Annotated in this window: 52 protein-coding genes (1 of these 52 cut by a window edge); 22 read left to right on the top strand and 30 right to left on the bottom strand. The window is 61.4% G+C overall.

Features of this window, described 5'->3' with window-relative positions; genetic code table 11:
* The 5 genes from colR to ACYASU_RS16625 all read left to right on the top strand — a co-directional run.
* On the top strand, window positions 1-252 hold the end of the coding sequence (colR, locus tag ACYASU_RS16605) for a two-component system response regulator ColR (RefSeq protein ID WP_037014624.1). It extends 432 nt beyond the left edge of the window; the window shows 252 of its 684 coding nt (coding positions 433-684); its start codon lies beyond the left edge, outside the window; the stop codon is at window positions 250-252.
* Window positions 242-1,564 (top strand): sensor histidine kinase, encoded by a 1,323-nt coding sequence (locus tag ACYASU_RS16610; RefSeq protein WP_423572345.1) that lies wholly within the window; start codon window positions 242-244, stop codon window positions 1,562-1,564. The genes colR and ACYASU_RS16610 overlap by 11 nt, the downstream gene beginning before the upstream one ends.
* Before the next feature lie 162 nt (window positions 1,565-1,726).
* Window positions 1,727-2,395, top strand: coding sequence for a class I SAM-dependent methyltransferase (locus ACYASU_RS16615; protein WP_282373406.1), 669 nt, complete (start codon window positions 1,727-1,729; stop codon window positions 2,393-2,395).
* A gap of 4 nt (window positions 2,396-2,399) precedes the next feature.
* Window positions 2,400-3,119: a lipopolysaccharide kinase InaA family protein gene (locus ACYASU_RS16620; protein ID WP_265388496.1), complete on the top strand. Its 720-nt coding sequence runs from the start codon at window positions 2,400-2,402 to the stop codon at window positions 3,117-3,119.
* Window positions 3,116-3,343, top strand: a complete 228-nt coding sequence (locus ACYASU_RS16625; protein ID WP_108120736.1) for a hypothetical protein — start codon at window positions 3,116-3,118, stop codon at window positions 3,341-3,343. Before ACYASU_RS16620 ends, ACYASU_RS16625 begins: the two co-directional genes overlap by 4 nt.
* A 75-nt stretch (window positions 3,344-3,418) precedes the next feature.
* Here the strand turns inward: ACYASU_RS16625 and ACYASU_RS16630 are convergent, their stop codons facing one another.
* The 11 genes from ACYASU_RS16630 to ACYASU_RS16680 form a co-directional block, all read right to left on the bottom strand.
* Window positions 3,419-6,493: a multidrug efflux RND transporter permease subunit gene (locus ACYASU_RS16630; protein ID WP_463583406.1), complete on the bottom strand. Its 3,075-nt coding sequence runs from the start codon at window positions 6,491-6,493 to the stop codon at window positions 3,419-3,421.
* Window positions 6,494-6,507: 14 nt separating this feature from the next.
* Window positions 6,508-7,674, bottom strand: a complete 1,167-nt coding sequence (locus ACYASU_RS16635) for an efflux RND transporter periplasmic adaptor subunit (RefSeq protein WP_463583407.1) — start codon at window positions 7,672-7,674, stop codon at window positions 6,508-6,510.
* A 291-nt stretch (window positions 7,675-7,965) separates the two neighbouring features.
* A complete protein-coding gene (locus ACYASU_RS16640) occupies window positions 7,966-9,063 on the bottom strand; it encodes a DUF1513 domain-containing protein (protein WP_463583408.1) in 1,098 nt (365 codons plus the stop codon).
* A 1-nt stretch (window position 9,064) separates the two neighbouring features.
* On the bottom strand, window positions 9,065-10,129 hold the full coding sequence (locus tag ACYASU_RS16645; RefSeq protein ID WP_463583409.1) for an imelysin family protein: 1,065 nt from the start codon (window positions 10,127-10,129) through the stop codon (window positions 9,065-9,067).
* 27 nt (window positions 10,130-10,156) lie between these two features.
* Complete coding sequence (locus ACYASU_RS16650; RefSeq protein WP_463583410.1) at window positions 10,157-11,584, bottom strand: di-heme oxidoreductase family protein; 1,428 nt, start codon at window positions 11,582-11,584, stop codon at window positions 10,157-10,159.
* Between the two features lie 138 nt (window positions 11,585-11,722).
* Window positions 11,723-12,262: an AP2/ERF family transcription factor gene (locus ACYASU_RS16655; RefSeq protein ID WP_065992198.1), complete on the bottom strand. Its 540-nt coding sequence runs from the start codon at window positions 12,260-12,262 to the stop codon at window positions 11,723-11,725.
* A gap of 266 nt (window positions 12,263-12,528) precedes the next feature.
* Window positions 12,529-13,884 (bottom strand): imelysin family protein, encoded by a 1,356-nt coding sequence (locus ACYASU_RS16660; RefSeq protein ID WP_463583411.1) that lies wholly within the window; start codon window positions 13,882-13,884, stop codon window positions 12,529-12,531.
* Window positions 13,885-14,093: 209 nt separating this feature from the next.
* The gene (locus ACYASU_RS16665; RefSeq protein WP_346627068.1) at window positions 14,094-16,145 is read right to left on the bottom strand and encodes a putative bifunctional diguanylate cyclase/phosphodiesterase; all 2,052 of its coding nucleotides are present in this window, start codon (window positions 16,143-16,145) and stop codon (window positions 14,094-14,096) included.
* Between the two features lie 311 nt (window positions 16,146-16,456).
* Complete coding sequence (locus tag ACYASU_RS16670) at window positions 16,457-17,053, bottom strand: superoxide dismutase (RefSeq protein WP_065992213.1); 597 nt, start codon at window positions 17,051-17,053, stop codon at window positions 16,457-16,459.
* A 202-nt stretch (window positions 17,054-17,255) separates the two neighbouring features.
* Window positions 17,256-17,858, bottom strand: a complete 603-nt coding sequence (locus tag ACYASU_RS16675) for a LysE/ArgO family amino acid transporter (RefSeq protein WP_192171731.1) — start codon at window positions 17,856-17,858, stop codon at window positions 17,256-17,258.
* A gap of 35 nt (window positions 17,859-17,893) precedes the next feature.
* A complete protein-coding gene (locus ACYASU_RS16680) occupies window positions 17,894-18,292 on the bottom strand; it encodes an ACT domain-containing protein (protein ID WP_463583412.1) in 399 nt (132 codons plus the stop codon).
* A 109-nt stretch (window positions 18,293-18,401) separates the two neighbouring features.
* Between ACYASU_RS16680 and ACYASU_RS16685 the strand changes: the two genes are divergently transcribed.
* The 3 genes from ACYASU_RS16685 to ACYASU_RS16695 all read left to right on the top strand — a co-directional run bounded on the left by ACYASU_RS16685 (window position 18,402) and on the right by ACYASU_RS16695 (window position 21,312).
* Window positions 18,402-19,301, top strand: coding sequence for a LysR family transcriptional regulator ArgP (locus ACYASU_RS16685; RefSeq protein ID WP_463583413.1), 900 nt, complete (start codon window positions 18,402-18,404; stop codon window positions 19,299-19,301).
* An 88-nt stretch (window positions 19,302-19,389) separates the two neighbouring features.
* The gene (locus tag ACYASU_RS16690; protein WP_463583414.1) at window positions 19,390-20,388 is read left to right on the top strand and encodes an NAD-dependent epimerase/dehydratase family protein; all 999 of its coding nucleotides are present in this window, start codon (window positions 19,390-19,392) and stop codon (window positions 20,386-20,388) included.
* Window positions 20,389-20,454: 66 nt separating this feature from the next.
* Complete coding sequence (locus ACYASU_RS16695) at window positions 20,455-21,312, top strand: ATPase (protein ID WP_463583415.1); 858 nt, start codon at window positions 20,455-20,457, stop codon at window positions 21,310-21,312.
* 367 nt (window positions 21,313-21,679) lie between these two features.
* Here ACYASU_RS16695 and ACYASU_RS16700 read toward each other — a convergent pair whose 3' ends face one another.
* From ACYASU_RS16700 to ACYASU_RS16710, 3 genes are all read right to left on the bottom strand, one after another.
* Window positions 21,680-22,729, bottom strand: coding sequence for an alkene reductase (locus ACYASU_RS16700; RefSeq protein ID WP_192171726.1), 1,050 nt, complete (start codon window positions 22,727-22,729; stop codon window positions 21,680-21,682).
* 61 nt (window positions 22,730-22,790) lie between these two features.
* Window positions 22,791-23,957 carry an MFS transporter gene (locus ACYASU_RS16705; RefSeq protein ID WP_463583416.1) on the bottom strand — a complete coding sequence of 389 codons (1,167 nt, stop codon included), beginning with the start codon at window positions 23,955-23,957 and terminating at the stop codon, window positions 22,791-22,793.
* A gap of 37 nt (window positions 23,958-23,994) precedes the next feature.
* Window positions 23,995-24,303 (bottom strand): ArsR/SmtB family transcription factor, encoded by a 309-nt coding sequence (locus ACYASU_RS16710; protein ID WP_296310764.1) that lies wholly within the window; start codon window positions 24,301-24,303, stop codon window positions 23,995-23,997.
* 280 nt (window positions 24,304-24,583) lie between these two features.
* On the opposite strand from ACYASU_RS16710, the gene ACYASU_RS16715 reads away from it, so the two are divergent.
* The gene (locus tag ACYASU_RS16715; protein WP_463583417.1) at window positions 24,584-25,180 is read left to right on the top strand and encodes an acyl carrier protein phosphodiesterase; all 597 of its coding nucleotides are present in this window, start codon (window positions 24,584-24,586) and stop codon (window positions 25,178-25,180) included.
* Here ACYASU_RS16715 and ACYASU_RS16720 read toward each other — a convergent pair.
* Both ACYASU_RS16720 and olsB read right to left on the bottom strand, forming a co-directional pair.
* Complete coding sequence (locus ACYASU_RS16720) at window positions 25,141-25,929, bottom strand: lysophospholipid acyltransferase family protein (protein WP_463583418.1); 789 nt, start codon at window positions 25,927-25,929, stop codon at window positions 25,141-25,143. The genes ACYASU_RS16715 and ACYASU_RS16720 overlap by 40 nt on opposite strands.
* The gene (olsB, locus tag ACYASU_RS16725) at window positions 25,929-26,684 is read right to left on the bottom strand and encodes an L-ornithine N(alpha)-acyltransferase (RefSeq protein ID WP_282365973.1); all 756 of its coding nucleotides are present in this window, start codon (window positions 26,682-26,684) and stop codon (window positions 25,929-25,931) included. Before olsB ends, ACYASU_RS16720 begins: the two co-directional genes overlap by 1 nt.
* A 195-nt stretch (window positions 26,685-26,879) precedes the next feature.
* On the opposite strand from olsB, the gene ACYASU_RS16730 reads away from it, so the two are divergent.
* From ACYASU_RS16730 to ACYASU_RS16740, 3 genes are all read left to right on the top strand, one after another.
* Entirely contained in the window at window positions 26,880-27,974 is a 1,095-nt protein-coding gene (locus tag ACYASU_RS16730; RefSeq protein ID WP_463583419.1) for a serine hydrolase domain-containing protein, read from the top strand.
* A complete protein-coding gene (locus ACYASU_RS16735; protein ID WP_346627074.1) occupies window positions 27,971-28,309 on the top strand; it encodes an amidase in 339 nt (112 codons plus the stop codon). Before ACYASU_RS16730 ends, ACYASU_RS16735 begins: the two co-directional genes overlap by 4 nt.
* Window positions 28,310-28,458: 149 nt before the next feature.
* The gene (locus ACYASU_RS16740) at window positions 28,459-29,616 is read left to right on the top strand and encodes a phospholipase D-like domain-containing protein (protein WP_463583420.1); all 1,158 of its coding nucleotides are present in this window, start codon (window positions 28,459-28,461) and stop codon (window positions 29,614-29,616) included.
* Window positions 29,617-29,690: 74 nt separating this feature from the next.
* Here the strand turns inward: ACYASU_RS16740 and ACYASU_RS16745 are convergent, their stop codons facing one another.
* Window positions 29,691-31,214 (bottom strand): fumarate hydratase, encoded by a 1,524-nt coding sequence (locus tag ACYASU_RS16745; protein ID WP_081567934.1) that lies wholly within the window; start codon window positions 31,212-31,214, stop codon window positions 29,691-29,693.
* 417 nt (window positions 31,215-31,631) lie between these two features.
* On the opposite strand from ACYASU_RS16745, the gene ACYASU_RS16750 reads away from it, so the two are divergent.
* Window positions 31,632-32,738 (top strand): GGDEF domain-containing protein, encoded by a 1,107-nt coding sequence (locus ACYASU_RS16750; RefSeq protein ID WP_463583421.1) that lies wholly within the window; start codon window positions 31,632-31,634, stop codon window positions 32,736-32,738.
* Window positions 32,731-33,669: an iron-sulfur-binding ferredoxin reductase gene (locus ACYASU_RS16755; RefSeq protein WP_463583422.1), complete on the top strand. Its 939-nt coding sequence runs from the start codon at window positions 32,731-32,733 to the stop codon at window positions 33,667-33,669. The genes ACYASU_RS16750 and ACYASU_RS16755 overlap by 8 nt, the downstream gene beginning before the upstream one ends.
* A gap of 74 nt (window positions 33,670-33,743) precedes the next feature.
* Here ACYASU_RS16755 and pyk read toward each other — a convergent pair whose 3' ends face one another.
* Window positions 33,744-35,195, bottom strand: a complete 1,452-nt coding sequence (gene pyk, locus ACYASU_RS16760) for a pyruvate kinase (protein ID WP_133772322.1) — start codon at window positions 35,193-35,195, stop codon at window positions 33,744-33,746.
* A 179-nt stretch (window positions 35,196-35,374) separates the two neighbouring features.
* Here pyk and ACYASU_RS16765 point away from each other — a divergent pair, with 179 nt between their 5' ends.
* A complete protein-coding gene (locus ACYASU_RS16765) occupies window positions 35,375-35,749 on the top strand; it encodes a tetratricopeptide repeat protein (RefSeq protein WP_463583423.1) in 375 nt (124 codons plus the stop codon).
* Between the two features lie 313 nt (window positions 35,750-36,062).
* The gene (locus ACYASU_RS16770) at window positions 36,063-36,422 is read left to right on the top strand and encodes a PilZ domain-containing protein (protein ID WP_463583424.1); all 360 of its coding nucleotides are present in this window, start codon (window positions 36,063-36,065) and stop codon (window positions 36,420-36,422) included.
* An 11-nt stretch (window positions 36,423-36,433) separates the two neighbouring features.
* Here ACYASU_RS16770 and ACYASU_RS16775 read toward each other — a convergent pair whose 3' ends face one another.
* Together ACYASU_RS16775 and ACYASU_RS16780 are read right to left on the bottom strand one after the other, a co-directional pair.
* Window positions 36,434-37,789, bottom strand: coding sequence for a DUF58 domain-containing protein (locus ACYASU_RS16775; protein ID WP_463583425.1), 1,356 nt, complete (start codon window positions 37,787-37,789; stop codon window positions 36,434-36,436).
* A complete protein-coding gene (locus ACYASU_RS16780) occupies window positions 37,786-38,796 on the bottom strand; it encodes an AAA family ATPase (RefSeq protein ID WP_463583426.1) in 1,011 nt (336 codons plus the stop codon). Before ACYASU_RS16780 ends, ACYASU_RS16775 begins: the two co-directional genes overlap by 4 nt.
* A gap of 368 nt (window positions 38,797-39,164) precedes the next feature.
* Here ACYASU_RS16780 and ACYASU_RS16785 point away from each other — a divergent pair, with 368 nt between their 5' ends.
* Window positions 39,165-40,820: a diguanylate cyclase domain-containing protein gene (locus ACYASU_RS16785; protein WP_463583427.1), complete on the top strand. Its 1,656-nt coding sequence runs from the start codon at window positions 39,165-39,167 to the stop codon at window positions 40,818-40,820.
* A 73-nt stretch (window positions 40,821-40,893) separates the two neighbouring features.
* Here the strand turns inward: ACYASU_RS16785 and ACYASU_RS16790 are convergent, their stop codons facing one another.
* Genes ACYASU_RS16790 through ACYASU_RS16805 form a run of 4 tightly spaced genes read right to left on the bottom strand, consistent with a single transcriptional unit; the run spans window position 40,894 to window position 45,458 of the window.
* A complete protein-coding gene (locus ACYASU_RS16790; protein WP_463583428.1) occupies window positions 40,894-42,114 on the bottom strand; it encodes a DUF4350 domain-containing protein in 1,221 nt (406 codons plus the stop codon).
* Window positions 42,111-43,757, bottom strand: a complete 1,647-nt coding sequence (locus ACYASU_RS16795; protein ID WP_463583429.1) for a DUF4129 domain-containing protein — start codon at window positions 43,755-43,757, stop codon at window positions 42,111-42,113. Before ACYASU_RS16795 ends, ACYASU_RS16790 begins: the two co-directional genes overlap by 4 nt.
* Window positions 43,744-44,724, bottom strand: coding sequence for a stage II sporulation protein M (locus ACYASU_RS16800; RefSeq protein ID WP_282366014.1), 981 nt, complete (start codon window positions 44,722-44,724; stop codon window positions 43,744-43,746). The genes ACYASU_RS16795 and ACYASU_RS16800 overlap by 14 nt, the downstream gene beginning before the upstream one ends.
* Entirely contained in the window at window positions 44,721-45,458 is a 738-nt protein-coding gene (locus tag ACYASU_RS16805; protein ID WP_463583430.1) for an RDD family protein, read from the bottom strand. The genes ACYASU_RS16800 and ACYASU_RS16805 overlap by 4 nt, the downstream gene beginning before the upstream one ends.
* Window positions 45,459-45,692: 234 nt before the next feature.
* Between ACYASU_RS16805 and sbcB the strand changes: the two genes are divergently transcribed.
* Window positions 45,693-47,123: an exodeoxyribonuclease I gene (gene sbcB, locus ACYASU_RS16810; RefSeq protein WP_463583431.1), complete on the top strand. Its 1,431-nt coding sequence runs from the start codon at window positions 45,693-45,695 to the stop codon at window positions 47,121-47,123.
* Between the two features lie 99 nt (window positions 47,124-47,222).
* Here sbcB and mvaT read toward each other — a convergent pair whose 3' ends face one another.
* The gene (gene mvaT / locus ACYASU_RS16815; protein ID WP_122535995.1) at window positions 47,223-47,600 is read right to left on the bottom strand and encodes a histone-like nucleoid-structuring protein MvaT; all 378 of its coding nucleotides are present in this window, start codon (window positions 47,598-47,600) and stop codon (window positions 47,223-47,225) included.
* A 347-nt stretch (window positions 47,601-47,947) separates the two neighbouring features.
* On the opposite strand from mvaT, the gene purU reads away from it, so the two are divergent.
* Both purU and ACYASU_RS16825 read left to right on the top strand, forming a co-directional pair.
* Window positions 47,948-48,799, top strand: a complete 852-nt coding sequence (gene purU, locus ACYASU_RS16820) for a formyltetrahydrofolate deformylase (RefSeq protein ID WP_346627085.1) — start codon at window positions 47,948-47,950, stop codon at window positions 48,797-48,799.
* A 126-nt stretch (window positions 48,800-48,925) separates the two neighbouring features.
* Window positions 48,926-49,114: a hypothetical protein gene (locus ACYASU_RS16825; RefSeq protein WP_282366023.1), complete on the top strand. Its 189-nt coding sequence runs from the start codon at window positions 48,926-48,928 to the stop codon at window positions 49,112-49,114.
* On the opposite strand, the gene ACYASU_RS16830 is transcribed toward ACYASU_RS16825, so the two are convergent.
* Genes ACYASU_RS16830 through ACYASU_RS16840 form a run of 3 tightly spaced genes read right to left on the bottom strand, consistent with a single transcriptional unit; the run spans window position 49,091 to window position 51,967 of the window.
* On the bottom strand, window positions 49,091-50,086 hold the full coding sequence (locus ACYASU_RS16830; RefSeq protein ID WP_282366025.1) for a lysylphosphatidylglycerol synthase transmembrane domain-containing protein: 996 nt from the start codon (window positions 50,084-50,086) through the stop codon (window positions 49,091-49,093). The two genes, ACYASU_RS16825 and ACYASU_RS16830, sit on opposite strands and share 24 nt — an antisense overlap.
* Window positions 50,083-50,862: a DUF2334 domain-containing protein gene (locus ACYASU_RS16835; protein WP_463583432.1), complete on the bottom strand. Its 780-nt coding sequence runs from the start codon at window positions 50,860-50,862 to the stop codon at window positions 50,083-50,085. The genes ACYASU_RS16830 and ACYASU_RS16835 overlap by 4 nt, the downstream gene beginning before the upstream one ends.
* Window positions 50,855-51,967 carry a glycosyltransferase family 4 protein gene (locus ACYASU_RS16840; RefSeq protein WP_346627087.1) on the bottom strand — a complete coding sequence of 371 codons (1,113 nt, stop codon included), beginning with the start codon at window positions 51,965-51,967 and terminating at the stop codon, window positions 50,855-50,857. The genes ACYASU_RS16835 and ACYASU_RS16840 overlap by 8 nt, the downstream gene beginning before the upstream one ends.
* Before the next feature lie 229 nt (window positions 51,968-52,196).
* Between ACYASU_RS16840 and ACYASU_RS16845 the strand changes: the two genes are divergently transcribed.
* Window positions 52,197-53,687, top strand: coding sequence for a helicase HerA-like domain-containing protein (locus tag ACYASU_RS16845; protein WP_463583433.1), 1,491 nt, complete (start codon window positions 52,197-52,199; stop codon window positions 53,685-53,687).
* Between the two features lie 60 nt (window positions 53,688-53,747).
* Here the strand turns inward: ACYASU_RS16845 and ACYASU_RS16850 are convergent, their stop codons facing one another.
* Complete coding sequence (locus ACYASU_RS16850) at window positions 53,748-55,220, bottom strand: inorganic phosphate transporter (protein ID WP_192171698.1); 1,473 nt, start codon at window positions 55,218-55,220, stop codon at window positions 53,748-53,750.
* A 244-nt stretch (window positions 55,221-55,464) separates the two neighbouring features.
* The gene (locus ACYASU_RS16855; RefSeq protein ID WP_037014498.1) at window positions 55,465-55,662 is read right to left on the bottom strand and encodes a hypothetical protein; all 198 of its coding nucleotides are present in this window, start codon (window positions 55,660-55,662) and stop codon (window positions 55,465-55,467) included.
* 204 nt (window positions 55,663-55,866) lie between these two features.
* Between ACYASU_RS16855 and ACYASU_RS16860 the strand changes: the two genes are divergently transcribed.
* Window positions 55,867-56,064, top strand: coding sequence for a hypothetical protein (locus tag ACYASU_RS16860; RefSeq protein ID WP_192171697.1), 198 nt, complete (start codon window positions 55,867-55,869; stop codon window positions 56,062-56,064).
* The last annotated feature ends 338 nt before the right edge of the window (window positions 56,065-56,402 follow it).

Consider the following 56,402-nt stretch of genomic DNA (forward strand, 5'->3'; position numbering starts at 1 on the left):
GAAGGGCGTCTGCTCAAACTCAACCCGGTGGGCCTGAAATTGCTGGCGGTGTTGATGCAGAAGAGCCCTCACGTCCTGCGTCGTGAAGTCCTGGAAGAAGCCCTGTGGGGCGATGACTGCCCGGACAGCGACAGCCTGCGCAGCCATGTTCACCAATTGCGCCAGGTCATCGACAAGCCGTTCGCCAAGCCGCTGTTGCAGACCGTCCACGGTGTCGGGTACCGCCTCGCCGAGGGGCGTGATGGAGTTTAAGCAGAGCCTCGCCCAACGGATCATCATCGCGTTCGCCTTGATGAGCGCGCTGGTTGCCGGGTGCTTCGCGATGGGCATCGTCGCGACGGTGCACCTGGTCGAAGAGAAGCTGATTTCGGCTGGACTGGGCGGCGACCTGACGCGTCTGCTGCTGATGGACAGCGTCAACGACTGGAGCCATCGCCCCGAGCCGGATCAGCTGTTTTACTTCAGCGGCGGCCCGGGGGATTTCGAGCTGCCGAAGGATTTGCGTCATCTGGAACCGGGCTTTCATGAGGTGTTTCGCGGGCCGTTGTCCTACCACGCCATGGTTGAGGTCGTAGACGGCCGTCACTATGTGCTGCTTCAGGACCAAAGCGATTTCGAAGAGCGTGAGCGCGTGCTGTTCGCCGTCGTGCTGGTGGGCTTTGTGCTGGCGCTGGCGCTGGCGATCTTCCTCGGCTGGATATTGGCGCGCCGGGTGATGGCGCCGGTTGTGCGGCTGGCGCGGCAGGTGCGTCATCGCGATCAGTTGCTCGGCCTCGCCCCGCCTCTCGCCCCCGATTACGCCGCCGACGAAGTGGGTGAGCTGGCGGTGGCCTTCGACGCCACGCTGGGCCGCCTGCGCGATGCCCTGACCCGTGAGCGGATGTTCACCAGCGACGTCAGCCACGAACTGCGCACGCCGTTGATGGTGCTGGCCAGTTCCTGTGAGCTGCTGCTGGAGAACCCGGCGCTGGATCAGCGCGCCCGTGCCCAGGTTGAGCGCGTGGCGCGGGCGTGCGAAGAAATGCGCGATCTGGTGCAGACCTTCCTGATGCTGGCCCGCACCCAGCGCGATGACCTCGCCCTGTACCCGCAACTGACCCTGCAAGGCGCCGCCCAGCAACTGATCAGCCTGTGGCGCGAACCGATCGAACGCAAAGGCCTGACCCTGGAATACCTGCCCGGCGAGCCCTCCGATACTGCTTACAACGCCACCTTCCTCTATGCCGTGATGGGTAACTTGTTGCGCAACGCGTTGCACTACACCGACACCGGCTTCATCCGCCTGACCCTGCGAGAAGGCGGGTTCATGGTGGAGGATTCCGGCGTGGGGATACCGGAAGAAAAACGTGAGGCGATGTTTCAGCCATTTGTGCGCGGTACCGAGCAACGCGGCGAAGGTTTGGGTCTGGGACTGTCATTGGTGCAGCGTATCTGCGAGAACCAGGGGTGGTCCGTCAGCCTGGACACCATGGAGCCAAATGGCTGCCGGTTCAGCGTGGACATGGGTTTGCGCCCTGGCAAAGACTCCGCTCGGTTGCCGTCGACAAATGTACAGCCTGTGTAAAGGTGCTAAAACAGACCGGGATATGGCCGTATGCTGGCCCTAAGTCGCTGAATAATCTCGTAACATTTGTTCACTTTTTCGGACGCTTTTTTCACATTCATCTGACCTGAGCGTGACGCTTCGCTGCTTAGTTTGGCCCTCTCATTTAAGGGAGAAACGGCCATGAGCAAGCGGATCGAGCTGGATTTTTCACGTAAATACGACGACGAACACGCTAAAAGGTATTTGCGCAAACACAACGATGGACTGGCCAGGCGCCTGTCTGATCGCCGTGACAAACAACTCGCACGCCGCGCATTGGCGCTGGCGGGCGAACCGGGGCTGGTGCTGGATTTACCCTGCGGCGCAGGACGTTTCTGGCCGGTGCTGGCCGAGAAAGCCAACCGGGTGATCATCGGGGCGGACAACTCGGCTTCCATGGTCAAGATTGCCTGCGAGTCGCAACCCGCGGAAATCGTCAAGCGCGTGCAGCCGCTGCAGACATCGGCGTTTGCCATCGAGATGCCGGACAACGCCGTCGACAGCATCTTCTGCATGCGCTTGATGCATCACATCGGCAAGGCTGAAGACCGCGCCGTGCTGCTGAAAGAGTTTCACCGGGTGAGCCGGGACAGCGTGATCGTGTCGCTGTGGGTGGATGGCAATTTCAAGGCCTGGAAGCGGCGCCGCGCTGAAGGGTCGCGACCGAAACATGATTATCAGAATCGCTTCGTGCTGCCGGTGGCCACCGTAGAGGCCGAATTTGAACAGGCAGGGTTTCGGATTCAGGAGCGCCTGGATTTCCTGCCGATGTACGCCATGTGGCGTGTGTATCTATTACGTAAGAGGTAACAGGATGGCCGTGGATTTCGCAACAGAGTTAGCCGTTCCCGCCAAGGACCGCTTCGCCTATTTCTGGAACACACGGGGTGAGTGGGTTGAAGAGCCCAACGTGCGCCGTGGCGGTGAAAGTGGCGTGCAGCGTGTCGTCTCGGAAAACGGTCGGCTGCTGTATGTGAAGCGCCAGACCGGCCATATCTATCGCAGCTGGCTGCACCCGTTTGGCCGTCCGACCGTGCTGCGCGAGCGCGATGCCCTCGAAGGTCTTCGCCAGCTCGACGTCAACGTGCCGCGCATGGTGTTCTGTGGTGCCGAGCGCGATGAGAACAACGAGTGGCGTGCATTGCTGGTCACGGCCTCGCTGGACGGCTTCGACGAATTCGAAAACTGGCTGCGTGCCGGCGGCCGCGAGCAGCACGGCGAAGTGGTGTACGAGCAGATGCTTCAGGAAATCGCCAGCAACCTGGCCCGTATGCACAAGGGTCGCTGGCAGCACAGCTGCATTTACATCAAGCACGTTTTCGTTCGCGTCGTGGGCGAGGGCGCCAATGCCAAGGCAGAGGTCGCGCTGCTGGATCTGGAGAAATGCCGTCAGCGGCTGACGTCTTATGCCGCCGCCCAGCACGACATGAAACAACTGCGTCGCCATTCGTCGTTTCAGCCAGCGGACTGGACCAAGCTGGTCTACTTTTACGAGACCGCGTTTGGCAGGCCCATCAAAGGTTTACAACGATGAAGTTAGAAATGGCGCGAGGTTTGTTTTTGGTCGGGGCGTTGGGGGTGACTTCCATCGCTTTGGCCGCCTGGGATCAGCCCGGGCCGAAGATTTTGAGCGCAGTGCATGGCGAAGGCCATTGCCCGCTGCCTCGGGTGGCCAAGATGTCCGACACGGCCCGGCCTGATCACGATCTGCTTCTGTTGATGTTCGGCCTGGCCCAGGGAAGCGGACCGCAAGGCTGATTCCTTTCTGCCGCACTGACCTAAAGGCCCCGAAGATCGGGGCCTTTTTTGTGGGCGTGGGGCCAGGTTCGTGTATCAGTTACGAGCATCCATGGTGGCACTCGAATGGCCATTGCCTTCGGGCTGCGGCTCGTCCCGTCGCGCCAGCAGCGTATACACGCACGGCAGCACAAAGAGCGTGAACAACGTCCCCACCGACATGCCGGTGGCAATCACCAGACCAATGTCAAAGCGGCTGACCGCGCCCGCGCCGGTGGCGAGGATCAGCGGCACCATGCCGAACACCATCGCTGCCGTGGTCATCAGTACGGGCCGCAAGCGAATCGCCGCCGCTTCCTCGACCGCTTCCCGCGCGGTCAGGCCCTTGTCGCGGCGGAGCTGGTTGGCGAATTCGACGATCAGAATGCCGTGCTTGCTGATCAGCCCGATCAACGTGACCAGCCCCACCTGCGTGTAGATGTTCAGCGACGAGACCCCGAGGAACAGCGGAATCAGCGCGCCGCAGATCGACAGCGGCACCGTCACCAGAATCACCAGCGGATCGCGGAAGCTCTCGAACTGTGCGGCCAGCACCAGAAAAATGATCGCCAGGGCCAGGCCGAACGTCACCCACAGCGCATTGCCTTCCTGTACGTACTGGCGGGATGCGCCAGCGTAATCGTAGGCGAAACCCGGCGGCGACTCTTCGATGGCGATCTGTCTCACCAACTCAATCGCCTCCGCCTGACTCACCAGCGGGAAGCCGGAGATGATCGCCGAGTTGAGCTGCTGGAACTGATTGAGCTGCCGGGGTCTGGCCCGGTCGCTGACGGTGATCAGCGTCGACAACGGCAGCATCTTGCCTTCGGTGTTCTTGACGTAGTAATTCGCCAGCCAGGCCGGGTTGTCGCGGTAGGCCCGCTCAACCTGCGCGATGACCTTGTAACTGCGCCCGTCGATGGTGAAGCGGTTGATCTCCGCCTCGCCGAGGAGCGTCGCCAGACTGCCACCCAGGTCCTGCATCGACACGCCCATCTGCGCGGCTTTGGCGCGGTCGATATCGACCACCACTTCCGGCTTGTCGAAGGCCAGATCAACGTCCAGAAACGCGAATTTGCCCGATTCGGCGGCGCGTTTCTTGATGCGATCCGTCACCTCCAGCAGCGCGGCATAGTCGCCCGGTGTGTTAATCACGAACTGAAACGGCAGGCCCTCACCGGTGCCGGGCAACGACGGCAGGTTGAAGCCGAAAATCTGCAGCCCGGTGATGCCGTTGAGCTTGGCCTGCACCTCCGGCAGCAGCTCCATCTGCGTGCGGCTGCGCTCATCCCATGGCTTGAGCAGGAACCCGCCGACGCCGGTCTGCACGCCATTGAAACCGTTGATCTGGAACGAGGAGTAGTACTCCGGGAACGCTTTGAAAATGCTGATGAACTGGTCGGTGTATTTATTCATGTAATCGAGGTTGGTCGGCTGCGGCGCCGTCGCCATCATGAAGATGATGCCTTGATCCTCGTCCGGCGCCAGTTGCGATTGGCTCAGTTTGAGAAACACCGGAATCAGGCACAGCACCAGCACCGCGAACACGATGACCACCGGCCGGGTATTCAGCGTGCCGTGAAGGACGCGCTGATAGCGGACCTTCAAGCTTTCGAAGGCGTGATCGAGTTTGTGCGCCAGGCCGCTGGGGTTCTCGTCCCGGCGCAGCAGCACGGCGCACATCATCGGCGACAGGGTCAACGCGACGATTCCGGAGATGACCACCGCGCCTGCCAGCGTCAGGGCGAATTCCTTGAACAGCGCACCGGTCAGTCCCTCCAGAAAACCGATGGGTGCATAGACCGCTGCCAGGGTGATGGTCATCGACACCACCGGCATGGCGATCTCGCGAGCGCCCTCGATGGCCGCATCGAAGGGCGTCTTGCCTTCCTCGATGTGCCGGTGAATGTTCTCCACCACCACGATGGCGTCGTCCACCACCAGACCGATCGCCAGGACCATCGCCAGCAGCGTCAGCAAATTGATCGAATAGCCCATCAGTTGCATGAAGAACAGCACGCCGATCATCGACAGCGGGATGGTGATCACCGGGATCAGCACCGAGCGCAAGGCACCCAGGAACAGGAACACCACGACGATGACGATGAGCACCGCTTCGATCAGGGTTTTCACCACTTCATGGATCGAGGCCTGAATGAACAGCGTCGCATCGTAGGCGATGGATGCTTTCAGGCTTGGCGGCAGTTGGGCTTCCAATTCGGGCAGGATGCGCCGCACTTCCTTGATCACGTCCAGTGGATTCGAGCTGGGCGTGCCCTTGATGCCGATGTACACCGACGGGGTGCCGTCGAACGAGCTGACCGTGTCGTAGTTCTCGGCGCCCATCTCCACCCGCGCCACATCGCCCAGCAGCACGCGACTGTCGCCCACGGTCTTGAGCGGGATGGCCGCGAAGGTCTCGGGGGATTTCAGGTCGGTGCTGGCGTTGACGCTGGTGACCACGTACTCGCCTTTCACCTCGCCCGCCGCGGACAGGAAGTTGTACTTGCGCACGGCTTCGGTGACGTCGCTGGCGGTCAGGCCGAAACCGGCGAGCTTGACCGGATCGAGCCACAGGCGCATGGCGAACACCTGATTGCCCAGGATCTCCGCTTCGGCCATGCCCGGCAGCGTCGCCAGCTTCGGCTGAATGACCCGGGACAGGTAATCGGTGATCTGCGGGTTGCTCAGCTCGGCGCTGTAAAAGCTGATGTACATCAGCGCCGAGGCGTCGGCGGCTTCCTTGCTCAGCACCGGGTCTTCGGCGTCTTGGGGCAGCTTGTTCTTGACCTCTTTGGCCTTGGCCAGCAGTTCGGTGTAGAGGCGGTCGCTGTTAGAGCCGATGCGCGCATAAATGGAAATGACCGAGAAGTTCTGCCGACTGACCGAGGTCATGTAGTTGATGCCTTCGGCGCTCGCCAGACTTTGCTGCAGCGGCTGAGTGATGTAGCCCTGAATGGTTTCGGCGTTGGCGCCGGGGTAAGCCGTGGTCACGGTGATCAGCGCGTTTTCCATCTGCGGGTACTGGCGGATGGTCAGCTTGCTGAACGCCTGAAAACCCAGCAGCACGATCAGCAGGCTGATCACGCTGGCGAGCACCGGGCGACGGATGAACGGGTCTGTAAAGGCCATGATCGATTCCTTGATCAGTCAGCTTTGGGCTGGCTGTTCTGCGCCGCCGGGGTGGCGTCAGACGGTGTTGCCGGGTCGGCCACGATGGCGACGGCAGCGCCGTTATCGAGTTTCAACTGGCCGCCGGTGACCACCTGCTCGCCGGGTTTCAATCCTTTGCTGATGATGACCAGCCCGCCGCGACGCTCGCCGGTCTCGACGAAGCGCCGCTCGACCATGAGCTGAGGCTCGCCCTTGCTGTTGTGTTCCGGCTGGCCGTCGGCGGTCTTTTTCGGCACGACGACGTACACCGAGTTTCCGTACAGCGTGTAAGTGATCGTGCTTTCCGGCAACACCAGTTGCGGCGTGTCCTGCCCGAGCAGCACTTGCAGGCTGGTGAACATGCCGGGCAGCAGTTGGCTGTCGGGGTTGGGCAGGGTGGCGCGAATCAGCACATTGCGGGTGGTGTCTTCGACCTTGGGGTTGATGGCGCTGATGCGCGCGGTGAATACGCGGTCCTGGTAGGCCGCGACGCTCACCTGCACCTGTTGGCCGAGGGCCAGTTTCGGCAGCACCTGCTCCGGCACGAAAAAGTCGGCGTACAGGCTGGTCAGGTCCTGGAGCGTGGCGATCACCGTGCCGCTGGCAAGGTAATCGCCGACGTCCACCTGACGAATGCCGATGGTGCCGCTAAAAGGGGCAAGAATGCGCTTCTTCGCCAGGGAGGCGTTCAGTTGTGCGACGGTGGCAGCGGCTTTCTTCTGCGTGGCGGCGAGCTTGTCGAAGTCGCCCCGGGAAATGGCGGATTCGCCCACCAGTTTACTGCCGCGTCCGTACTCGACCTGCGCCAGACCGAGGTCCGCTTCGGCAGTGCCGAGCAGGGCCTTTTCCACATCGCTGTCGAGCTGTAACAGCGGCTGGCCGACCTTGACCTTCTGGCCGGACTCGAACTGCACGGCCTTGACCGTGCCCGCGATTTCCAGCGACAGGTCCACGCCCTGGAATGCCTTGAGTGTGCCGATGGCCGGCAGACGATTCTGCCACGGGCGCTCCGCAACAACCGCCACCGCCACATTGATCGGCGGCTTCGGCGCCGTGAATTGCTGGATCTGCTGATAGACCGAAAACGCCTTGTACCCGCCCAGGGCCAACACCACGATCAGGACAATGCCCAACATGATCAACATGCGGCGACGCAACATATTCCACTTCCTTGGAAAACCGATGAATCAGGCGAGCACGTTAGTCGTGTCGGGGTTTAGTTGCCAGTGGCGGTGATGGATTTTGAGATCAGCAAGCACGGTCCCTGTAGGAGTGAGCTTGCTCGCGAAGACGGTATTTCAGGCTCTGAAGATTTAGCGGATGTTCCATCGTCTTCGCGAGCAAGCTCGCTCCCACAGTTCACCTGTCGGCAGATACATCTGCGGCGTTGTCATGTTTCGATGAGCGGGCTTGCCAGGGAAGAGGCCCGCGCGGCAGCCGTAGATCCACCATCAAACCAGATGCAGATGGTTGTCCCACAACCCCGCCGGCAGCTCCAGGGGCTTGGCGACCAGCACCGTCTCGCGGCAATCATAAAAACGGCAGCGTCCTTGGCCGGAGGTCACGACGAAGCCGTCCGCCACCGCGCCCACCCCGGCGCAGTCGGGCAGCGGCGCATCCAGCTTCAGCGAGCCGCTGTCCAGGTCCCAGATGAAGAAGCGGTTGCCCCTCGGCGCGGTCAGTGCCACCAGCCGCAGGTCGTTGTGAATGGCGACGCTGGCGGTGTAATGCGCCATCGCCTGCAGTTGTTGCTCGGCCACCGGGAACGCTTGAAACGGCTGGCCCGGCCGCTTGATGGCGAGCAGCTCGGCGGATTCGTGGGAAGGCCCCATGAACTGCTGCCCCGCGACAATGGTGCCGTCGCTGGCGATCGCCATATGCCGCACGCTGTTCATCTGTTGCGACAGCGTCTCTTTGCTCAGCAGCGTGCCGTCGCGCTGCATCAGCACCAGACTGGGTTCCATGGCGTCGAGGTTCATTTCGACGCGGCTCTCGGCCTCGGTGCGAATGCCGCCGTTGGCGACTGCAAGGGTTTCGCCGTCCGGCATCCATGAAACCTGATGGGGCCCGACGCCGTGGGTGGCAATTTCACCGGTGCGTTGCAGCCGCTCATCCACAAATCGATACACGCCCAACAGTCCGCGGCCCGGCTCCGTCGTGTCGTTCTCGGTGGCGTACAGCCATTCGCCGTCCTTGTGAATGACCGCGTGGCCGTAGAAGTGTCGGTGGGGTTGCGAGGTGATGGTCTGTAGCAAGCGACCGTCCCGCAGGTCGATCAGGTAGCTTTCGGTCCCCGGCCGGCGCGCGACGAACAGCGCGATCGGCAGGTTCGGGTGATTGATGATGTCGTGACAGCGCTGGGCGACGGCGGTGGCAAACACCTGCGTGCCGTCGACGCGATAACCCACCGCGAAGTGCTGGCCGTTGCCGTCGTCTCGGGCGGACAGCAGCAGCGGGCTTTCGCCTTTTTTCGCGAAGAGTGTCCAGCCGCCAAACGTGACGGCGCTGAGCAGCAGGCTGCCCAGACCCAGAGCCTGACGTCGCAACATATCAGTCACCATCATTGGCGTTGAAGCCCAGTTGAATGCCCAGCGCCTTGGCCAGTTCGCCTTCGTGCAGGCGATGGACCACGTTGAGGCTGTCGTAGAAAGCGTTGAGCTGCTGGCGGCCTTCTTCGGTGGCCAGCAGATCCCCGAGGGGAGGTTTCAGCGCGGCCAGTTGGCGATTGCTCTCAGCGTAGGCGGCGTCGATCTTGTCGGCCAAAGGCTTCTGCTCTTTCGGCAACAGCCCGCGTAAACCTTTGTTATTAACACCGGCCCAGACCGTCTGGGCACTGGCCAGACTCGCCTGCAAGCTGCTGAGCGAAGCCTTGCTGCGCCAGGCTTCCGCCTGAAACGGCTGCGGCACCCCCTTGGTGCCACGGCCCAGCGGCGTGCCGAGCTTTTTCTTCAATGAGTCCAGTGCGGTCACTTGCACGCGCAGCAACTCGGCAATGGCCTCGTGGGAATCGGCGTAGCGCTGGTTGGGAAACTTGCTCAGCTGAGCGAGCATGCCGTCGTTGCTGTTCCAGCTGTTGAGGATGTCTTCTGCCAACGCCTTCTGACGCTCACCAATGGCGACCAGCAGCGGGCAGTAGCGGGCTTTCTGCTCGGCGTTGGCCATGTCGATGTCGGCGTCGAACAGGATGTATTCATAGGCCGACAGGCCCTGAACCACGACGCTGGGTTTCGCCAGGGCGTCAGCACTGATCTGCGGCTGTGCGGTGACCAGTTGCTCCACCTGACGGCCGACGAGGTTTTTCTTGTCCGGCCAGAACTGAATCTGCCAGGCGCGATTGCCTTCGGCGAGCGGCCCGATGAGCAGCGGTTGCAGCTCGGCCCAGGCTTTTTGCGCGTGCAGGAAGTCGGCGCGGGCGGTGTCCAGGTCGGATTTACCCTGGCAGTAGGACAGCGCACTGATCGCCAGTTGCCGGTCGGCATCGACCCAACGGCTGTAGGTCGGCAGGATGACCTGACTGGCGATGGCGGCAGACGTCACGGCTTGCGGGTCCGACGGCGCGCACGCGCCCAGTGCCAAAGCGGCGAGGCTGGTGAGCAACAACTTGGGGCGGAACATGCCCGACTCCTTATCTTCAGAAATACGTTAGAGAGAATTCAAGAACGCCAGCAGCGCCGCGCGTTGCTCCGCGTCAAAGGCGAGCACCTGACGTTGCGCCGGCAGCGCCTCGCCGCCATGCCAGAGCACGGCTTCCATCAGGTCGCGGGCACGTCCGTCGTGCAGAAACTGGGTGTGGCCACTGACGGTCTGCGTCAGGCCAATGCCCCACAGCGGCGGGGTGCGCCACTGCTGGCCGCTGGCCTGAAATTCGCTGAGATTGTCGGCCAGGCCTTCGCCCATGTCATGCAGCAACAGATCGGTGTAGGGGCGGATGACCTGATTCGCCAGTTCGGGCTCGGCGGCGTCGGCGGAAGTGGTGAATTCAGGCGTGTGGCATTGCTGGCAGCCGGCCTTGAAGAACAGGCTCTTGCCCGCCAGCACCTGCGGGTCGGCCACGTCGCGGCGCGCCGGGACGCCAAGGGTGCGGGTGTAGAAGGTGATCAGCCGCAGGATGTTGTCGCTGACTTCCGGCTCGCCGTTCGGGCCGTTGCCGTTGGGCGCGGCGAGGCACGCGGTCTGCGACGGCGTGCAGTCGTCGACCGGCATCAAGGTGGACGTAAGGCCCATGTCACCCGCCAGCGCGTGGGCATTCTGCTGCTTGATACTCGGCTGTGAGGCTTTCCAGCCGAAACGGCCGAGGACGGTTTTCTGCTGCGCATCGTCCCAGACCCAGTTGGGTGTGCCGGTGATGCCGTTGCCTTGCTCATCGTTGGGGTTGGCGTTGGCCAGAATCGCCGCCTGCGGAATGGCTTCCAGAAGCCCGAGGCCGATCATCGGCGGGGCAATGCGCGCGGAAGCTCGCGTCTGCGGGTGCATCGGGCCGTAACCGGTTTGGGTGATCTGCAGGGTAGGGCGGCGCAGGTGCACCGGGGTGCCGTCGCGAAAATGCACGGTCATCGAATCGTAATCGACCCGCACCTTGCCCTCAGGCGTGACGCCGGGGATGGCCATGTCCTGGAGTTGCTTGCCGTACATAGGTTCGGGCGTCAGGCCCAACTGCTTGATGTGTTCGGTGAACGCCGGATCGTCGGGAATCGACAGCCGCACCAGCATTGACACGGCGTTGTCGGCGCCGGGCTCGGGCGGGTGGCCGCGGCCGTCCTTGATGTGGCAGTTCTGGCAGGCGTTGGTGTTGAACAACGGACCCAGGCCGTCGCGGGCAGTGGTAGTCGACGGGGCAATCACCCAGGGGTTGCGGAAAAAGCTGTTGCCGACGCTGAAGTCCAGCCGCCGGACGGGCGACAGGTTGGCTGAAGGCATGGAAAACGCATTGCGGTCGCTTTTGTTAACGGTGGTGGCGCCGCCCGAGCGCGACTCGCCCGGTTCAGCGGCGGTGAAACGCGGGGCGTCATCGCACCCACTCATGGCAAGCGCCATCAGCAGGAGAAACGAAGGACGGAACCACGCAGTCATACAGGTCCTGCAAAGGGGGGAAATCGGGGCGAGCAAGCTTACCAGCCCCGAGTTTGATGAATAAGAGGGATTAGCGTTTGCAAGCCCTCTCGTAACGTGTTGTTACCAAATCATCCGCGGGTGACGTGCCCGCAAAACTCACGCGCCGGCGATCTCCAGCGCCGGGTTTTCCACCAGCAGTTGCATGAGACGCCGCTCGCCCTCGACCACCTTGAATGACCGGTAATCACCAATGCCGTCGAGCTGCCGTTCGCGTTCGCGGATCGCCAGCTCCTTGGCCCTCTCGTAGCCGTAATGTTCGACCCTGAATGACTTGGTGACACTGCTGCCGTTGCGCAGCGTGGTCCGCGCCACCCAATAGGCGATGCCGGTGTAACAGCGGTAATGCACCCCCGGATAACCGCTGGTGTTGGTGGCGATGATGCGTTGACGGATGTCGCGGCTGAGCTTGGGCAGGTGGGCCAGCAGCAGCTGGTCACGGCACGCGTCGGCGGCTTGGCGTGCCGGATCTCGGCCGCCGTAGCGGGAGAAGGAAAACAGTCGGTTGAAGGTTCTGCCGTCGCGGTAGATCGTCACCTTCCAGGCACGCGGGCCCTTGACGCCGACCAGCAGGTGAATACCGTAATCGTTGGCTTTGAGCTTACTGACGCGGCGCCTTTTATTGTTTCTCTTGGGCACTTCTGTCTCCTCCTGGATAGGGTGGGGTCAAGGAAGTGCGCATGATCGGCGGCGGGGGAGGCGTGTTCAATCCGACAAGGAGCGAACAGGAAATGCCCTACAACGCTTACAGACCGGTCCCCAAACAACGCCGTTTTGCTGGGGCTTTCAGGCGTCGATTGACGAAAAAAATGCCGGCCCGTGGACGGGTCGGCATTTGTTTGCAGCGGGACCGACTTCAGTCGGGAGGGCGCGGCCTCACCGGTTTGAAGTGGACGTGAAGTGGATCAGAACTCGTGGTCGGCGTTGTCCGGGTTCAGGTCAGTGATGCCCAGCTTGCCAGCGGCTTGCTCGATCGCGCCGGTCTGCTTGACCAGCGCGGCGATGGCGTCGCGCACGACCTGGTTGCCCGCTGTGTTGCCCGCCGCGATGAGCTGGTCGAAATGCTCGCCCTTGTTGGCGTGGTCGACGATGACCTGCAGCTTCGCCTGGGTCGCATCGAGATCAGCGCGCACGGTCTGGTCGGTGGCGGCGTCGGCGGTGGCGACCAGCGAGGACAGGCTCGCGCCGCTCACTTTGCTGCCGTCGACGCGGGTGTATTCACCCAGGTAAACGTTGCGGATGCCCAGGCCGTTATAGAAATGCGAGTTGTGGGTGTTGTCGCTGAAGCAATCGTGCTCGTCTTCGCTGGAATTGGCCTCCAACGCGACTTTCATGCGCTCGCCCGCCAGTTCACCGAGCGACAGGCTGCCCATGCCGAACAGCATTTTGCGCAGCCCGCTCTCGGCCGACTCAGCTTCCAGCGTGGCGCGGTAGTTGTCGGCGACGCCCGGTTTCCAGTTGTTGACCATTTCTTCGAGGTCGCTGACCAACAGGTCGGTAGCGGCTTTCAGGTAGGCGCGGCGGCGATCATTGTGGCCGCCGGTGCCGCCCTGGCCTTCGATGTAGTCGCTGGCCGGACGCTCGCCGGCGCCCGGGCCGGTGCCGTGCAGGTCCTGGCCCCAGAGCAGGAATTCGATGGCGTGGTAACCGGTCGCCACGTTGGCTTCCGCACCGCCGAGCTCGTTCAGGCTGGCGAGTTTTTCAGGGGTGATTTCTGTGACGTCGACTTTGTCCTCGCCCACTTGCACTGACTTGTTGGCGATGATGTTGGCAGTGGCGCCCGGATTGCCCAACGCGTGCTGGTAATCCTTGGCGACGTAGTCGATCAGACCTTCGTCCAGCGGCCATGCGTTCACCTGACCTTCCCAGTCGTCGATGATGGTGTTGCCGAAGCGGAACACTTCGCTCTGCATGTACGGCACCCGCGCCGCAACCCAGGCGTCTCGCGCTGCTTTCAGGGTCTGGTCATTGGGTGTGGCGAGGAAAGCATCGACTGCCGTGCTGAGCTTTTTGGCAGTGGATTCGGCGTCGCTGAAAACGGCGAATACCATATTGGCGTAGTTGGCGACCACTGCCCGGGTGGCCGTTTCGTTGGGCTGGGCAGGCGCGGCGGCGGAGGTCGGCGCTGGAGCCGGCGAGGCGGTTGCGGCCGGTGCAGGGGCGGGCGCTGCGGCGGCGGGCTTGTCCTTGCCTTGATCACAACCGGCCAGAGCAATGGCGACAGCCAGCAGACTTGCGGTTGCCAGGGGCATACGAATCATGACGGAATCCTGCATCGAGAAGAGGTGTGAACGGTGGCGAACGCCAGAAAATGCTGCGACATAATGCGAAAGATTTGCATTCTGTGTAAAGGCCATTTGCCCAGGCCGGCGGAGGGAGATATTTCAAGCTGTTTCAGGGGATGATTCAGAATGTCCGCGGGCGCGGCGGTGTTTCCAAGGATGCGCCTTTGCGTCGAAAGCCCGTTGTGTCAGAGCGCCTCGCTGTGAGTGCGCTGAGCCTGCTTCAGGTAAACCAGCAGCTCCCGCGCCGGCAGCGGCTTGCTGTAGAAATACCCCTGACCTTCGTGGCAGCCCTCGGAAATGATGTACGCCTCTTGCTCGGCGGTCTCCACGCCTTCGGCGATCACCTGCATGCCCAAACTTTTGCCGAGCTGGATGATGGCGCGCACGATCGTCGCGTCGTCATCGTCGTCGAGCAGGTCTTGGACGAAGCTCTTGTCGATCTTGATCTTGTCCAGCGGCAGGCTTTTCAGATAACTCAGCGACGAATAACCGGTGCCGAAGTCATCAATGGCGATCAACGCGCCGGAGCGGCGCAGGCTCAACAAGTGCTGCGCGGCGGTGGTGATGTCTTCCATCAGGCCGGTTTCCGTGACTTCCAGCTCCAGACTGCGGGGCGGCAGGCGGTAGATCTGCAACAGATTGTTCACCACCCGCGGCAATTCGGCGTGGTGCAGCTGCACCGTGGACAGGTTCACCGCCATGCGCAGGTCACTGAAGCCCTGGTCGTGCCATTCGCGCAGCTGTTTGCAGGCCTGATCCAGCACCCACTCGCCGATGGCGATAATGGTGCCGTTCTGCTCGGCCAGCGGGATGAACAGGTCGGGCGGCACGAAGCCGTGTTCCGGGTGAATCCAGCGGATCAACGCCTCGACACCGACGACACTGTGATCGCGATAGCTGATCTGCGGCTGATAGACCAGATGAAACTGCTCGCGGGCCATGGCTTCGCGCAGGTCTTTTTCCAGCTCGCGACGACGGCGCATCTCGCTGTCGACGCTGGCGATATAAAACTGGTAGCGATTGCGCGAGCGGGTCTTGGCCAGCGTCATGGTCTGTTCGGCTTTCTGCAGCAGCTTCTCGGTGCTGTCGCCATCTTCGGGGAACAGCGTGATGCCGATGGTGGCGCGCAGACGAATCTCTTGCTGATCGACGGCGAAGGGCGCTTCCAGGTCGTCGAGAATATTCTGCGCCAGCTCGGCGGCCTCGTAAGGCTGTTCGATATCGGCCTGAACCAGCGCGAACTGATCGCCGCCCAGCCGCGCAAGGGCGCCAAGGCGACCGCTGTGACTGCGCAGGCGATCGGCCAGCGCCAGCAGCAACTGATCGCCGGCCTGATAACTGAATTGTTCGTTGATGCCTTTGAAGTCATCCAGACCCACGCACAACACCGCGACACGGTGCTGCACTTTTCCGGAGTCGACGAGGATTTTGTCCAGTTGCTTCTGCAGCTGCAGCCGATTCGGCAGACCGGTGAGGAAGTCGTATTGGGCCATCCGCAACAGGCTGGATTCAGCTTCGTGGCGCAGGGTGGTGTTGCGCTCGATGGACGCCAGCAGTTGGTTGGCGGTATTGACCCAGACCCCCAGCTCGTTTTTTTCGTGGCCTTTGAGCAAGGGCAATTGGTGTTCGCTGGGGCGGTCGGGGTTGATGCTGGTCAGGTGCTCGATGATTCTCGACAGCGGTTTGGTCAGCAGCCAGTGATAAACCAGGTACAGCACCAGACCCATCGCCAGCGCGCGCAACACGCCGGAGATGAAGATGATCATCGAGTTGGTAAGAAATGTTTCGCCGTAGGTGGCGGTGTCCAGGGTGATGCGCAGATCGCCGTAATATTCGCTGTACGGGCTGCGGCCGACCAGTTGCGTGGTGAAGCTCCGTTCCTGGCCAAGGATCAGATCGGTCAGCCAGCGGGTGGGGGTGGCTTCGAGGTCTCGGGATTTTTCGGCGAGCACCGTCTCGTTGGGATGACCGATGGACGCCTGGCGCACGGCTTTGTCCTGAAACAGCCCTTCGATGACCTGCATGCCCATTTCCCGGTCCAGGCTATAGACGGCCTGGGTCGACGGGTCGCGGAACATGTCGAGGATACGCGCTGCGTCCGTGGCAACGGCCTGGCGGGTTTTGTATGCGTCGTAGACGATCTGTGCGCAACTGAGCACGACCCCCACGATCAGCGCTGAAAGCAGCACAACGCGGAGCAGCTTCACCGACAAGCTGTCTTTGAGTTCCAGCTTCAAATGGCCATTCCTTTATCCATGCTGATAGCGGGCTGCCTGCATGCAAGCACTGGCAATGCAGGCATTCGGATCAGACGCTTCTGGCGGGCGCGTGACCCCATCAATCGGGAAAACAGTTAATAGGCAGACCACTCAGGCTATCCGTACTGTGTCGGTCGTACGCGGGGAAAACTTGAGCCCAGCCGTTTGAATCAGCACGAAATTTGATATTAGTCCGCTATCGCTTCCAGACAATACATAAACGACAAACAGAAGGCGAAAAAAAACCCGGACGTGCCGGGCTTTTTTTCATTCGAGCATTCAAGCATTCATCAGGCGGTGAAGCTTTTGCCTTCGAACTGCTCGGCAACGAACTTCCAGTTGACCAGGTTCCAGAACGCCTCGACGTACTTAGGACGCAGGTTACGGTAGTCGATGTAGTAAGCGTGTTCCCATACATCGCAGGTCAGCAGCGGGGTGTCGCCGCTGGTGATCGGGTTGCCGGCGCCGATGGTGCTGGCCAGTGCCAGGGAACCGTCAGCTTTCTTCACCAGCCAGCCCCAGCCGGAGCCGAAGGTGCCGATGGAGGTCTTGCTGAATTCTTCCTTGAACTTGTCGAAGGAGCCGAAAGCAGCGTTGATCGCGTCAGCCAGAGCGCCAGTCGGTTGGCCGCCGGCGTTTGGCGCCAGGCAGTTCCAGTAGAACGTGTGGTTCCAGACTTGAGCGGCGTTGTTGAAGATACCGCCCGAAGAGGTCTTGACGATTTCTTCCAGAGTCTTGCCTTCGAACTCGGTGCCTGGCACCAGGTTGTTCAGGTTCACGACATAGGTGTTGTGGTGCTTGTCGTGGTGGTATTCCAGAGTTTCCTTGGAGATGTGCGGTGCCAGAGCATCATGTGCGTACGGCAGCGGAGGCAATTCAAAAGCCATGGTAATTCTCCTAATCAGGTCAGTTGCGGTTTGCGCAAGGCCGATCACGGGCGGCCAGACAGAACTTACGCTGGCGAGTTTGTACTCTTTGCAGCGCAGGGGCTGGATCATAGCACCGGCCCCTGACCTTAACCACGCAACAACTGTGTGGGATAGAGGTTCCAGAGCGTTGCGCTGAAATGCGCGTCGGCGAGACGAATGTTCACGCCGTTCTGATCAACTGCAGCGCCACGCTGAACATCATCACCGCCACCATCAGGTCCAGCAGGCGCCAGGTCGTTGGGCGTGCCAGCCACGGGGCCAGCCAGGCGGCGCCGATCGCCAGCGTCGAAAACCACAACACCGAAGCGCTGGCGGCCCCGGCCACGTAGGCGCCGGGCACTGCTTGCTGCGCGCCGAGCGAGCCGATCAGCAACACGGTATCGAGGTAAACGTGCGGGTTCAGCAAGGTCACTGCCAAGGCGGTCAGCAACACCGCGCGGCGTGAACGCTGACCGTCGGCATCGCCCTGAGCGAGACTCTGCGGCGACAACGCGCGACGCAAGGCCATGGCGCCGTACCACAGCAGAAACACCACCCCGCCCCAGCGGGCCACCGCCAGAAGCGTGGGGTTGTGGGCCAGCACATTGGCCAGCCCAAAGACGCCGGCGGCCACCAATACCGCATCGCACACGATGCACAGCAGGGCCACGGAAAGGTGGTGTTCGCGACGCAGACTTTGCGCCAGCACGTAGGCGTTCTGGGTGCCGATGGCCATGATCAGCCCGAGGGAAACCAGCAGGCCGTTGAGGTAGCTTTGCCACATGATGTCGGGCCTCGATCAGTTCAGGATTGCCGGGGTCAGGCGTTCGTCGCCAGGGCGCGCAAGGTGTCCATGGCCTGCTGTGCGTCGTCTTTGCCCACAAAAAGATGGTCGTGGTAAAAGCCGGCGACCACGTTGCAACTGATGCCCGCCTGGCCCAGTGCGCTGGCGAACGCTGCCGTTAGCCCGACCGCCGCGAGTGAGGAGTGAACGGTCAGGGTGATCCAGGCCATGACGTAATCGCAGTCCAGGCCCAGTTGCAGCGCCTGGCTGCGTTCGAGGATGACGGTCAGGCCTTCGCGCTCGCGGAAGCTGCCGATGACTTCGACGCCCTCCACGCGACGGCTGTCCGCCACTGTACAGAACACGTAGTCACCCTCGTTGAGTTCAGGGTTCATGCTGCGCAGCAATGCGCCAAGAGAGGTTTCGCCAGTCATTGATGTTCCGCCGTTCTTTGAGGGTGTGCCGTGAATCAGTGGTGGCGATTGTCGGTCGACAGCAGGTATAAGAAAAACCAATAAAGCTCATCACTCATTAGAGAAACTGATGTTTGACTACAAATTGCTTTCCGCGCTGGCGGCAGTGATCGAGCAAGCCGGCTTCGAGCGCGCCGCTCAGGTGCTCGGCCTTTCGCAGTCTGCGGTGTCCCAGCGCATCAAGCTGCTGGAAGCGCGGGTCGGCCAGCCGGTGCTGGTCCGGGCGACGCCGCCCACGCCGACAGAAATCGGTCGGCGCCTGCTCAACCATGTCCAGCAGGTGCGCTTGCTGGAGCGGGATCTGCAAAGCGTGGTGCCGGCCCTGGACGAGGGCGGTATGCCAGAACGTTTGCGCATCGCGCTGAATGCCGACAGCCTGGCGACCTGGTGGGCCCTCGCGGTCGGGGACTTCTGTGCCGAGCATCGATTGCTCACCGATCTGGTGGTCGAGGACCAGGACGTCGGCCTCAAACGCATGCGCGCCGGTGAAGTGGCTGCGTGTCTATGCGGCAGCGAACGGCCGGTGGCGGGGGCGCGGAGTTTATTGCTCGGCGCCATGCGTTATCGGGCGTTGGCCAGTCCTGACTTCATTGGCCGGCATTTCCCACAGGGCGTGACGCCTCAGGCGGTCGCCCGGTCGCCCGCGCTGGTGTTCGGCCCGGATGATTTCCTGCAGCATCGCTACCTCGCTTCACTGGGTGTCGAAGGCGGTTTCGAGCATCATTTGTGTCCGTCGTCCGAAGGTTTCACGCGCATGGTCGAAGCCGGAATGGGCTGGGGACTGGTGCCGGAGTTGCAGGTCCGTGGACAATTGGCGAGTGGTTTGTTGGTCGAGTTGCTGCCCGATCACTGCATTGATGTGCCCTTGTACTGGCATCATTGGCGCAACGGCGGCCGGTTGCTGACAGAGCTGACGGACCATCTGGCGAAAAAAGCAGGGCAGTGGCTGGTGCCGTTGGACGCCCGGTGAACGTCAACAGGCGACGCAGTAGAGTGTGGGATTGTTCGCAGAACAGCCGCGGCGATCACAGGCAAAAGAAGATTAAACGGAGCAGGCAATGAAAATTCTGGTCACCGGCGCAGGCGGCTTCATCGGCGGACGCTTCGCGCGTTTCGCGCTGGAGCAAGGCTTGAGCGTCCGGGTCAGCGGCCGTCGTGCTGAGGGTGTCGAGCATCTGGTACGGCGCGGCGCCGAGTTCATTCAGGGCGATCTTTCTGATCCGGAACTGGTTCACGCGCTGTGTGACGACGTCGAAGCCGTGGTCCATTGCGCGGGCGCGGTCGGCACATGGGGGCGACGTCAGGACTTTCACCAAGGCAATGTTCAGGTCACCGAGAATGTCGTCGAAGCATGCCTGAAACAACGGGTCCGGCGGCTGGTGCACCTGTCGTCGCCGTCGATCTATTTTGATGGCCGATCGCACCTCGATATCCGCGAGGAGCAAGTGCCCAAGCGCTTCGGCAATCACTATGCCGCGACCAAATACATGGCCGAACAAAAGGTGTTTGGTGCCGAAGAGTTTGGTCTGGAAGTCATCGCCTTGCGCCCACGCTTCGTCACCGGGGCGGGTGACACCAGCATTTTCCCGCGATTGCTGGAGATGCAGCGCAAGAATCGCCTGTCGATCATTGGCAACGGCCTGAACAAGGTTGATTTCACCAGCGTTCAGAACCTCAATGAGGCGCTGCTCAGCAGTCTGCTGGCCGCCGGCTCTGCGCTGGGCAAGGCCTACAACATCAGCAATGGCGCGCCGGTCCCGCTCTGGGACGTGGTCAATTACGTCATGCGCCAGATGGAATTGCCGCCGGTAAGGCGTTATCGGTCTTACGGCCTGGCCTACACCGCTGCAGCCATGAATGAGGCGGCGTGCCTGATCTGGCCGGGTCAACCTGAACCGACGCTGTCGCGCATCGGGATGCAGGTGATGAGCCGGGATTTCACGCTTGATATCAGTCGCGCCAGGCATTATCTGGATTACCAGCCTGACGTGAGCGTGTGGACCGCCCTCGACGAGTTCTGCGGCTGGTGGAAAGCCCAGCACGGCGGCCCGTTGTAAAAGGCGTCAACATCCGCGGTTATACTGCGAGCCATTCAGATTCAGCGGTTTTTCAAAGGTAAACCCATGCGCAAAGATCCCTATGACGACGTCGATGACGTCCCGAGCCTCAGCGCCAAAGACGATGATGATGATTTTCTGCCACCGCCGGTTGCCCGCGAACGCACCACGGTGTATTCCCGCGACACGCCGGTGGTGAAGGTGAAGGCCCCCGGTACCGGTGCGTTGTGGGCGCTGATCTGTGTGTTGTTTATCGCGTTTTGTGGCCTGGGCTGGTGGAGTTTTCAGCAGGTGTCGTTGATGGAACAGCAGTTGGTCGCGACCCAGGAAAGTTTCGCGCGCATCAGTGAGGAGGCGGCGGGGCGCTTGCAGGATATTTCCGGCAAGGTGGTCGCCACTGAGTCGATGGCGAGCAGCAGTGAAGCGTTGAAGGCGCAGATCAAGCAGTTGCAGGATCAGTTGGCCGATCAGAGCAGGCAGCAACAGGGTGTGGCCGGTTTGCAGGGCGGACTGGACAAGCGGCTGGAGCAGATCAGCACGCAGAGTGCGCAGCAGCAGGCGGTGAATCAGCAGTTGCAGGATCAGTTGAAAGCCGTGGCGACAGAGTTGGCGGCGTTGAAGGCGGCGGTGCCGGATGGCAAGTCGATTCAGGCTGAGCAGGAGCGGCTGGAGACGCAGTTGAAGGGTTTGACTGCGGATGTGGCGAACCTGAAAAAGGCGAACGGCAATCAGGCGATCGAGCAGCTTGAGCAGGATATGGTGGTGGTGAAGAGTGAGTTGGAGAATCGTCCGGCGGCGGCTGCTTCGTCAGGGGCGAGTCTGCAGGAGTTCGATGCGTTCCGTGGGCAGATGACGCGGACGATCAATACGTTGCAGAGTCAGATTCAGACGTTGTCGCAGCAGATTAATGCGCGGGGGCAATAATAGTCCGGGTAGTTCTGGAAGACGGCGCGCGCTCGCCGCATCAATGCGGCTCGGTCCACTGCGCGAAACCTCCGTTCAGCCTGCACCCAATTCGCGATTTGTGGTGACTGGGCTTTTCGCGCAGGAAGATCAAAAGCAGATCAAGAGCTTCCCGGCTGAAGCCGGTCCTACGGGTGCGTACGGTGCTTTTGTAGGACCGGCTTTAGCCGGGAAGGGGCCAGTGAGCGCGCTGGCATTTTTGCGGCTTGAGGGGACTGATTTATTTACAGCGCTTCTTCGTAAATTAATCTGTCCCCGGTCTACCGTTGCAGATCGTTCCCACGCTCCGCGTGGGAATGCAGCCCTCGACGCTCCGCGTCCTTCCTGCTTACAGCGTCGGGTAGTCCAGATAGCCTTCGGCGCCTTTGCCGTAGAAGGTTTCAGGATGCGGCTCGTTGAGCGGGGCATCCTTGGCCAGACGCGCTGGCAGGTCAGGGTTGGCAATGAACGGCACGCCAAACGCCACGGCATCCGCCTTGCCGGTCGCCAGCCACTCGTTGGCGCTTTCTTTGGTGAATTTCTCGTTGGCGATGAACACCCCACCGAAGGCTTCTTTCAGGCGTGGGCCCAGGCTGTCGTCGAGTTCGCGTTCGCGGGCGCAGATGAAAGCGATGCCGCGTTTGCCCAGTTCGCTGGCGACGTAGGTGAAGGTCTCGGCCAGGTTGGCGTCGCCCATGTCATGGGCATCAGCGCGGGGTGCCAGGTGCACGCCGACGCGGCCAGCGCCCCAGACTTCAACGGCGGCGTCGGTCACTTCCAGCAACAGACGCGCGCGGTTTTCCAGCGAACCGCCGTAGGCATCGGTGCGGGTGTTGGTGCTGGTTTGCAGGAACTGGTCGAGCAGGTAACCGTTGGCGCCGTGGATCTCGACGCCGTCAAAGCCGGCCGCCTTGGCGTTTTCGGCACCGACGCGGTAGGCGTCGACGATCTCTTCGATTTCCGCCAGTTCCAGCGCGCGCGGGGTGACGAAGTCAGACAGCGGACGCACCAGGCTCACGTGGCCTTTTGGCTGGATGGCGCTGGGTGCGACCGGGGTTTCGCCATTGAGGTAGGTCGGGTGCGAAACGCGACCCACGTGCCACAGTTGCAGCACGATCTTGCCGCCCGCCGCGTGCACGGCTTTGGTGATGTTGGCCCAGCCGCGCACCTGGTCGTTGGACCAGATGCCCGGAGTGTCAGGGTAGCCCACGCCCATCGGCATCACCGACGTGGCTTCGCTGATGATCAGGCCAGCCGAGGCGCGCTGAACGTAATACTCGGCCATCATCGCGTTGGGCACGCGGCCTTCGTCGGCACGGCAGCGGGTCAGCGGCGCCATGATGATGCGGTTGGCCAATTCCAGGTCGCCCATCTTGATCGGGTCAAAAATCGTGGTCATCGTGAAATCCTTTGTGCAGTCGGTAAAGGGTGGATCCGCAGGTTTCAAAAAATGAGGGTAATCAGCTCGTCGCGGCAGCCAGTTCGGCATCGTTGGGCTGACGGAAATTGATCAACGTGACCACCAGGGCAAGGACCGCCAGAGCGCCGGCTGCCAGCGGCACGGTGGTCAGGCCGAAACCATGGGCGATGACGCTGCCGCCGACCCAGGCGCCCAGCGCATTGCCGACGTTGAAGGCGCCGATGTTCAGGGTGGACACCAGATTGGGCGCGGCCTTGCCGAAGGTCACCACGTTGATCTGCAGCGCAGGCACAGCGGCGAACGCGGCAGTGGCCCAGAAAAACAGGGTGATCTCGGCCGGGATCAGCGCCGTACTGGTCCAGCTCAGCACCGTGGAGATCACCGCCATGGCGATGAACACGCCGATGAGCGTTGCGGCCAGTCGGCGGTCGGCAAGTTTGCCGCCAATGATATTGCCCAGCGTCAAACCGAGACCAATAAGCATCAGCGTCCAGGTCACGCCCAAAGGCGAGACGCCGGTGACTTCGCCCAACAGCGGCGCGACGTAGGTGAATAGCGCGAATACGGACGCAGCGAACAGCGCGGTCATGCTCAGCGACAGCCAGATGCCTACGCCTTTGAGCGCCGCCAGTTCAGCGCGCATGTCGAGTTTCTCTTCGTCGCGTTTGCTTGGCAGGAAGCGAATCAGGCCGATGAAGGCGATGACGCCAATTACCGTGACGGCGAAGAAGGTCGAGCGCCAGCCGGCCTGTTGTCCCAACGCAGTGCCCAGCGGCACGCCGAGGACGTTGGCCAGGGTCAGGCCGGTGAACATCAGCGCGACGGCCGAAGCGCGGCGATTGGCCGGGACCAGCCCCGCAGCAACGACAGAACCGATGCCGAAGAACGCGCCGTGGCAGAGCGCGGTGACCACGCGGGCGAACATCAGGATGTTGTAGTCCGCCGCCAGTGCGCAGAGCAGGTTGCCGATGATGAAGATGCCCATCAGCGTGACCAGCGCACCCTTGCGCGGTAGTTTCGCGGTGGCCATCGCCATGAACGGCGCGCCGATCGCGACGCCCAAGGCGTAGCCGGTGACCAGCCAGCCGGCGCCGGGAATGCTGACGCCCAGGTCGCTGGCGACGTCGGGGAGCAGGCCCATGATGACGAACTCGGTCGTCCCGATGGCAAAGGCGCTCAGGGCCAGAATGAGTAATGAAAGGGGCACGTTGCGTCTCCTGAAAGGCGGGTGTGTGGCGAAGGGCTCAGAGCCGCTGCGTCAGTTGCTGCAAGAACGCCTGAATGACGTCTTCGTTGCGCTTGAAAAAATGCCACTGGCCGTGCTTCTGATTGGTGATCAATCCGGCCCGTTGCAGCGTTGCCAGATGGGCCGAAACGGTCGACTGGGACAGACCGGCGCGCTGGTCGATCTGGCCGGCACAGACACCGCCATCAATCGTGTGACGCTGATCGGGGAAAGTCGCAACCGGGTCTTTAAGCCAGTCCAGAATCTGCCGGCGAACCGGATGAGCCAGGGCTTTGATGATTTCGTCGATGTCGATGTCAGTGGGCATGTCGTTCTCAGTGCAGGTGCGCTGTATCGCGATGGGGCGAACCTTATATCTATAAATCGCGATATACAAATATGAATCGGTGCTTAGTAGCGGCTTAGTCGTTATATCGGGTTATAACGATATGGTGCTGGCCCGATCGTTTGGTAGAGCGTTCGAAGGCGATCCCGCTTTACAGGCGCGGGGAATGTGGCGACTGTACCCACGTCATTGCGCATGGACCCCCGCACATTCAGCGGAGACAGGCGCACAAAGCAGGCCCGCGGCAATAAAGGCAAGCACCATGAATTACCTCGCACACCTGCACCTCGGCGGTCAGGCCCCGGCGCAATTGCTGGGCAGCCTGTATGGCGACTTCGTCAAGGGGCTGCTGCCCGGACGTTTCCCGGCGGACATCGAAAGCGCGATTCGTCTGCATCGGCGCATCGATGCGTTCACCGATTCGCATCCGCTGATCAAACAAGCGCTGGGGCGTTTCCCCGATGGCCGTCGGCGCTATGCCGGCATCGCACTGGATGTGTTTTTCGACCACTGCCTGGCGCGGGATTGGCATGAGTATTCAGACGAGCCGCTGGACGCTTTCACCCGCAAGGTCTATCGCGTGCTGGCCGATGAGCCCGCGTTGCCGGAGCGGCTGGCGCTGATTGCGCCGCGCATGGCAGCACAGGACTGGCTGGGTTCGTACCGGGAATTTTCGGTGGTGGGCGATGCGCTGGCCGGCATCTCGCGACGCCTGTCTCGGCCGGAAGGGCTGGCCGGCGTCTATGAGGAACTGCACGCGCTGTATCGACCGCTGAGTGACGATTTCAGCGCGTTTTACCCTGAGCTTCAGGCGTTTGCTCAAGCGGCTTTGGCGGCGGACCGTACCATCGCCGGTTGAACCGCCTCGCCGAACAACGCGATCTGCACCGCCTGCTGCGCTTCGAACGCCAGCGCTGCGCGTTCTTTCCCCTGGGAAGCGATCGGCGAGAGCAGCTGGATGTGCACCTCACTCACCTCATTGGCAAACAGTCGGCGCAGGTGCGAGAGCAGGTCGTCGTCGCCAATGAAAGGCGCGATCTGATCCGGCTGGCCGTCCCGCACATATTGAATGGCAACAGGCTGCACCGGCACGCCGGTTTCAATCGCGCTCGACAGCAGGCGGCCGTGGAAGGTGCGCAAGCTGCGGCCGTCGGTGGTGGTGCCTTCCGGGAAGATCACCAGGGAATGCTTGCCCAGCAAGTGCTGGCCCATCTGCTTCTGAATCAGCTTGCTGTCGCCCGAGCCTCGGCGGATGAACAGTGTCCCGGCTTTCAACGCCAGCCAGCCCGCCACCGGCCAGGTGCGCACTTCGGCTTTGGACAGGAACGACAGCGGCGCCAGCATCCCCAGCAGCGGGATGTCGGTCCACGACACGTGATTGCTCACCCACAACATCGGCTCGCTCGGCAGCTTGCCGCTGACGTTCACGCGAAACGGCAGCGCCGCACTCAGGCGCGCCATGAACCAGGCGGTCCAGCGCTGGCGACGGGCCATGGAATTACCGATATGCAGGCGTTCCATAAGGGCAAAGGTACCGGCGATGCTCAGACCCAGCGCAATGACCCAAAGCACTCGCACCACGCGCGCATGACTGCGCCAGGTGCTCATCACACCGCTGCCTTGAAGTGGCGGGCGTAGCGGGGGCACAAGTCGTCACGTTTGAGCAGGATGAAAACGTCGGCGACCTGGAAATCTTCGTCCCAGCACGGTTCACCGCAGATCTTCGCGCCCAGACGCATATAGGCCTTGAGCAGCGGTGGCATCTCGCAGATCACGTTGTTGGGCAGGTCCAGCGTCGGCAGGGGATTCTTCGGTTCGGCGCGCAGGTGCTCGGTGCACAGATAGCGTTCGCGCAGGCGCTGCATGATCGCGTGGGCCTGAATGCCGCCGTCCTGCATCGGAATGCTCGCGCAACCCATCAGGTAGCTGTAGCCGCCTTCGTTGAGGATCTCGGCCAATTCGCTCCACAACACGGCGATGGTGCCGCCGTTGCGGTAGGAAGGATCGACACAGGTGCGACCCAATTCCAGGATCGGGCCCTGCAAATGGCGCAGTCCATGGAGGCTGAATTCTTCTTCGCTGTAGAACTGGCCCAGGGTATTTGCGGCTTTGTGGTCCAGCAAACGGGTGGTGGCGACCAGGCGGCCGCTGCTCAGGTCTCGCACGCCGATGTGCATGCAGTGTACGTCGTAATCATCGACGTCCAGGCCCAGCTCGGCGCCCTTGAGCTTGGCGTTGAACTCGCCACTGAACACACTGAAGCGCAAAGCCTGTGCTTCCTGCAGGGCCTTCTCACCGACCAGGCGTTCTGCCTGCAGGCGACGTTCGGTTCGGGTGTCTCGAATGCTGGCGATCTGAGTCATGCGGCGTCTCCGTAATCCCGCCTTCGTCCAGGCGGGTCGACTGATTGTTCGAGCATTGCTGTACGAATTCAGGCTAGGGAGAGGCCGTGTCATCACCATTAAGCTTTGGTGATGGTTGCGTGACAGGGGTTTGAGTTCCCTGTGCTGTCATTTTTGCCTGCTAGGGTTGCCTGCATCCGAGCCCGAGTCCCCTTCATGACCCGTCTGCTGTTCACCCTCGCGCTGTTCCTCATCAGCTGTTCGGCCGCTGCCGAAACCTGGCCCGCGCCGGAGTGGTCCGAGCGCCCGCTCAGTGAAAACGCTGCCGTAGCTGCCCTCGACGCCTACGCCTTCCCGCCCCGCGACGAGGTCGAACGCAAAGGCGTGCGCACGGATGCGCTGCTGATCATTCACGACGGCGAAGTGGTGTATGAACGCTATGGCGGCGTGACCCGGGCAGACACCCCGCACCTGACCTGGTCGATCAGCAAAAGCATTTTGGCGAGCGTGCTGGGCGTCGCTTTTGCTGAAGGCCGCTTCAAACTTGAGGACCCCGTCGCCCGGTTCTACCCGCCGTTCAGCGTGCATCCCGACATTAAGCTTCAGGACCTGCTTCACTGGGCCACAGGGCTGGACTGGCAGGAGGACTACGAATACGCGCCCCTTAACTCGTCAGTCGTGGCGATGCTTTACACCCGGGGACGCGGCGACATGGCGCGGTACACCGCCGAGCACGGCGTCGCCAGTGCGCCGGGCGCTTCATACCGGTATTCCAGCGGCGACAGCACGGTCCTCGCCGCTGCACTGAAAGGCATGGTCGGTGACAGCGCTTACGGCGATTACCCGTGGACTGCGTTGTTCGACCCGCTGGGCATCTCCAGCGCCACGTGGGAGCGCGACGCCGCCCGTACTTTTGTCGGGTCGTCCTACGCGTACATGACGGCCCGCGACCTGGCGCGCATCGGCCTGCTGATGGAACGCGGCGGGCGCTGGCAAGACCGGCAATTGCTGCCCAGGGCCTGGGTTGATTTCAACCTGACGCCGTTCAAATCCCAGACCCCGACCCCGCCCGATGAAGCCCCCGGCGGTCACTGGTGGCTGAACAAAACCGCCGATGGCAAGCCTGAACCGTGGCCAGACGCACCGGCGGACACCTTTGCCGCACTTGGCCATTGGGGGCAAGCGCTGTACGTAATCCCCAGCGAGAAGCTGGTGATCGTTCGTTACGCCGACGATCGCGACGGCAGCTACGACCACAATCAACTGCTCAAGCTGGCGCTGAGCGCTGTGGCCGGGGAGGGTGGCAAATGATCGCTCGCAAGGCATTCATCCGACGCCGCCCGTTCAGCAGTCTCGCCCTACTGGTGCTGCTGATCATCGCCGGCCTGATCTGGAACTGGCGGGTTCAGCTGCAGGTGTTTCCCAGCATCATCAGCGCCTACACCGCCAAGGAATATTGCTCGTGCCGCTTCGTCATGAACAACCCGGCGGAGTATTGCCACAGTTACGTCAAACAGTGGCTGCCCAGCACGATAAACGAGGATGCCCTGGACAAGCGCATCACCGCGACAGGGCTGGGCCGCGACAGCGAAGCGCGCTGGGAAGGCCAGCGCCAGGGCTGCCGGCTGTCATCGCCGGTGCCGTAGAACGTTGAAGTTTGCCTGCGGTCAGACAGGCGGATAGGGTTGCGTATCGCACCCTCTGGAGTCTGCATGTCCACTCGCATTCCATCTTCGCTTGCCCGCCCGGCAAGCGCTGCTCAAACCTGCCTGCTGACCGCCACGGCGAGCCGCCCATGAGGGGCGCGATTTTTCCGTGGCGCGAAGACAACCAGTTCAACCTGCTGATCGACGGCCCTGCGTTTTTTCCGCGCATGATCGCCGCGATCGAAGGTGCGCAGCAGCAGATCGAGCTCGAACTGTATCTGGTCGAAGCCGGCGCCTGTGCCGAAGCGATCGTGCAGGCGCTGGTGGGTGCGGCGAGCCGCGGGGTCATCGTGCGCTGTCTGTTCGATGATTTCGGGTCGGCGGCTTTCACGATCGGCTTGCGCAAGCGCCTGACCGATTCGGGCGTGATCCTGCGTTTCTATAACCGGGTGCATTGGCGACGCGGCCTGCGCAACCTTTACCGCGACCACCGCAAACTGCTGTTGGTGGACAAAGAGCTGGCGGTGGTGGGCGGGACGGGGGTCACTGATGAATTCTGGCGCCCGGACCTGAACAGCAGCGAGTGGCATGAGGTGATGGTCGAGATTCGCGGCCCGCTGGTGATTGACTGGCAAGCGCTGTTCGACCGCCAGTTCCACGCCAACCCTCGGCGGCGGGCGTGGCGGCCAGCGGAAAACTTTGGTCTGCCGCGCTTGCCCAAGGCGCCCGTCGGTGGGCATGGGCTGGGACGCGTGGCGTATGCCGATTCCCGTCAGCATCGGGATATCGTGCAGTCCCTGGTGCGCGCGCTGAACACCAGCAAGACGCGCATCTGGCTGGCGACGCCGTATTTTCTGCCGACCTGGAAAGTCCGCCGCGCCTTGCGTCGCGCGGCCTCTCGGGGCGTAGACGTGCGCTTGTTGCTGACCGGGCCGCGCACCGATCACCCCTCGGTTCGTTACGCCGGCCACCGTTATTACCCGCGCCTGCTCAAGGCCGGGGTGAAAATTTTCGAATACCAGCCGTGCTTCCTGCACCTGAAGATGGTGCTGATCGACGACTGGGTCAGCGTAGGCTCCTGCAACTTCGATCACTGGAACCTGCGCTTCAACCTGGAAGCCAATCTCGAAGCGATCGACCCCGCGCTGACTCACGCCGTGGCCACGAGCTTCACCAAGGATTTCGCCGTGAGCAGCGAAATCACCCTGGACGGCTGGAAATCCAGACCGCTATGGCGACGTGTTCAGGAGCGGGTCTGGGGATGGCTGGATCGGCTGGTGGTGAATGTGCTGGATCGGCGGGGGTAAACGCTCCACAACCCATCGCCCACAAAAAAGCCCGACTCACAGGTCGGGCTTTTTCGTTTTAACGATCGAAATGCTTACTGCACCTCTACCGCGAGGCTCTCACTGATCTTCTTCTGCCAGATGGCGGGACCCGTGATGTGAACCGACTCGCCCTTGCTGTCGACAGCAACCGTCACCGGCATGTCCTTGACCTCGAACTCGTAGATCGCTTCCATGCCCAGTTCCGGGAAGGCCAGCACTTGCGACTTCTTGATCGCCTGAGCGACCAGATAAGCGGCGCCGCCAACGGCCATCAGGTAAACGGCTTTGTTGTCCTTGATCGCTTCGATGGCGGTCGGGCCGCGCTCGGATTTGCCGATCATGCCCAACAGGCCGGTCTGCTCAAGGATCTGGCGGGTGAACTTGTCCATCCGCGTCGCCGTGGTCGGACCGGCAGGGCCCACTACTTCGTCACCCACTGGATCAACCGGGCCGACGTAATAGATGAAGCGACCCTTCAGGTCTACCGGCAGGGTTTCGCCCTTGTTCAGCATCTCGACCATGCGTTTGTGCGCCGCGTCTCGGCCGGTGAGCATTTTGCCGTTGAGCAGGACCGTTTCGCCCGGCTTCCAGCTCTGCACGTCTTCCGGCGTCAGCGTGTCGAGGTTGACGCGGCGGGCCGACGGGCCGGCTTCCCAGACGATCTCCGGGTAAGCGTCCAGCGGCGGCGCTTCCAGCGAAGCCGGACCGGAGCCGTCGAGCACAAAGTGGGCATGACGGGTGGCGGCGCAGTTGGGGATCATGCACACCGGCAGGGACGCGGCGTGGGTCGGGTAATCCATGATCTTGACGTCGAGCACGGTGGTCAGACCGCCAAGGCCCTGGGCGCCGATGCCCAGCTGGTTGACCTTCTCGAACAGCTCCAGACGCATTTCTTCCAGACGGTTCGACGGGCCGCGTGCCTTGAGCTCGTGGATGTCGATGGATTCCATCAGGACTTCCTTGGCCATCACCGCAGCCTTCTCGGCCGTACCGCCGATGCCGATGCCGAGCATGCCCGGCGGGCACCAGCCAGCGCCCATGGTCGGCACGGTTTTCAGCACCCAGTCGACGATCGAGTCGGACGGGTTGAGCATCGCCATCTTCGATTTGTTTTCCGAACCGCCGCCCTTGGCCGCTACGTCCACTTCCACGGTGTTGCCCGGGACGATGGAGTAGTGGATGACCGCAGGTGTGTTGTCCTTGGTGTTCTTGCGGGCGCCGGCCGGATCGGCGAGGATCGAGGCGCGCAGGACGTTTTCCGGCAGGTTGTAGGCGCGACGCACACCTTCGTTGATCATGTCGTCCAGGCCCATGGTGGCGCCATCCCAGCGCACGTCCATGCCGACACGGACGAACACGGTGACGATGCCGGTGTCCTGGCAGATCGGCCGATGACCGGTGGCGCACATGCGCGAATTGATCAGAATCTGGGCCATGGAATCCCGTGCGGCAGGGGATTCCTCACGCAAGTAGGCCTCGTGCATGGCCTGGATGAAGTCAACGGGGTGGTAATAAGAAATGAACTGCAAGGCGTCAGCGACACTCTGGATCAGGTCATCTTGCTTGATCACGGTCATTGGGCGCGCTCCTCTGATTTGGCGGGAACATTCTAATTGCGGGTGGCGACGGGACCGCTTGCGCCAGACGAAAGCATCTTGATCAGGCGTCAGACAGCCGGGCAACACCTCGGCGTGGTCAGGGTAAAAAAGGCGCGGCAGTATAACCCGAGGTCGATTAAGGTACATCCGCCAAAGGCCAAACCGTCGTCGAAAACGCCGTACAGCACCCGCACTGAATCATGCATGAAACAGATTGCTACGGCTGTCCGGAAAGACAGGGATTTGAATAGTCATTTTTTTACGCAAGCACTACAGTGGCAAGCTGCCTGCATTACCGCGCATGGCGCAGGAAGGTTTTGATCTGGTGCCTGAAAAGTGTCACAGGTCATCTTGCCGGTACGGGACGGACCCTTAATACCCATGATGAGTCAACGAGTGACTGCCCAAACTATCCAGCGTTTGCTGCTGAAACGTTTCGCGCTCGCTACCGGCACCTATGTGCTGGGGCTGATGCTCGTATGGATGGCGTATTTTACCGGCTACTATCAAGCCACCTTCTTCGGGATCTGGTGCACCAGTGTGTTGGTGCTTTTCTGTCAGGCCGCCTTGAGCCTGGTGTTTTTCGGTGGCTACAACCGACGCTTCAAAGACCCCAGCCTGACCGAGTTTCAGGTGCTCCTTGGGCTGGCCTGGCAGACGTTTCTCATCAGCCATATGCAAGCCTCCCGCGGCACCTTTCTGATCATTTACGTGCTGGTGCTGATGTTCGGATTGTTTCACCTGCGGCCCAGTATCTTCGCGCGGTGCGCCTTGTTTGCCTTGCTGGGATTCGCCGGGATCAACCTGTGGGACGCCAGTCGCGGGCGCCTGGCCGATCCGGGGCTGGCGGTGATTCAGACCTGCGCGTTGTTCATCGTTTTTTCCTGGCTGTGCCTGTTCGCGCGCTTCGTGCAGAACTCGCGCAACCGCATGCATCAGCGCCGCATCACCTTGCAGGCGCATCAGGAAACCCTGCGCGGCATGATGCTGCAGCTCGAAGAACTGGCGTCCACCGACGAGCTGACCAACCTCTGTAACCGCCGTCACTTCCTGCGTATCGCCACCCGCGAACTCGAACACATGGACGGCAATTACACCGCCGGACTGGCGCTCATCGACCTCGATCACTTCAAGCGGGTCAACGATATCCATGGCCACGCCGCGGGTGACCGGGTGCTGCAGATGTTCGGCAAAACCGCGGCCCAGTGCCTGCGCTCCGATGACATTCTCGCGCGCTATGGCGGTGAGGAATTCGTCTTGCTGATCCCGCGCTGTACCCGTGCGCAACTGGTCGACTGCTGTGAGCGCATCCGGCTCGCCTTCACCCATGTCACGCTCCCCGAGTTTCCGGAGCTGGACCTGAGCCTGTCGATCGGCATGACGGTTATCGAGCGCGGAGATCATATGGACCGTGCACTGCAGCGGGCCGACCAGTCGCTGTATCGCGCCAAGCACCAGGGCCGCAACCGCTGCCACGGCGCCTGGGATTACGCCGATGCCTGAATTGCGAGTGGGCGGCCGGCAATGGTCGGTGGCGCCTGCGGCCAATTTGCTGGATGCCCTGAACGACGCCGGATTGTCCGTCCCCTACAGCTGCCGCGCCGGCAGTTGCCACGCGTGCATGGTCCGTTGCGTCAGTGGCGAACCGGCGGATGCCGCGCCCGATGCGCTGGATGCCGACAAGCGCGCCCAGGGCTGGCGGCTGTCGTGCCAGTGCCGGGTGACGAGCGACCTGACCGTTGAAATCTTCGACCCCTTGCGCGATGGCTTGCCGTCGACAGTCGTGGGTGCTGACTGGCTGAGCCCGTCGGTGTTGCGCCTGCGACTGAACCCCGAACGCCCGTTGCGCTACCGCGTCGGCCAGCATTTGGTGCTGTGGACTGCAAGCGGCGTGGCGCGGCCTTATTCGTTGGCGAGTGTGCCGGGGCACGATCCCTTTCTGGAATTTCACATCGACTGCCTGCGTCCGGGCGCTTTCGCTGATGTCGCCCGCACGCTGCAACCGGGCGATCCGATCCGCCTCGGCGAACTCCAGGGCGGTGCGCTGCGCTACGACCCCGACTGGCAGGACCGGCCGTTGTTGCTGCTGGCCGCAGGCACCGGATTGGCGCCGCTATGGGGTGTGCTGCGCGAGGCGTTGCGGCAGGGCCATCAGGGTGAGATTCGCCTGATACATCTGGCGCGCGAGCCTCAAGAGCATTATCTGGCGGAGGCTCTCGGCGAGCTGGCGATCCAGCATCCGAACCTGCACGTGGAGTCGATCGAGCTGGCGGACTTCTCGGCCGTGCTGAGTGGGCTGCGCGTGACGTCTCGTCAGACCATTGCGCTGGTGTGTGGGTCGCCTGCCAGCGTCGAGGCGTTCTCGAAGCGGTTGTTCATTGCCGGATTGCCCCGTGGTCAGTTACTGGCGGACGTGTTTGTGGAGAAGGGCTGACAGTCCATGGGTTCAAAGCCATAAAAAAGCCCCGCACTCTCACGAGGCGGGGCTTTTCAGTGTAGCGGTGTCGCTTAAACCATTGGGTCGCCGACGTGCAGGATCTTCATGCCGTTGGTGCCGCCGATGGTGTGGTAGCTGTCCCCTTTGGTCAGGATGACCCAGTCGCCTTGCTCGACCAGACCGCGTTTGACCAATTCGTCCACAGCCGACTGGCTGACCTGACCGGCCGGCAGTGCCGCCGGGTCGAACGGAATGGTGTAAACGCCACGGAACATCGCCGCGCGCGCCTGGGTGCCGCGGTGCGGTGAGAACGCGTAGATCGGCACCGAGGAGCGAATACGCGACATGATCAGCGGGGTGTAGCCGCTTTCGGTCAACGCGATGATCGCTTTCACGCCAGGGAAGTGGTTGGCGGTGTACATGGCCGCCAGCGCAATGCTCTCGTCACAACGGGTGAAAGAGTGACCGACGCGGTGGCTGGAGGTCTTGCCGGTCGGATGACGCTCGGCACCGACGCAAATACGCGCCATCGCCTCCACGGCTTCGACCGGATACGAACCGGCGGCACTTTCAGCGGACAGCATCACGGCGTCGGTGTAGTCGAGCACGGCGTTGGCCACGTCGGACACTTCGGCGCGGGTTGGCATCGGGCTGGAAATCATCGATTCCATCATCTGCGTGGCAACGATCACCGCCTTGTTGTGGCGACGTGCGTGCAGGATGATTTTCTTCTGGACGCCCACAAGCTCCGCGTCGCCGATTTCCACGCCCAGGTCGCCACGGGCAACCATGACCGCGTCACTGGCGCGGATCAGCGCATCAAGGGTTTCGTCGTCGGCAACGGCTTCGGCGCGTTCGATCTTCGCCACCAGCCAGGCCGTGCCGCCGGATTCGTCACGCAGCTTGCGTGCGTACTCCATGTCGGCCGCATCCCGCGGGAACGAAACGGCCAGGTAATCCAGGTCCATTTCGGCAGCGAGCTTGATGTCCTGCTTGTCTTTCTCGGTCAGCGCCGGAGCCGTGAGACCGCCGCCGCGACGGTTGATGCCTTTGTGATCCGACAACGGGCCGCCGATGGTCACGGTGCAATGCAGTGCGTCGGCAGTTTGCGTGTCAACGCGCATGACCACGCGCCCATCGTCCAGCAGCAGCTCGTCGCCGACGCCGCAGTCCTTGACCAGATCGGGGTAATCGATACCGACGATGTCCTGGTTGCCGTCGGTCAGAGGATGGCTGGTGGAGAAGATGAACTTGTCACCTACCTTCAGCTCGATCTTCTTGTTGACGAATTTGGCGATGCGGATTTTCGGGCCTTGAAGGTCACCCAGCAACGCGACGAACCGGCCGTTCTTGGCGGCGATGTCGCGGATCAGCTTCGCGCGAGCCTTGTGCTCGTCGGGCGTGCCGTGGGAGAAGTTCAAGCGGGCGACGTCCAGGCCAGCAAGAATCAGCTTCTCGATGACTTCTGGCGAATTACTGGCAGGGCCCAGTGTGGCTACGATTTTGGTGCGGCGAACGGTCATGCACAAACTCCTTAAATGAAGCGCAGCGAGAGGCTACTACTGTATTGCTCTGTAGTCATTGTTCCTTTGCACTACCTGCCCCCCGGATCGCAGGGCAATCGGCAGGTCAGCGGCCGTCAAATCGACCTTGAAGAAATCCCGGAATACGCCGATACAAGGGCTGAGCACAGGAGACTCTCATGCGAATCATGATGATATTAGTGGCGCTGCTTGCCTTGGGTGGCTGCACCCGCTGGGCAATGAACAGCCATTTGAACAACGCCAACCGCGCCTACGCACAGGGCGACTGTGACGCGGTGATGTACAACCTGTCGAAAGTCGATCGCGAGAGCCGTTCGCGTCGCTATGTCCAGCCCGAAGTGTCGATGTTGCGGGGCCAGTGCCTGGAACGCCAGAAGTTCTACATGGATGCCGTGCAGACCTACCAGTACATCATCACCCAGTTCCCGGAAAGCGAGTACGCGTTCCGCGCCAAGGCCCGTCTGGACACCCTGCACCAACTGGGGCATGACAACCTCGCGCCGCCTGCCACACCGCGTGCTGCTTCACGCTAGTTACACCCGACTGGATATACGGTCGCGTTTTCGGGTGGATATCGGGAAAACCTGAGCTAGGCTTCGATGAGTAGGGACCTAAGTGTTTTGACGAAGGCGGCAGCGCCACTGATCCGAAAGCAGGGTGATAAGCGGGGTTATCGCTGATCGGCCACTCGGATCAGTGACTTTTGCCAGTGCCGAATGAGTCAGATGTCGTCATCGGTTTTTCAACTGATGGATTCTGGCGTCACGGGTCTGGCAGTTCCGTGCAACCGAATCCCAAAGCACTAGCGCGGCCATGCTCAATGGTCATCTCAGGGCGAGTGTCCGAATGCTTAATGAAAGACGAATCGAACGTCACCAACTGCCTTACTACCTGCAAGTGTTCAACCGGTATACCGATAAGCCGTTGGGTTGCCTGGGTAACGTGTCTGAGCAAGGCCTGATGCTGATCAGCGATCTGCCCATTCTGGTGGGGGCTGATTTTCAGCTGCGCCTGAAGGTGCCCGACGGCAAGAACGGCCTGTACAACATCGATATCGACGCCAGCTGCCTGTGGTGTCATGAAGACGAGACCCCACGCGTGTTCGATTCCGGCTTCCGCCTGCAAGCGGCGCCGGCGGAATACTTTCTCCTCATTCAGGCCTTGCAGCACTACTTCAGTTTCTATCCGCTGGAGGCTTCCGCCTGAAGGCAGGTGTCCTACAAAGCCCCGGCCTTTTTCCAGCTCATGTATCGGCTGACCAACTCCGGCCCCAACTCACTGGGGCGCACATCCAGCACCGGGATGCCATGGGCGACCAAACGCTCATGCAGCCCGCTGCGTGCGTTGAGCAGATCGACCGTCCCGCAGTAGTCCACGGCCTCTTGCCAGGTCTGCACCGGCGCTTGACGCAGATCGTCGAGCACGGCCTCGCGCAGACTGGCGATCAGCACGCGATGATGTCGACTCAGCTGTTTGACCGCTTCCAGTAGCTGCTCGTCATCCTCGTCCCGCAAGTTGGTGATCAACACCACCAACGCCCGGCGTTTCTGCCGCGCGAGGATATTTCGCATTGCTGCCGAGTAATCGGCGGGGCGCTGGGTCGCGTTGACGTTGTAGAGGTGATTCAACAGCACGTTCAGCTGGCCGGCGCCTTTGACGGGGGGCAGATGCCGGTCCTGTTCGCCCGCGAAGGTTGAAAGACCGACCGCGTCGCCCTGACGCAACGCCACGTAGCTCAGCAGCAGGCAGGCGTTCAGCCCATGGTCGAAATGCGTCAGCTCCCCGTCCTGGCTGCGCATGCGTCGGCCGCAGTCGAGCATGAACAGGATTTGCTGATCGCGCTCATCCTGATATTCCCGCGCAATGGGCGCGCGATGCCGGGCCGTGGCCTTCCAGTCGATCTGACGCAGGCTGTCGCCTTCACGAAATTCGCGCAGCTGATGAAATTCCCGGCCCAGCCCCCGGCGCGGCTGTTGGCGGATGCCGATCTGCCTGAGCCAGTTCTCGACGCCCAGCAATTGCCCGTTGTGCAAACGGGCGAAATCCGGGTACACCCGGACAGCGTCATGGGTGGGCACATAACGCCGGGATGACCACAGGCGCAGCGGGCTGCGGATAACGATCTCGGTCCGTTCGAAGGTGAAATCCCCGCGACTGGCCGGACGCAGCCTATAGGTCAGCTGGGCGGTGCGCTGTGGGCGCAGCACGACGTCCTGGGGCAGATTCTCGGTGTCGTAGCGGGCATCCGGCTCCGAAGGCCCATGATCAAAAAGGGTTAAGGAAAGCGCGCGAGGTGAATCGTGTTCCAGCTCGACCCGCACCTCGCTCCAGCGTCCCATCCCCAGGCTGCCGGCCAGGTGCCGCTTGGCCCGAGGGGAGGGCAGACGCCACAGCCACGCGGCATCCAACGCAGCGACGGCAGTCATCACCCACAGCAGGGTCCAGAAAAAGCCGTCCAGCCGGGCAACCGGGCCGCGCCCCAATGCCTGCAGAATGCCGAGCAGCACCGAGACGCCGAGGAGCACGGCCAGCCACCAGAGCATGCGTGTCGAGGGCTTGAGCAGTTGCTTCATCGACGCGGCGCCGCCACCTGATCCAGCAATTGCTTGAGCACGTGATCCACCGACAAGCCTTCGATGTCCAGCTCCGGCGCAAGCCTCACTCGATGACGCAGCACCGCCAGCGCGCAGCCTTTGACGTCGTCAGGTACGACGAACTCGCCGCCGCGCAACAGCGCCCGCGCGCGGGCTCCCCGAATCAGTGCGATGGACGCCCGCGGCCCTGCGCCGAGTGTCAGGCCCGGCCACATGCGAGTGGCGCGAGCCAGCCGCACGGCGTAATCGAGGACCTGTTCATCCACCGGCAGATCGCCGGCGATGCGTTGCAGCGCCAGCACATCTTTTGCCTGCATCAAGGTGCGAAGGGGCTGGACATCGAGCATGTCGGAGCGCGTCGAACGGGTGACCTGGCGGACCATCTCCAGCTCCTGATCGGCCTGGGGATAATCCATGCGGACCTTCAGCATGAAGCGGTCGAGCTCGGCTTCGGGCAGCGGGTAAGTGCCTTCCTGCTCGATCGGGTTCTGCGTCGCCAGCACCATGAAGGGTTGCGGCACCGGCAGCGCGCGGCCTTCCAGTGTGACCTGACGTTCCTGCATCGCCTCAAGCAGCGCGGCCTGGGTCTTGGCTGGGGCGCGGTTGATCTCGTCCGCGAGCAGCAGATGGGTGAAGAGCGGCCCTTTGCGCAGTTTGAACTGCTCGCTCTGCATGTCGTACACGGCATGGCCGGTCACGTCGCTGGGCATCAGATCAGGGGTGAACTGAATGCGCGCAAACTCGCCGCCGAAACACCGGGCCAGCGCCCGCACCAGCAGCGTCTTGCCCAGACCGGGCACGCCTTCGAGCAACACATGACCGCCGCCAATCAGCGCGGTCAATGCATCATCGATGACGGCGTCCTGGCCGATGACTGCTTTTTGCAACTCATGCCGCACCGCCTGCGCCAGATGAATCGCGCGCTGGCGCTGCTGCGCCGGATGGCTGGCCGAAGCGGTGGCCGGCTCGATGTGTTTGTGGTCCACGGCTGCGGTTTCAGAGGGAGAAGGGTGATCGGCTGCGTGGCCCGGGTTCGCTGGGTGATCGCTCAGTGGTTCTCGAACCGTGTCGAATGTCGAATCTGTTTTATCTGTCATGGATCAGGTGCTTACCTAATTCAGCGTGATTTGAGAGTGTAATCGCACTTTATCAACTCGATCCGAAATACCACGCGGCATCACTCGAACGTGTCGCGGACCGGCCAACTGCACGGTGTAATGCCGACGCCCGACTGAGGGGGACGTGAGGGTGAGCCCTGCGTTAACCACTCCAGAAATCCGGCGCGCAGCCGATATCAAGGTACAACACCGCCAAGGGAAGGCGGCTCTCCCGCTTTCCGGCACGGTGTATCACGATGATTCTTGCTTCTCTTCATAGCTTGCGGGCGCAGGTCGCTATTGTCGTGGCAATGCTCGTGCTCGTCCTTAGCTGCATATTTGGCGCTGTGATCGGTGAATCCTCGATTTCCAGCCTGAAGGAGCAGACCGGGTTGCAGCTCACCGAGTCGGCTTATCTGATGGTGGATCGTCTCGACTTTGACATGAGCGCCCGTGCCAAGGAGCTTGCTGTGCTCAGCGACCTGGAAGCGCTTCGTGACCCGGCGCGCACCGGCCAGGCCCGCAAGCTGTTGAATAGCCTCAGCGACAACTTTCCCAGCTATTCCTGGATCGGACTTACCGATGCGCATGGCACGGTGGTCGCGTCTACCAACAGCGTGCTGGAGGGCGTGGACATTTCAAAACGGCCCGTCTTCGCCAATGGTGTCGACAGGGTTTTTGTCGGCGATGTACATGATGCGGTACTGCTCGCCAAGCTCCTTCCCAATCCCACCGGGGAAGCCATGAAATTTGTCGACATCAGTATGCCGGTGCGGGATGAAACCGGCCGGCTTGCCGGTGTTCTCGCCACGCACCTCTCCTGGAAGTGGGCCTATGAGGTTGGAAGAACCCTGCTGGAGCCTTTGCAGCAACGCTTGCCGAGTCTGGAGTTCCTGGTCATTGGCGAGGACGGAACGGTATTGCTCGGCCCCAAGCAACTGATTGGCAAACCCCTGGGCCTCCATCTGCCTCAAGTGGTCAGCAAAAGCGGGTCGGTTGAAACCTGGCCGGACGGTATTCAGTACCTGACCGGCGCCGCCAAAAGTGTGGGAGTTGGTGATTATCCCGGCCTGGGATGGACCGTCATTGCCAGGCAACCGGTGTCCGTTGCGTTTGCCGAAGCCCGGAAGGTACGCAGTCAAATCCTTGGCTGGGGCAGTGCCCTTTCTATCGCCTTTGCGATCATTGGCTGGTTTGCGGCAGGCATGATCACCAAGCCGGTCAACAAAATTGCCGACGCAGCTGCCCGCCTTTCTGAAGGCGCCAATTTGCGAATTCCGCTGCTCCACGGTTCGCGGGAAGTAGAGACACTGAGTGTCGCGATCCGCCACCTCGTCGACAGTTTGACGTCGAAAAGAAGCCAGTTGGCGATGGTTGAAGGCATCGCTTACCGAGATATGGTCACCGGCTTGCCCAACCGAGCGGCGCTGGAAAAGTATGTCGAAGCGGTGCGCAGCGAATGGAGGGAGGGACTCAGCTACGGCGTTCTGTGTCTGGACCTGGACGGATTCAAGCCCGTCAATGACCGTTTCGGGCATGCCACGGGTGATGCGCTGCTGCAGCAAGTCGGAATGAGGCTCTTGACCACGGTCCGTGACGGAGACATTGCCGTGCGTCATGGCGGAGACGAATTTGTGCTGCTCCTTGCCTTGCGCGCAGGTGAGTCGTCATCCAGCGTTCAGCGCGCAGCTCAGCGGGTGATTGCGAGACTCGCGGAACCGATGACGCTGTCTGGCGAGGTCATTAACGTCAGTTGCAGCGTGGGCGGGGCGATCTGGACGGGCGGCGCTTTCGCCGACGTCCTGGCGCAGGCTGACGAGGCGCTCTATCGGGCCAAGCGGGCGGGAAAAGCCCAGGCGCAGTTTTACGATATCCCCGGCGTGTCGCCTGTTTCCGATGTGCAAAACGCTTGATTGGCCTCCATCACTGTGTCGTCACGGGGCTGTTTGGGTAGGGTTTGATGTCCACCGTATTCCGCGCGAGCGCTCACAAGGCATTTCTGAGGGTTTGCAGGTACGCAACCTGACGGGTGAATTCGCTGCTGGACAAGCGCTGCTCCGGCCGCGGACGCAACGCCTGGCCGATGTTGCTGGTGGACTGGCGCGTCATGCGCGCCAGCGTTTGCCATTGTTCGGTGACGGCCAGGGTCTCGAAGCCCGGATGCCGTTGCCGGGCGCGACGCAGGATGTCTTGCTGCAAGGCGCGCAACGCGGCGTGCTGGCCTTCGCGGCGGAGCATGAAGTCGGCGCTTGCACGCAGGTGTTCGCTGAGCTGACGACGGCCGCGCGCAAAGATCGGTAACATGGGGCCATGGCGCATGCCTGCATGCCACAGCGTGGCAACGAGGCACAGCGTCAGGGCGAGCAGCGCCTGGGGGAAGTATTTCCAGAGCAGCCCGAACAGGTTGTCGTGTTCAGTACGCAGCACCATCGTGACGGTGCTGTCCTGGCTCAGATACCAGAGTAGCCAGGCATTATCGTATTCGCCGATGGCCTGCGTTTTCCACAGGTCGGCGTCGGTGACAACCGTGATTAATCCGGAGCCGTACACCATTTGCAGCAGGTGCGTGGCGTCAGCGCTGTTGGCCCATGACTGCGCATGGTCCTCGGGGTCATCCAGATGGAAGGCCGGGTCGAAGCTCATGTAGGCCGGGTCGTTTTCGTTTTGCACGAACAGCCGGGTCAGCTCGGGCCACGGCGTTTCCGGGCCTTGAATGTCCGGCGTGCTCAACGGGATGACCGGCTTGAGTTGTTCGCGCTGCCGTTCGCGGTCCTGCTCTTGCAGGTCCTGGGTGAGGAATTGGTGAATCTGCAGTTGATCCAGCAACAGGTCGCCGCTGCTTCCCTTGGTCGTGTCCCACAATTGTTCGGCAACAAAGAGAAGACGGCCGCCTGACCGGGTCCAGGCCAGCAAGCGTTTGACCTCCGACGGCGTCATCCTTTCGCGGAAATCCAGCAGCATGAGCGTTTGCGGCTGGTCGCGGATGTCAGGGAGAGTGGTGAGCGTTTCAACGGTTTTCACCTGAATGTTTCGCTGACGCAGGAACGTCTGCGCGGCGAGGTAAGGGTTGGCCAGCGCTTCAGGCGAGGGTCCCTGGTCGACGGTTTCCTGATAACGCTCGAGCCGCTTCAGCGCGGGCACGCTGGCGATGACAAGGCTCACCAGCATCAGCGCGGCGACCAGCCCGATGATCCAGCGCCGGCTCATGCGCCTGCCCCCGGCGCGAACAACTTACGCCAGCCTGAACACAGCGTGTGTCGCGCCTGATCCGGCGGCACTTGGTGACCGTAGGCGAGGTTCTGCCAGTGGCGCGTCAGTTCATAGCTGAAGTCATCAAGGGACGGCTGCTTGAGCTCGGCAATGCGTGCCAGTATTTGGCCCTCGGTGTCGGCGCTTTTCAGCGGCAGTTGGTAATCGGTCAATAGGCGGCTCAGCAATGCGCGATAAAGAAGGCTCAATGCCTCGCGCGGTGACTGTTGCCAGAGTCTTTCCGCTGCATCGGCAACGTCCGTTGGCAGGGTTTCAGCGCGGACCTGCAGGCCAAAGAGTTGGTGAGGGATGTCTCGTGGAGCCGTCGCCTTGCGGGGGCTTTTGCCGACGAAGGTGGCGAACCAGGTCCGATAGCGCCAGATCACCCACGCGACCGTGAGGCCAAGCAGCGTCCACAGCAGCGCGCCGAATACCGCCGACAGGGTCTTGCCTACGTTGAGCGCGCCGACGACCAGTCGCGCCAGCCAGTTCGGTGTCTCGGCTGACTTGGCATCATGCTTGGCATCGTGAGCGGGCTGGGCGATGCGCCATCCGGACACCGGTTTGGGATTTTTGAACGGCGGTTGTTCAAGCACGGCATGGATGGCGTTCTGCGACGCCTGGCTGGTTAGCGGCTGATTGAGCAGGCGAGGTGAATCGGGTGGTGCAACGTCTTCGTCGGTCTGCGGGTTGTCCAGCGGCGGCAGCGGGCAGCTGTTACCCGACTCGCTGGGCATTTCGTCCGCCAGTGGCTGATCTGCCGTCCACTGGTTTGGGCCGGACTCTGCCATGGCAGAAGACGGCAACAACGTCAGCGCGAGGAACCCGCCCAGTAGCAACGCCAGTGCGTTCCCTAGAACACGCTGACGCAGTTTGCGGAAGCCCAGTTCGATATCCCACGCCTCCAATGCGGTTCGGCGATTGAGGTACAGCGCAAATCCGCAGGACACATAAACCGGGCCCCATACGATCAGCACCAGGGCATAAAACCCGTTGGTCAGATGCTCCAGCCAGTTCCACTCACCCTCTATGTCGAGCAGGCTGCGCCACGACCAGTCGGCTTCGATCTGCGGCGGAATCATGGCGTAGAACAGCACCATCAGGCCGATCCAGAAGGTCATTTCAAGGGTGCTGCCCAGGGCGGTCAGCAGACGCGCCGCCCGGGAATCCTTCTGGCCAAGCACGGTAATGCGCTGCGCCCGGGACAACCCGTCGAGTCCCTCCAGTTGCTGCACCGGCTGATAGAAACTGCGGCTGAGGCTCAGACGCCGCCAGGTCAGGCTCGCGAGCAACTGCGGCTTTAGTGCCGACGGAAAGCTTTTCAGCGCCTGCCTGAGTGACGGTGGCGGGCCGAACAGCGCCTGGGACAGAATCAGCAGCGGCAGCCGTTCGTAGGCTGGCTTCAGCCACCAGAACACGAGGACTGCCACTGACGGGTAATCCCACAGCAGCAGGGTCAGCAGCGCGAAGATCGGCAAGGTGACGATGGCCCAGCTGGTCATCAGCAAGGCGCGGTGCCGTTGCGCCAGGAGAACGCCCAGGTCGAGGGCCTCCCACGGCGTGCGTGGGCGTATGACAACGCTGGCGTCAGTCAGGCGCATGGGGCGTGCGTCCGGCAAGAGTCAGGTAGGCGCCGACCAGCAACCACAAAGAAGCGCCCACCCCATATTTGGCTGCCGCGGGCGGCCAGCTCATCGACGACCAGTACGCTTCAATGAATGCCGCGATGAGGAGGAACAGCATGACCCCGCCAATCAGTCGCACGCTGATCCGTGCAGCGCGGCGCAGTGCCTCGCCTCGGCGCAGTCGGCCGGGAGCGACCAGTGCCCATCCGAGTTTCAGCCCCGCTGCACCCGCCAGCATGATGCCGGTCAGTTCGAAGGCGCTGTGTCCAACCACGAACGGCCAGAAGGTTGTGCCCATGCCCGCGTCGGTGAGATGGCCCGCGACCGCGCCAATCATCAGTCCGTTGAAAAACAGAAAAAACAGACTGCCGACGCCTAACAGCAGGCCACTGGCAAAGGTCTGGAAAGCAATGCCGACGTTGTGCATGACGTAGTAACCGAACATCAGCCAGTCAGTGCTCGACGCGCGTTCGGCCGTTTGCCCGATACGCCGTGCGGCGGGCTCGTACATGGCGTGCATTCCGGCGACATCGGCGGGGCTGACGACGCTGTAGACCAGATCCGGATAGCCGTAGACCAGCAGCGCCATGAGCGTCAGGCTGCCAAAAAACAGCAGGCCGGCGAGGGCGACCCATCGCCATTCGGCACGCACCAGACGTGGGAAGTCCGCCAGCACAAAGCTCAGCAACTGCGCACTAAACTGGCTTCGGTGGCGATACAACTGCTGGTGCCCACGCATCGCAAGCTGCTGCAGTTGCTCGACCAGATGACTGGCGTAGCCACGGTCGATTGCCAGCGCAAGCTGTTGGCAGATCTGACGGTATTCGCGGCTGAAGCCGGCACCGGACCCGCTTTTGCGGCGACTCGCTTCCAGCGCCTCAAGGCGTGTTGCAAAACGCTGCCAGTCTTCTGCATGGCGTTGTTCGAACAGGCTTTGCTTCATGACGAGCCGGCCAGGCTGCGGGCTATGCCATTCAATTGCTGGACCGGGTAGTGAGGATCTCGCGAGCTGGACAACTGCAAAGGCTGCGTGACGATGGCAGCAAGCTCTTGAGTCCTCGCCGAAGAAAGTGTGCCTTGCCGCTCGGCAAAGGCTTGTATGGCGCGCTGTTCCTCCAGCAAGAGGGGCAGCGGCGGAATCCTCGCGGTGGCTTCAGCCAGTGGCGGCCGTTGCGGGGGCACGTCCCGATAGATTACCAGCGTGCCCGCCGCCAGATCCCCAAGGCGTTTGAACAGCGGGTGCTGCAAACAGGTAAACGCGCCGACGCAATAGCCGAAGGGCAGCATGTCGACGAAGCGCAGCAGGTTGCGCAGCACTGAAGCCGACCAGCCAATCGGGGTGCCGTCATCGTGAATGACCCGCAGCCCCATGATCTGTTTGCCCGGAGTGCGCCCTTGATGCAGCACTTCGAAGAGCACCATATAGCCCCAGGTCCCGATAAACAGCGCGAGCATGAACAGCCCGGTGCCGAAGTCGCCCAGTGTTCCCAGCACGAAAAACAGCGCACCCAGCAGCGCGCCGCGAATCATCAGATCAATGGCGAAAGCAATTGACCGGGACAGCAACCCCGCAGGGCGCAGGATGAGGTCTATGCCCTCGGGCGTTTCCATGCGAACACGAGTGTCCAGCAGGGCAAGCGGTGCAGTAAATCCTGGCTCTGCATGGGAAAGGGACATAGAGGAAGGTACGCCGGTGGAAGAGGTTTGATGCTAGCCACGCCGGAGTGGCTAAGCAACAGGATGATTCTGGACAATGTGTGGGAAAGAGCCTGTTACAACTTCTGGCCTTCGACATCCGCCACTTTCGCACAAACTGTGTCGCCGCATCCCGGGCCTCGGGGTGTATTCGCTGGCGTCAGGCGCGGAGGGGCATCTGTTAAACTCGCCCGGTCTTTTGTTCAGGATCAGCCCGTGACTTCTAGCATCTTCTGGTACGACTACGAAACCACCGGGATCAATCCACGCAACGACCGGCCGCTGCAAGTGGCGGGCATTCGTACGGACGATCAGCTCAACGAGATCGGCGAGCCGATCAACCTGTATTGCCAGCCCAGCGATGACATCCTCCCCCATCCGGCGGCATGCCTGGTGACAGGCATCACGCCTGACCGGCTCGCGGAAAAAGGCTTGTGTGAAGCAGACTTCATGACCCGACTGCACGCGGAGATGTCTCTGCCCGGCACCTGCAGCGCGGGTTACAACACGTTGCGTTTTGACGATGAGATGACCCGCTACAGCCTTTATCGCAACTTTTTCGATCCCTACGCACGCGAATGGCAGGGCGGCAACAGCCGCTGGGATTTGATTGATGTGGTGCGCACGGCGTATGCGCTGCGTCCGGAGGGCATTGTCTGGCCGGAAGAAGAGGGCCGGGTCACGCTGAAACTTGAGCGGCTGACGGCGGCCAACGGGATCGATCATGGCCATGCTCACGACGCGCTCTCCGATGTCCGCGCGACCATCGCGCTGGCGCGTCTGGTCCGCGATAAGCAACCCAAACTTTACGATTATCTTTTTGGCTTGCGCTTCAAGCACAAGGTGCAGGATCAGATTCGATTGATGCAGCCACTTGTGCATATATCGGGTCGTTTCTCTGCAGCGCGAAGTTATGTGAGCGTCGTACTTCCGCTGGCCTGGCATCCGGTGAACCGAAATGCATTGATTGTCTGTGACCTGTTCCATGACCACAGCCCGTTGCTGGACGAAGACGGCGAGACCTTGCGTCAGCGTCTATATACTCGCCGCGAAGATCTGCTCGAAGGCCAGTTACCGGTTCCGCTGAAATTGCTGCATGTTAATAAATGCCCGGTCATTGCCCCGCTGAGCGTGCTTCGCGAGGAGGACCGTCAGCGTCTGCAACTGGACATGAGTGTTTATAAAACGCGCGTGGCCGCCTTGAATGAAGGGCAGACGATCTGGCAGGACAAGTTGAAAAGCGTCTATGCCAACGACAACTTCGCTGTCAGTGAGGATCCGGAACAGCAGTTGTACGACGGCTTTATCAATGATCGGGATCGTCGTCTCTGCGAGCAGGTGCGCATTGCCGAGCCCCAGCAACTGGCTACCGATGGCTGGCCGTTCGATGATCCCCGATTGCCTGAATTGTTATTCCGCTACCGCGCCCGCAACTTTGCCGAAACCCTGAGCGTTGCAGAGCAACAGCGCTGGTTGGCGTTTTGTCAGTTGCGCCTGAGCGATCCTCAGGCCGGCGCCCCCAATACGCTCAAGGCGTTCAGCCGTGCGCTGGTCGAACTCTCGCTGAAGGCCACGCCCGAGCAACTCAAAGTGCTCGCCCAGTGGCAGGAATACTCTCTGGTGTTGAAACAGCGTCTGGGACTATAAGCGCATAGGGGTAAATGGCAGGCAATAAAAAACGCCAGCATGGCTGGCGTCTTTTTGAGTCGAACATCTCTGCGCGACGGCTGACTCTAAAACCGGCAATTAGCCCAGCAGAGTTGCCCAGCCTTCAACCTCGTCGCCGCCCCACTTGGCTTTCCACTCTTTCAACGTCTTGTGGTTGCCGCCTTTGGTTTCGATGATTTCACCGTTGTGCGGGTTTTTGTATTGCTTGACCTTGCGAGCGCGTTTGGTGCCGACCGGCTTCACTGCAGCGCCACGTGGAGCCTTCATTTTGGAGTCTGGATCCAGCAGCGCGATAATGTCGCGCAGGGATTTCTGATATTCGCCCATCAACGTGCGCAGTTTGCCTTCGAACTCAAGTTCTTTCTGCAGTTTGTCGTCTTGTTGCAGATTTTGCAGGCGGGCTTGCAGTTCTTTGATGGCTTCTTCTGTTGCGCGGTATTCGTTGATCAGTGACATGGGGGATACCTATGTTGTGATGGGCATGATGCGATGGCCGCATAATAATCAGAGTGTTTGCGCAAGTAAACATTTAAGAAAAGTTTTATCCGTAGCATTTTGAAATAGCCGCAGACATACCCTCGATTTAGATACACATGTAGCGTTATAGAACGCCAATGACCTTGCTGTTTTCAGCGAAGTGTCTGGCGTCGAATTTCCGTCGCCGATGAACCGGTACGGCACTCATGCATTTATCCCCGAAGGGTGCGCTTTTTTGCCGCCTGAAATCAGCGGCATACGGGTACTGCACAGTCGTCAGGTAATCGCTAGAATGGCGGCCTTTGCGAAGTTCTGGAGTTTTTCACATGCGCACTTTTCGTCTGGTGATTGCTTGCCCGGACCGTGTCGGTATCGTTGCCAAGGTCAGTAACTTTCTGGCCTCGTACAACGGCTGGATTACCGAAGCGAGCCATCACTCTGACAATCTCAGCGGCTGGTTTTTCATGCGTCATGAAATGCGTGCCGATACCCTGCCTTTCGACCTCGAAGGTTTCCGTGCAGCTTTTGCGCCCATCGCCGAAGAGTTTTCGATGGACTGGCGCATTACCGACTCCGCGCAGAAAAAGCGCGTCGTGCTCATGGCAAGCCGGGAGTCCCATTGTCTGGCCGATCTGTTGCACCGCTGGCACAGCGACGAACTGGACTGTGAAATCGCCTGCGTGATTTCCAACCACCAGGACCTGCGCAGTATGGTCGAGTGGCACAACATTCCTTATTACCACGTGCCGGTTGATCCGAAAGACAAAGAGCCGGCGTTCGCCGAAGTCTCGCGTCTGGTCAAACACCACGAAGCCGACGTTGTTGTGCTGGCGCGTTACATGCAGATCCTGCCGCCGCAACTGTGCCGGGAATACGCGCATCAGGTCATCAACATTCACCACAGCTTCCTGCCTTCGTTTGTCGGCGCCAAGCCGTATCACCAGGCGTCGCTGCGTGGCGTGAAACTGATCGGCGCTACTTGCCACTACGTCACCGAAGAACTGGACGCCGGTCCGATCATCGAGCAGGACGTGGTGCGCGTCAGCCATCGCGACAGCATTGAAAACATGGTGCGCTTCGGTCGCGACGTGGAAAAGATGGTGCTTGCTCGCGGCCTGCGCGCACACTTGGAAGACCGCGTGCTGGTGCATGACAACAAGACAGTCGTCTTTGATTAAGCAGTGATTAAGCAGTGATTAAGCAGTGATTAAGCGGTTTGGGTGAGCCGCTTAAGTTCAGCGGCTTACTGCAACTCGATTGTTTGCGAACAGTGCAGCTTCTCCGGCACGACAGGCGGAATCACCATGACCGACCCCCTCGACAAAGCCACATCCAAAGCCCCGCCGACCCTTGGCGAGGGATGCCTGAGCCGTTACGACGTCGACGCACTGTCGCCGGAAGACGGCACGGACTTCGAGGGGGCTCAAGCGTTATGGAAAGAACTGACCTCTGCCAGACAGGAAGACGAATCAGACCGTCTTGATCCGCAGTAACTTGTTCAAAAGGGGGCGCCCGACCATCAACAGAAACACCGGACCGCCCGCGACCAGATAGAAGTAATAGGTGACGATCCGCCAGATGAGGATCGCCGCCGCTGCCGTCGACTTGCCCACCATCGGCGCCAACAAGGCCGCCGACGTCAACTCCGCCGCTCCCGCACCGCCCGGCGACAGGCTGAACTGCCCGGCGCTCAGCGACAGCATCTGCACCAGAAACGTCCACGCCCAGTCGATATTCACGCCCAACCCTTGCAGCGCCAGGTACAGCACGCTGTAACGCAGACTCCAGTGCACGCAGGTCAGCGCAAACACCTGCAGCAGAATGCGGTGGGGCATTTTCCAGGTTTCAGCCAGCGCGTCGCGAAAGTGCAGCAGCTTGCGCGCCCAGCGAATACGCGTGGTGTTCTTCCGCTTCAGGCGCTTGAGCACCCGACCGTTGAACAGAATGATGCGTCGGTGATACCGCGCGAAACCGGCACAAGCACAAAGTCCGGCGCCGATTAGCAGAGCGCTGGCAATGAGCATCCATTCAAGGTTTTCGCTGAGCTGGTGGAACACCGCGTAGATCAGGATGCCGATCAGCGCGAGGAGAAAAAACACCAGATCCATCAGTTGGTCAGTGGCAAAGGCCGCTGTGCTTTTCGCCGGACCAATACCGCTGCGCGAGAGCAGTGCGACCAGCGTCAAGGGCGCGCCGCTGCCCCCGGGCGTGGCGCAGTAGGCAAATTCCGTGGCCATCACCACAGCGAGACTTTTGCGCATGCCGATGCCGCTGGCGGCGTCGCCGAGCAACAGGCGCAGGCGCATCGTGTTCATGCACCAGCCCACCAACACCATGACGAACATGCCGATCAAGAGCGTCACCGGGAAGTTGCGCAGGCGGTGAAACATGTCTGCGCCGCCCATGAAGAACGGAATCAGCAGGGCGAGTATCAGTGCTGCTGCGAGCCAGCCAAGTCGCCTCACGCCGCAGACCTGGCGGCATTCAGGCCCTGTAACCAGGCAAATTTGCTCATCGGCGTACGGCCGTCGTTCAACAAGCGCTCAAGGGCTTGCAGCCAGTAACGACGGGAAAAGTCGTGGCGCATGTCTACGGGGTGCAGCCCCAGACGGATGGTTGCGGCGTTATGCAATTGAGCCTCACGGTGGTTGCTGACGATTTTCGATACGCCCCGGCGCCAGGCGCTGCGAGCGCTCCAGACGATCCCGGGCGCATCGATCTCGGAAAAGTCCGGCAGACGATACAAGTGTTGGGCATCACTTGTGTAGTCCAACGGCAATTTTCGCAGGGCATTGCGCGTGCCTTCGCTCATCAGCCAGGCGGGAGCGACGAATCCGTGAAGTGGCCAGTCGTTGCGCCGGAACACCTCCATGCCTGCTTCCAGCCGTTGCATCGCCTTATGTTCGTCTAGGGTGTAGAACTCGCCCTCCCAGGTGTAAATGCGCCGCATGAAAAACTCATGGGGCGTGCGCGGGGCAGGGCTGTCGTCGCAATGGTAATAACCGTGCAGCGCCAGTTCATCGCCCCGTGCGAGGCGGTCGTGCATCAACCGCTGGAAATCCGGGTTGGCGTCGATCGGATCGTGCTTGTGGAAATTCGGCACCACCAGCCAGGTGATGGGAATGTTCCCTAGCTTGTCGACCGCCTCAACGAAGGGTCGATAATCCGGCCAGGTTTGCGGGGCCACGTCGTGGAGCACCAGTAACAGGCTGCGCTGCGTGATTGCGGGAATCTCAGCCATGGGCATAGACCGGCTGACGGGCGCCGAGTACTGCCTGGTAATGGCCGAGCAAGCCGGCGACTACGGCGTCCCACGCATAATGTGCCTCGACATGACGCCGCGCCTCTTCGCCTCGGAATGGGGCGTTCTCGGCAAACAGCTGACGCACCGCTGCCGCCATGGCCGGTGGTTGATTGGGTTCGCACAGCAGGCCGCAGTGCTCGGGGACGATTTCGCGGAAGGCCCCGGCATCGACCGCCACCACCGGAATCCCGCTGGCCATGGCTTCAATCACCACCAGACCGAAGGTTTCCTGATCCCCGGCATGTACCAGCGCATCGGCACTCGCCAATAGGCGCGCGACTTCGGCAGCAGGACGAAATTTATCCACAACCGTGACGTTGGCCGGCACGCCGGTCGGCATATGGGAGCCCACCAGCAACAGGTGATAACCCGCGCCCAGCGCCTTCATGCAGTCGAGCAGAACGGTCAGGTTTTTCTCCTTCGAACCTCGGCCCGCAAAGATAAGCAGATGTGTTTCATCCGGCAGGCCCAGCTCGGCCTTGAGACCAGGATCTCGCCGGGAGGGATGGAACGTCTGCAGATCAACCCCCAACGGCTGCACATGAACATTCTTCACACCCAGGCGGATCAGCTTGTCCGCCATCGCCGCGCTCGGCGCCAGCACTCGGTCAAAGTTGCCGTAGAGCTTGCTGACGTAATTCTCGACGTTGGCCCCCAGCCAGGTGCCAATCCGGTTGCTCACCAGCAGCGGCAAGTCGGAGTGGTAAAAGCCAATCACTGGCACGTCCAGTTGGCGTCGGGCATCCAGTGCAGCCCAGGCGGTCAGGTAAGGATCGCCGACTTCAATAAGGTCTGGCCGCAGACTTCGCAGGGCCTCTCGCCAGGGACCGACGCGCAGTGGAAAGCGATAGCCGTTGCCAAACGGTACGGGCGGTGCCGGAACCCGGTACACGCCGTCTTCATGACTGCTTTGCGGGCCCGGGATCAGCAGGCTGTGTCGCACGCCCGGGTAAAGCGCGAGGCGGCGGTGTTTGGCATCCAGGTACGTGCGCACGCCGCCGCTTGCAGGGGCGTAGAACATGGTCATGTCAGCAATGTGCATGGGATGCCTTCGTCCATTGATTCAGTCCTTCTGGGGTTGACCATCCACAGATACAGATGTTCGGTTGCAGATCGTCGCACCCACGCCCATGAACTAGCGTTACGCCGCTTGCGCCAGAGTCTTGCGCTAGAGTAGCGAGGTGGCCTGAGGGAGGCTCGGCGGTGCCGGTCCAATTGGGCTGTCGCCGCAGTCCCCTCGGAAATATCGAATGCAACGCTTGGGTGAACGGATGCCTGACTCACAACAGATTCTTATTGGTGCTGACCTGAAGGGCCAGCCGATCGGACAGGCGATGCGTCTGGCCAACCGTCACGGGCTGGTGGCCGGCGCGACGGGCACCGGGAAAACCGTCACCTTGCAGCGCTTGGCGGAAGTGTTCAGCGACGCTGGCGTGGCCGTGTTCGCGGCGGACATCAAGGGTGATCTCTGCGGGCTCGGCGCCCCGGGCAACCCTCAAGGCAAGATCGCCGAGCGCATCGCCGGCATGCCCTGGTTGCACCATAAACCTCAGGGCTATCCGGTGACACTGTGGGACGTGCACGGTGAAACGGGCCATCCGTTGCGCACAACCGTGTCGGAAATGGGCCCGCTGCTGCTGGGAAGTTTGCTGGAATTGACGGACAGCCAACAATCGGCGCTGTACGCCGCGTTCAAGGTGGCGGATCGGGAAGGGCTGTTGTTGCTGGACATCAAGGACCTCAAGGCGCTGCTCAATCATTTGCGCGACAACCCCGAAGTCCTCGGCGACGACAGCGCGTTGATGGCCACGGGGTCGAGTCAGGCGCTGCTGCGTCGGCTGGCGATCCTTGAACAGCAAGGCGCCGAGGCCTTGTTCGGCGAGCCGGCGCTGCAACTGGAAGACATCTTGCACCCCGCGAGCGATGGCCGCGGGCAGATTCATCTGCTGGACGCCAGCCGGTTGGTGCACGAGTCGCCGAAGGTCTACGCCACTTTCCTGCTGTGGCTCCTGGCCGAGCTGTTCGAGCAATTGCCTGAGCGCGGCGATGCCGATAAACCGTTGCTGGCGCTGTTCTTCGACGAAGCGCATTTGCTGTTCACAGATACGCCGAAGGCGCTGCAGGAGCGGCTGGAGCAAGTGGTGCGGCTGATTCGCTCGAAAGGCGTCGGCGTGTATTTCGTCACTCAGTCGCCGGGGGATCTGCCGGACTCCGTTCTGGCGCAGCTCGGTTTGCGCATTCAGCATGGCCTGCGCGCGTTCACCAGCAAGGAGCAACGATCGCTGAAAGCCGTTGCGGACGGGTTTCGCCCCAATCCCGAGTTCGACGCGCTCTCGGTGCTGACCGAGTTGGGCATCGGTGAGGCGCTGGTGGGCACGCTGCAGGACAAGGGCACGCCTGAAATCGTCCAGCGTGTGTTGGTCGCGCCGCCGCAATCGCGCATCGGGCCGTTGACCCAGGCTGAGCGCGACACGCTGATCGCACGGTCGCCACTGGCCGGTCGCTACGACAAACCCGTGGATCGCGAATCGGCTTACGAAATGCTCCTGGCGCGCAAGGGCGCCCCGGCGGATCCTGCGCAGAAGCCCGCCGCTGAGGAGAAGTCAGAAGGCGGCTTTGCCGACATGGCCGGTGGTTTTCTGGGCGGGCTGGCGGGGCAGGCGGTCAAGAGTGCGATGCGCCAGGCCGCTACCCAGATCGGTCGCGAACTGGTGCGCGGGTTGATGGGATCGTTACTGGGCGGCAGCAAGAAACGCCGCTAGAGCACCCACAAAAAAGCCCATTCAATGAATGGGCTTTTCAGGTCAGGCGGTGCAGTCAGGTCAGGCCAGCGCTTTGGACGCCAACCAGAACAACCCTGCCGACAGCGCGACCGTGGCGGGCAGGGTCAACACCCATGCCAGCAGAATGTTGCGAACCGTGCCGCCCTGCAGACCGCTCTTGTTCGCCACCATGGTCCCGGCCACGCCGGACGACAGGATGTGAGTCGTTGAAACAGGCAGGCTGAACACGTTGGCCAGCGCAATGGCGCTCGCGGTGGTGATCTGCGCGGACATGCCCTGAGCGTAGGTCATGCCTTGCTTCCCGATCTTCTCACCGATGGTCAGCACGACGCGTTTCCAGCCGACCATGGTGCCAATACCCAGCGCCAGTGCAACGGCGAAGATGACCCAGAACGGCGCGTACTCAGTGGTCGCGGTCAGGTCCTTGCGCAGCTTCTCCAGATCCGATTTTTCACGGGCATCCAGCGCAGGCAGCTTGCCGACTTTGCGTGCCGTGTCGTCCAGGCACAGCAGGTAGCGACGCACTTCGATCCGACGCTCCGGTGCGAGGGTGTGGTAGTCGTTGACGCCCTTGAGGTTGTTCAGCAGAGCATCAATGGTCGGCTCGGTTTGCTCAGGGTTGCAGCTGAAACGCTCGGGCAAGTCGCCCGCCGCCGATTTGCCCAGCGCCAGATACTCGCCCAGTGTCGCGTTGTTGCGCTGATAAAACTGGCTCAGGTGCTGGGTCGCGTCGCGGGTGCGTTCGATCTGATAAGTCGTGGTGCTCAGGTCCAGCACGAACTGCGCCGGGACGATACCGATGAGCACCAGCATGATCAGGCCGATGCCTTTCTGACCATCGTTGGAGCCGTGCACAAAACTCACTGCCATCGCCGAAATCACCAGAACCAGGCGATTCCAGAAAGGAGGGTGTTTTTTGTCATCGAGCTTGCGGCGTTGTTCCGGCGTCTTGTGCATCTTGGAGAGGGGGCGCCAGGCTTTCAGCGCCAACAGGACCAGACCCGCCACGATGAAACCGGCCAGTGGCGAGAACACCAGCGAGGCGCCGATATCGATCGCTTTCTGCCAGTTCACGCCTTCGCCCAGCGGGATGTTATTGATCAGCGCGTTGGCCAGGCCTACACCCAGAATCGAACCGATCAATGTATGGGAGCTGGACGCCGGGATGCCGAAATACCAGGTGCCGAGGTTCCAGGTGATGGCCGCAGCCAGCAGCGAGAACACCATCGCCAGACCATGACCGGTGTTGACGTTGATCAACAACTCGACCGGCAGCAGATGGACGATGGCATACGCCACGCCGACCCCACCCAGGAGCACCCCGAGGAAATTGAACACGCCCGAGAAAAATACTGCCAGATGGGGCGGCATGGCCTTGGTGTAAATGACTGTCGCCACCGCGTTGGCGGTGTCATGAAAGCCGTTGATGAACTCGAAGGTGAGGACAAACGCAAGGGCGAGCAACAAGCTCACAATTACCCAAGCATCCAGTCCGCTGAATAGATCGATCATGGAAGGTTTTCTGACCCGGTCTTAAGGGGGCGGGATTATGACAGAAAAAAAACTGCGCGATAGGCGCGCCGCTCATTGGTAGCAGCCTGCAACGAAATTTCTGTCCCGCCTGCCCGTCGACTTCCTGCCGGGAAAGAAAGTGCGAAGCACCCCTGAACCCTGGACGAGTCTGTAAAACCTGGCCTTCAACGCGATGAATACGCTTGCCGTCAGCTGTTTGAGTCAGCGACAGGCAAGCGGCGGCTCATGGCTCTTCCTTGAGTTCTTCTTCCATCTTTTGCAGCTCTTGCTTGAACGCCTGGTCAAGCAGGCTGGCCCGTTTGCGCCACGGCTTGCGCTCTGGTTCGGGCTGGGCGGCGTATGTTGTCACTTCGCCGCCGTAAACTTCCTTGTAACGTTGTTCCTGGCGCTCTAATTCTGCGCGCAGTTCATCTTTGGTCACGTTAATACCTGATCGGGTCGAGTTTAATCCGGTGATGACGCCGAGTCTGAAAGTGTCGGACCTGACGATCGCAATGTATCGGATCAGGAATAACCATCGGGCAGGGACGCTGCGCCAAGACGATTCACACTTCAACCAAGGGCGGCTACGTGCACCGGAATGACAAAACTGTCGTAGCAACATTCTTTATTGATTGCCTGCAGGATGGCTGATGACCAAGGTATTGGCCTGCCGTCGCTGAACATTGCGATCGAGTCGAACAATGTCTGCGTGTGTTTGGATCCATGCCAGATGGGGCGAGGATTTAAACACGCGATAGCGTTATTGGGCTTCAATGACGGCCACTATCGCGAAGATGCGCAGGCGAGTCAACTGTCGAGACTGTCGCAGCCGGACAACTGAGGATTTATACCTTTTTTATGTACGAAGGTTCCTAAGTTGGACAGTCTGATTTATGACGCAACTTGGCGAGTCAAATGTTTAACGCCGCAGGCAGTTTTCTGGCGACGTAAAATTCTCGGCTTATGACCGTGCGGACAATGATGTGTATTTAAACGGTTACACATAAATGGGGAGGGCAGAGACAAAAACGGCCTTGGGTTAGCAAGACCGTGCCTGGGACTTCTCAGTGGGTACCTGACCAGTAATCCAAAGAAGCCTCATATGGCATGTGAAAGGTATAAGCAACTGGGCAGCCGGTCAATTGCGATTATCGCCCACTCGTTCGATAATCGCCCAAA

The organism is Pseudomonas sp. HP_12 (assembly GCF_055283955.1).

Excerpts from the sequence above, each read along its gene's own strand:
- ACYASU_RS16610 (WP_423572345.1), top strand. The coding sequence starts at position 242 with ATGGAGTTTAAGCAGAGCCTCGCCCAACGGATCATCATCGCGTTCGCC.
- ACYASU_RS16615 (WP_282373406.1), top strand. The coding sequence starts at position 1,727 with ATGAGCAAGCGGATCGAGCTGGATTTTTCACGTAAATACGACGACGAA.
- ACYASU_RS16620 (WP_265388496.1), top strand. The coding sequence starts at position 2,400 with ATGGCCGTGGATTTCGCAACAGAGTTAGCCGTTCCCGCCAAGGACCGC.
- ACYASU_RS16625 (WP_108120736.1), top strand. The coding sequence starts at position 3,116 with ATGAAGTTAGAAATGGCGCGAGGTTTGTTTTTGGTCGGGGCGTTGGGG.
- ACYASU_RS16630 (WP_463583406.1), bottom strand. The coding sequence starts at position 6,493 with ATGGCCTTTACAGACCCGTTCATCCGTCGCCCGGTGCTCGCCAGCGTG.
- ACYASU_RS16635 (WP_463583407.1), bottom strand. The coding sequence starts at position 7,674 with ATGTTGCGTCGCCGCATGTTGATCATGTTGGGCATTGTCCTGATCGTG.
- ACYASU_RS16640 (WP_463583408.1), bottom strand. The coding sequence starts at position 9,063 with ATGTTGCGACGTCAGGCTCTGGGTCTGGGCAGCCTGCTGCTCAGCGCC.
- ACYASU_RS16645 (WP_463583409.1), bottom strand. The coding sequence starts at position 10,129 with ATGTTCCGCCCCAAGTTGTTGCTCACCAGCCTCGCCGCTTTGGCACTG.
- ACYASU_RS16650 (WP_463583410.1), bottom strand. The coding sequence starts at position 11,584 with ATGACTGCGTGGTTCCGTCCTTCGTTTCTCCTGCTGATGGCGCTTGCC.
- ACYASU_RS16660 (WP_463583411.1), bottom strand. The coding sequence starts at position 13,884 with ATGATTCGTATGCCCCTGGCAACCGCAAGTCTGCTGGCTGTCGCCATT.
- ACYASU_RS16670 (WP_065992213.1), bottom strand. The coding sequence starts at position 17,053 with ATGGCTTTTGAATTGCCTCCGCTGCCGTACGCACATGATGCTCTGGCA.
- ACYASU_RS16675 (WP_192171731.1), bottom strand. The coding sequence starts at position 17,858 with ATGTGGCAAAGCTACCTCAACGGCCTGCTGGTTTCCCTCGGGCTGATC.
- ACYASU_RS16680 (WP_463583412.1), bottom strand. The coding sequence starts at position 18,292 with ATGACTGGCGAAACCTCTCTTGGCGCATTGCTGCGCAGCATGAACCCT.
- ACYASU_RS16685 (WP_463583413.1), top strand. The coding sequence starts at position 18,402 with ATGTTTGACTACAAATTGCTTTCCGCGCTGGCGGCAGTGATCGAGCAA.
- ACYASU_RS16690 (WP_463583414.1), top strand. The coding sequence starts at position 19,390 with ATGAAAATTCTGGTCACCGGCGCAGGCGGCTTCATCGGCGGACGCTTC.
- ACYASU_RS16695 (WP_463583415.1), top strand. The coding sequence starts at position 20,455 with ATGCGCAAAGATCCCTATGACGACGTCGATGACGTCCCGAGCCTCAGC.
- ACYASU_RS16700 (WP_192171726.1), bottom strand. The coding sequence starts at position 22,729 with ATGACCACGATTTTTGACCCGATCAAGATGGGCGACCTGGAATTGGCC.
- ACYASU_RS16710 (WP_296310764.1), bottom strand. The coding sequence starts at position 24,303 with ATGCCCACTGACATCGACATCGACGAAATCATCAAAGCCCTGGCTCAT.
- ACYASU_RS16715 (WP_463583417.1), top strand. The coding sequence starts at position 24,584 with ATGAATTACCTCGCACACCTGCACCTCGGCGGTCAGGCCCCGGCGCAA.
- ACYASU_RS16720 (WP_463583418.1), bottom strand. The coding sequence starts at position 25,929 with ATGAGCACCTGGCGCAGTCATGCGCGCGTGGTGCGAGTGCTTTGGGTC.
- olsB (WP_282365973.1), bottom strand. The coding sequence starts at position 26,684 with ATGACTCAGATCGCCAGCATTCGAGACACCCGAACCGAACGTCGCCTG.
- ACYASU_RS16730 (WP_463583419.1), top strand. The coding sequence starts at position 26,880 with ATGACCCGTCTGCTGTTCACCCTCGCGCTGTTCCTCATCAGCTGTTCG.
- ACYASU_RS16735 (WP_346627074.1), top strand. The coding sequence starts at position 27,971 with ATGATCGCTCGCAAGGCATTCATCCGACGCCGCCCGTTCAGCAGTCTC.
- ACYASU_RS16740 (WP_463583420.1), top strand. The coding sequence starts at position 28,459 with ATGAGGGGCGCGATTTTTCCGTGGCGCGAAGACAACCAGTTCAACCTG.
- ACYASU_RS16745 (WP_081567934.1), bottom strand. The coding sequence starts at position 31,214 with ATGACCGTGATCAAGCAAGATGACCTGATCCAGAGTGTCGCTGACGCC.
- ACYASU_RS16755 (WP_463583422.1), top strand. The coding sequence starts at position 32,731 with ATGCCTGAATTGCGAGTGGGCGGCCGGCAATGGTCGGTGGCGCCTGCG.
- pyk (WP_133772322.1), bottom strand. The coding sequence starts at position 35,195 with ATGACCGTTCGCCGCACCAAAATCGTAGCCACACTGGGCCCTGCCAGT.
- ACYASU_RS16765 (WP_463583423.1), top strand. The coding sequence starts at position 35,375 with ATGCGAATCATGATGATATTAGTGGCGCTGCTTGCCTTGGGTGGCTGC.
- ACYASU_RS16770 (WP_463583424.1), top strand. The coding sequence starts at position 36,063 with ATGCTTAATGAAAGACGAATCGAACGTCACCAACTGCCTTACTACCTG.
- ACYASU_RS16775 (WP_463583425.1), bottom strand. The coding sequence starts at position 37,789 with ATGAAGCAACTGCTCAAGCCCTCGACACGCATGCTCTGGTGGCTGGCC.
- ACYASU_RS16785 (WP_463583427.1), top strand. The coding sequence starts at position 39,165 with ATGATTCTTGCTTCTCTTCATAGCTTGCGGGCGCAGGTCGCTATTGTC.
- ACYASU_RS16790 (WP_463583428.1), bottom strand. The coding sequence starts at position 42,114 with ATGAGCCGGCGCTGGATCATCGGGCTGGTCGCCGCGCTGATGCTGGTG.
- ACYASU_RS16795 (WP_463583429.1), bottom strand. The coding sequence starts at position 43,757 with ATGCGCCTGACTGACGCCAGCGTTGTCATACGCCCACGCACGCCGTGG.
- ACYASU_RS16800 (WP_282366014.1), bottom strand. The coding sequence starts at position 44,724 with ATGAAGCAAAGCCTGTTCGAACAACGCCATGCAGAAGACTGGCAGCGT.
- ACYASU_RS16805 (WP_463583430.1), bottom strand. The coding sequence starts at position 45,458 with ATGTCCCTTTCCCATGCAGAGCCAGGATTTACTGCACCGCTTGCCCTG.
- mvaT (WP_122535995.1), bottom strand. The coding sequence starts at position 47,600 with ATGTCACTGATCAACGAATACCGCGCAACAGAAGAAGCCATCAAAGAA.
- purU (WP_346627085.1), top strand. The coding sequence starts at position 47,948 with ATGCGCACTTTTCGTCTGGTGATTGCTTGCCCGGACCGTGTCGGTATC.
- ACYASU_RS16825 (WP_282366023.1), top strand. The coding sequence starts at position 48,926 with ATGACCGACCCCCTCGACAAAGCCACATCCAAAGCCCCGCCGACCCTT.
- ACYASU_RS16835 (WP_463583432.1), bottom strand. The coding sequence starts at position 50,862 with ATGGCTGAGATTCCCGCAATCACGCAGCGCAGCCTGTTACTGGTGCTC.
- ACYASU_RS16840 (WP_346627087.1), bottom strand. The coding sequence starts at position 51,967 with ATGCACATTGCTGACATGACCATGTTCTACGCCCCTGCAAGCGGCGGC.
- ACYASU_RS16845 (WP_463583433.1), top strand. The coding sequence starts at position 52,197 with ATGCCTGACTCACAACAGATTCTTATTGGTGCTGACCTGAAGGGCCAG.
- ACYASU_RS16850 (WP_192171698.1), bottom strand. The coding sequence starts at position 55,220 with ATGATCGATCTATTCAGCGGACTGGATGCTTGGGTAATTGTGAGCTTG.
- ACYASU_RS16860 (WP_192171697.1), top strand. The coding sequence starts at position 55,867 with ATGGCTGATGACCAAGGTATTGGCCTGCCGTCGCTGAACATTGCGATC.